This window comes from Hymenobacter tibetensis (assembly GCF_022827545.1).
In the GTDB taxonomy this organism is placed as follows: domain Bacteria; phylum Bacteroidota; class Bacteroidia; order Cytophagales; family Hymenobacteraceae; genus Hymenobacter; species Hymenobacter tibetensis.
The window spans coordinates 3,939,116-3,995,828 of record NZ_CP094669.1; the positions used below are offsets into that span (position 1 = coordinate 3,939,116).

The following is a 56,713-nucleotide window of genomic DNA, read 5'->3' on the forward strand; positions in this document are numbered from 1 at the left end:
AATAGCTGCTGCACATAGCACCGCAAAGCGCAGCTTATCATGGCTAGGGGCGGGATAATACATGCTCGGACTTACATCGAGCAGTAGGTGGCAGCGCAAGTTGGTTTCCTCTTCGTAGCGCTTTACAAATAGCTTGTCGGTACGGGCGAATACTTTCCAGTCGAGGTGGCGCGTGCTTTCGCCAGGGTTGTAGAGCCGGTGCTCGGAAAACTCCACCGAAAAGCCATGGTAAGGCGACTGATGAAGCCCGGTGATGAAGCCTTCCACTAACTGGCGAGCCAGGAATTCTAGGTTTTCAAACGAGCGGACGGCGACTAGGTCAAGCAACTGGGGCATAAGCGGAAGATTCAAAAACCAAGTGAACAGGAATTTTCCAGTTCAACGGAATATTTCAAGCTGTACGTTTACTATTATTAACCCTTATAGTGCAGTTTCTAGTTCAAAAAGACCTGTTTGAAGCACCCCAGGCGGGGTTGTTAAACAAAGGTACCGGAACCCGATTTAAAAAAGCTGCCCTTTAAATTTTTATATCTGCAAGGAAGGCCGTATTTTTCGACACACTTCAATCATCTTAGAATAGTTAAACCTTACAGAAGGCACTGTGGAAGACCGTCACGACCAAGAAGAAATTTATTCGCAACGTATTAAGGCTGGCAAACGCACGTATTTCTTCGACGTGAAAGCCACCCGTGGACAGGATTATTATCTGACCATTACGGAAAGCAAACGCAAGCTGCGCGACGATGATACCTTCTCATACGAGAAGCACAAAATCTTTCTCTATAAAGAGGACTTTTTGAAATTCGTTGATGCGCTGCAGGACGCAGTGGAATATGTCCGCGAGGAGTTGCTTACTCCCGAGGAGGTAGCCGAGCTAGACCGCCCGCGGCCAGCCTACGACCATCACCATGACGGCGAAAATGGCTTTAACCCCAACCGCGCCGAAGAAACTTATTAATCTTTACGAAGCCTAGCGATACAGTAATTACTCTTATACCGGCTTCACCTCGCGCGGCGCGCACCAATCAAGCATTGGTGCGCGCCGTTGTGCTATAGGCCTTGGTGTCGCCTTATTGGTTTGGAGCGCCTACATATACTAGCACGAAGTATACACAACAAAGCCGTGCAAAACGCCCTACCTTTGCACCCGAATTGCGCGACTTGAACGCCAACTCCCTATTTCACCTTTTCACCACTTCACCATATGGGTCTCCGCTGCGGTATCGTCGGCCTGCCGAACGTCGGCAAATCCACGCTTTTCAACGCTCTTTCCAACGCCAAAGCCGAATCGGCTAACTACCCCTTCTGCACCATCGAGCCGAACGTGGGCGTGATTACCGTGCCCGACGAGCGGCTCCAGATTTTGGAGCAGTTGGTGAACCCTAAGCGGGTACTACCCACCATCATCGAGTTCGTAGATATTGCGGGCCTTGTGAAAGGTGCTTCCAAAGGCGAAGGCCTCGGCAACAAGTTTCTGGCTAACATTCGCGAGGTAGATGCCATCATCCACGTAGTGCGGTGCTTCGACGACCCCAACATTGTACACGTAGCGGGTGGCGTTGATCCGGTGTTTGACAAAGACGTAATTGATACCGAGCTGCAAATCAAAGATTTGGAGAGCGTAGACAAGAAGCTGGCGAAGTCGGAGCGCAGCGCCAAAGGCGGCGACGCCCAAGCGAAGAAGGAAGTGGCCGCGTTGCAGAAGTTCAAGGCGGCGCTGGAAGGCGGCCAGAATGCCCGGGCTGTGCAAGCCACGCCCGAAGAGTTGGAAGCAGTAGCCGATTTGCAGTTGCTCACCATCAAGCCAGTTATTTACGTGGCCAACGTGGACGAAGCTAGCATCACGAACGGCAACGCTCACACTGCTGCCTTACAGGCCCACGTAGCGCAGGAAGGTGCTGAAGTAGTACTCGTTTCAGCCGCCATCGAGTCGCAGATTGCGGAGATGGAAGACCCCGAGGAAAAAGAGATGTTCTTGGGCGAATACGGCCTCACCGAGTCGGGTTTGAACCGCCTGATTCGCGCATCTTACTCTCTGCTCAACCTGATTACCTACTTCACGGCGGGCGTGCAGGAGGTACGCGCCTGGACCATCCACAAAGGGGACAAGGCTCCGGCTGCTGCCGGCGTCATCCACTCCGACTTCGAGAAAGGCTTCATCCGGGCCGAGGTTATCAAGCTGGCTGATTACCAGGAATATAAGACCGAAGTTAAAATTAAGGAAGCCGGTAAAATGGCTGTAGAAGGCAAAGAGTACGTGGTGCAAGACGGCGACATCATGCACTTCCGCTTCAACGTCTAATCACGGATTTAGCCGGATTTTTTGGATTCTACAGCTTCTCCTCAATGGACGTAAAAGACAGCAACGGCAACTTGCTCACGGAAGGCGACTCGGTAACGCTCATCAAAGACCTGAAGGTGAAAGGCTCTTCGCTTACACTCAAGCGCGGCACGGTGGTTAAGAACATTCGCCTCACCAACTCGTCCGCCGAAATAGAAGGCCGCGCCGGTGGCAGTACCATGGTATTGAAGACCGAGTTTTTGAAGAAGGGGTAGAGCCGCTGTTTCTTCGGTAACCAAATATTAACTTAAACGCCTTAGCCGAATGATTCGGTTGGGGCGTTTTTGTTGGGTGCCCGCCCAAGTATTTATGATGGAGCAAGCATTGCGGCAGCACATCAGTCACCCACTAAATCAGGTACTAGGCCTCCGTTTAGAAAAAGTAGTTTATCATGATGTATTCCCAGTAGAATGTCTGACTACCAATAACAACGGCACTGATATTCTCTCGCACCAACTGGAACTCATCTTTGCGGACGGCGCTACGATATACCTCAGTTGGATAAACGTGGCAGGCTGGATGACCTACAGCCTAGGAATAGCACGCGAATCCTTCTGCACCGATACAGAACGGTATACACCGTCATCTGTATATTGGCAACACTGTATTGGTCAGCCCTTAACCAGCTTTGAGGTATACGGCCACCAAGAAGAGACCTGGACGGAGCAAGGACCCGAGGGCAAAAAGGAGGATACGTTTTATAACGAGCCACACTTGGTGATTCTTCACTTTGCGAGCCATCAGGTGGGCGTGGCCAACTGGTATGCAGAAGATAATTTCGTTCCTCAACTGCCTATCGGCGACGACGTGTGGATTCTGTTTAATCCGCAAGAAATAGCCGAACATATAAAAGCGCTAGGCTTCGATAAACTTGAAGCCTAGCGCTTTTATTCGGAGCAAGAAGCTTCTACTTCCCTACTACTTTAAACAGCATTCCTGCCGTCATCTTATCGGTGGTCTTCATACCGTTGAGGATGGCTAGCTCTTCGTAGCGTTTGGCTGGAATACCGTTGGCAGCTAGTGCTTGTGCCAATGTTTGACCGGCTTTAGCGGTTTTGATGCGCACCTTCTCGGGCTGGCGGTTGAGCTTGTTGGCATCGGTGAGGCGACGGAAACCTTGGGCTACATTCTGGAACGCACCACCGTAGGTGTTCAGGGTGCCAGGGCCACAGAGCCCTACAAGGGCGTAGAGCGTCTGGCCATCCTGAATGACGTAGGAAAGCGAGCTAGCCGTAATACCTTGCTGGCCCGACTGGTTTTGCCCCACCTGGTCGCCTTGGATGGCAATAGCGGGGAAGTTGTTGATGGTGGTGCGGGTGGCTTGAGGGTTTTGCAGCTTCAACTGCTGCACCAAGGCTTGAGCGGTTTCGTCGAGCGACTTATTGCCGGCGGGCAGCAGAATAATAACGGCTTTCCCGTTGGGCTCGGCCATCTGAAACTGGCTGGGTGAATTCTGTGACTTCCACCCCTGCGGCACCGGAAACTGAAACTTCAGATCGGGATGATAAAACACGCTGTTCTCTACGTAGCCTTCCCGCGGATTGTCGCCGTAAGGCAGGCCCTCGATCATGCGTAGGTACTGGTCGCGGTTGACGGCCAGCTGGCGGCCGGCTTGCTGCTCGGCTTGTTGGGCCAGCTTTTTCACGTTGGTGTAGCGGTCGGCAGAGTTGGGGTGCGACGAAAGGAAAGTGGGCACCGTAGCGGCCCCGCTGCTTTGCTCGGTGCGCTGGAGCGTTAAGAAGAAGTCGGCCATGGACGCAGGGTCGTAACCGATCTTGCTGGAGTACTTCACGCCCAACTTATCGGATTCGTTTTCGTCGTCGCGACCGTATTTAAGCAAGCCTAGGCCCACTACTTGTGAGGCAGGCTCCGCAATAGACGCCACCCGCCGCGAAAGGATGGACCCCAACAACAGTGCTCCGTTGGCAATAGTGGAACGCGTTTGCTGCTTCTGGCCGTGGCGGGCTGTAATATGACCGATTTCGTGGCCGAGCACACCGCTGAACTGCGCCTCATTGTTGAAATGCGCCATAATGCCCCGCGTGAAGTACACGTGGCCATCAGGGGTAGCAAAAGCGTTGATGATGGGTGAATCGACGATGGTGAAGCCCTTCACATCAGCTGGCCGATCGGAAATCCGGCCCATCTGCATGCCTTTGTTGTCGATGTAGCTTTGGAGGCCGGTATTGTTGAGCAAGCCGAATTGGGCAATAACCTGTGGGTCGGGCTGAGCGCCCTGCACCGGCGGCGGGGCAGGCAGCACCACCGATTCGGTGGCGGCTAAGCGGGAGCCGGCTAGCGGCAGCAACAGGGTTAGCGTAAGTCCGGTGCGCAGGGAGTGGGAAAGAAGAGTAGACATAAGAGCAGGGAGAAAGTGGAGCACAGCAACAAAACAAGTCTGCAACGAACTCCATAGGGCGAAAGGTTACGCGGCCAGATCAATGGCCCCTACTATATACCCATTGTCGTGCCAGATTATCGCCCGCCAACAGCACCTCCCCTCAACAGAGCCCCCGGCGACGCCTGCTATTGCCGGTTGTTTACATCCAACGACTGATAGCCAATCAGCAAGTCGGCGCGGGTTCCGGGCGGACGGTAATAGACCAGTAGGTCGTATTGGTTTTCGGTTTCCTGGTGGCTACCCTCCCACACGGCGCTGTTGGGGCCCTGGGGTGTTTGGGTGGCGTAGATATAGTTGTAGTAGCCTTGCTTGAGCAGGGCCTGCCCTGTGTAAAGCTGCGTCTCGACATTGTAGGCCAGCTTGAATTCGTCTTTGAACTGCCAGTCGTTGAAAGCACCCAATACGTAGACCGGGCCCGCCGCGGGCTGTTCGGCTTTCAACTGAAACGTGACGTTAAGGTAGTCGGCATTGGTGGCGCCGTTGCCGTACTCGCGGCTTTCAATTACCCGCTGTCCGTTGATGTCGTCGAACTGGGTATAGGCCTGATTGGCCCGTGAGGCGTCTAGCTGCAACAGGGCCGTACGGGGCGAGGCCGTGGCGTCTAGCTGAGCCACCCCAATGCCGATGGAACGGAACGTACGCAGGTCGAAGAAGCGGAACTCGCTTAGCGCCGGGAAGGCATTCTCGAAGTTGAAATACTGGTAGTCGAGCTGACGCTCCGCGTCGCGCACAAAGGTGGGACGCAAGCCGTACTTGGCGTTGTCCCAGCGGAAGTTTTGGCGCAGCACCACTTTCACTTCCTGCGCTGGGTTAACCAGTTGCGTGTTGTAGCGAATGCCGAAGTCGATTTGCTGCAAGGTGTAGCGCTCCGTACCTGCCACCGGAATACCCTGTTTCATGGCTATCTGCACGCCATTCTCATACACCAATAGCCGCCGGGTCAGGAGCGGCGTGTTGCCGTTGCCTTGCACCACCAGCAGGTAATTACCGGAAAGCTTTACGCGCGGCACTTGCAGCCGGTAGTGGAAGTAGGGCACCTTGGTGTTGACGGAGGTGCGGTAGTTGGTAAACAGAAACTCGTTTATCTCGGTCAGAAACTGCATATCCGTCAGGATAGACGGTTTCCAATCCACATCGCAGTGCACGAGTTTGGCGGTAAGGCGCTGGCTTTGCTCGCCTACAATATCAAACTCCAGCAGGATAGGCTGCTCCTGCGTGATGGGTACGATAGGCGGGGTGAAAATTTCGTTGGTTGATCCAGAGGCCACGTAGCACTGCACCGAGCGCACATCCGAGTCATAGATATAGTCCTGGTAGCGCAGCGTTTTGTCGGCGTAATACTCAGGGGGACGTTGTCCGGTGCTGGTGGGACGCCGAGCGGCATTAGGGTCGGTAATGGGTGTACCGAGCGGCACGCAGGCTGTAGCCAGCAATAGAAAGGAAGCGAGGTAGGAGTAGCGGGGCATAGAGGCGAATGTAGCGCGAACTTTCAGTTTGTAGGCGGTGAATTGCAACGAAGGGACACTGGAAAACAAGTGCACGCCACTGCGTAACAATTGCTTCATCATGTATTCATCTAGTGGTAATATAGACGTAAACCAGACGCAATAGTGTGTTTCTAACTTGCGGCCTCAATCAACGGTTCAAAAGCCACCTATGAAACACACTCCTACCCTTTTTGTAGCTGCCTTGCTAAGCGGCGGAAACGCCTTAGCACAAGTTGCCTGTCCCACGCTTCCCAACGATCATATCAGCCGGTTCACGTCGGTGATGCCGTCCAATCAGCCGCAGGATTTGCGCATTCCCTCGACCCATACTTTCCAGATGCTGGCGCAGGGCAACATGCCTTACACCAACGCGGCAAACGGCAACATGCTGGAGTCTTTCGACTTCACGGGGTATGCCCCCATTGCGGGCAGCAGCACCAACGGTTACCTCTCCATCAACCACGAAGGCTCTGGCACCACCTCGGGCGTAAGCATACTTAACTTGAACTTCAACGCGGCTTCTAAGGTGTGGAACGTGTCGGCCAAGCACCCAGTGGATTTCGCCCCCGTAGCTGGCACCATCAACAACTGCTCGGGCACCGTTACGCCGTGGAGCACTATAGTAACCTCCGAGGAAAATACTGGCCCGACCACTCCCACCGACACCAACAATGACGGGTACATGGACTCGGGTTGGAACATAGAAATCGACCCGGTTACGCGCACTGTGAAAGATCAGGACGGCGACGGTAAGCCCGATAAGCTGTGGAAGATGGGGCGCATCAAGCACGAGAATATTGTGGTAGCTGCCGACCGCCGCACGGCCTACGAAGGCGCCGATGATGGTTCTGTCAACAGCTTTGTGTATAAGTATATAGCTACTACCCCCGGTCAGCTTGGCGACGGCACGCTTTACGCCTTGAAACTGGACGGTGCCATCGGCACAAGCACCACCGGCACGTGGATCCAAATTCCTAACTCGACGCCCGCTGAATGCAACACCACGACGGCCACTGCCAGGGCGCTGGGCGCCACTAGCTTCAACGGCACAGAAGACATTGAAATCAGCCCCGTGACCGGCCAGATTTACTTTACGGCGAAAGGGACTGGCCGTACCTACCGTTTCACCGACGGCGCTACTGTTAGTAATTTCGAAATTTTCGTGGGCAACCCAGTTGGCGTTACCAACCAAACGTACAACATCAACTACGGTACTGGCACCATAGCAGAACCTTGGGGCACTGGCAACGATAACCTTACCTTCGACTCGCAAGGCAACCTGTACGTGTTGCAGGATGGCGACCGTAACCACGTGTGGGTGGTAAGACCTTGCCACACCCAAGCCAACCCAGCCGTGGAGATTTTCGCGGTGACGCCTGATGGCTGCGAGCCAACCGGCATGACGTTCTCGCCCGACGAGAAGTTTCTCTTCATCTCGATGCAGAGCCCTGGCGCGAACACCTTGGCTACCATAGATGCCGCCGGCCAATCGGTGGTCTTCAACAAATCTACGGCGCTTGTTATTGCTCGCAAAGGCGTACTGGGTGCGGCACTAAGCACCTCGAAAGGCAAAGCCGAACTGGCGCAGGCCGACGTGTATCCGAACCCAGTAAGCGGAGCCGAGCTGAAGCTGCTGCTCACCCACAGCCAGAAAGAAACGGCCACGCTAACGGTGTACAACACGCTGGGTGCCCGCGTACTGGAGCAGCCGGCAACCTTGACCCAGGGCGTAAACACGCTGAAAGTGCCGGTTAGCAAGCTGCAAAGCGGCCACTACAACTTGGTTATCAAAACGGCCACCACCACCACAACCCGTCCATTCATCAAGCAGTGAGGTCCCGTCTGATTTCCTTACTAACCATTCTATTTGTTGCCCTGCACGGTGTGCAGGGCAACACTTGTTTGGCGCAATGTGCTCTGAAAACCTCTTTTTCGCTAACCCAAGCACTAACCCAGTCGGGCTGCGTCATCGAGCTTAACCTGCGGGGCCAGAACCTGGAGCTGCTGCCGCCGAGTATGGGGCAGCTCCGGCGGTTGCGGATGTTGTTTGCCCACGAAAATCATCTGCGCTACCTCCCCGAGAATCTTACGCAGCTGGATAGTTTGCGGGTGCTGTTTCTCAACAAGAACAGCTTGCTGGATTTGCCCCCGACGCTGGGCAAGCTGCACCGGCTGCGCCAATTGCAAATAGAGCAAAACGTGCTGAGAGAACTGCCGCCCAGTGTTGGGGAGCTTGATAGCCTGCACTACCTAATGAGCGCCTACAACAACTTCACCTCACTGCCCGAGCAGTTTGGACAGTTGGCCGAGCTGGAGTATTGCGATGTTTCGCACAATCAATTGCTGTTTCTGCCCGCTTCTTTCAGCAGGCTGCGCAACCTGCGCTACGTGTACCTGAACGACAACAAGCTGCAAAGTCTGCCCACTCAGCTCGGGAGTTTAAGTAAGCTGGAAGAACTGAACCTGTCCAACAACCAGCTAGAGCAGCTTCCCGCCAGCATCGGCGACTGCCAGAGCCTGAAGGTGCTTATTCTGTCTGGCAACCAACTGAAGACGCTACCCAAGAGCTTAGGCAACCTAAGCAAGCTGGAAATACTGATTCTCAACGACAACCAGCTCACAACCCTGCCTCGCTCCTTAAGCAAGCTGAAACAGTTGAAAACCATCATTGTGAAGCAAAATGCCTTCACGCCCGCCGCCCGCCGCCAAGCCGAAACGGCACTACCGGGCGCTAAACTTTATTTTTGATGTTTTTTCGCTCAACTAAACACGCCACGTTCGTCCGGCCATTGCTACTTGGGCTGTCGGTGCTGCTGTTCTCGTTTGCAGTGCTGCGCCAGCCGCCAGCCGAGCAAGTAAAAACCTATTATGAAACTCATCTGCGCCAGATGCATACCATCCTGGCGCACTTTCAGGCACGTACTTACCAAGCTGATACCACTGAATTGCGCGCCGAATTTGCAGCTTGCCGGATGGCGTACAAGCATCTGGAATTTGCCGTTGAGTACTATTATCCGCACGCGGCGTCGCGCATCAATGGCGCTGCCCTGCCTGAAACCGAACCGGGTGAACCCGGCGAGGTCATTCCGCCTACCGGCTTTCAGGTGCTGGAAGAGTACGTGTACGCCGCCCCCGACAACCGCGCCAACCGGGACTTAATTCATCAGGAAATCGACAACCTGCTCTACCAAGTGCGCCAGCTTGAGTTGCAGTTGCCGTACCTGGCTTTTTCGGAAATAGAACTATTTGACGCCCTGCGGCTGAACCTGTACCGCCTAGCTGCTAAAGGGGTATCCGGCTTTGATTCGCCGGCCGCTCATGCGTCACTGTCCGAAGCCGCCGTTACGTTGAAATCCAGCCGGGAAGTGCTGGCGATGTTCGACGTACCAAAAACCCTTACCACGCAATTAGCCCGTTGTGAAGCCGCCGTAGCTAACCCCAAGCAGGACTTCAACAGCTTCGACCGGGCCCGATTTTTCGTGCGCTACTTCAACCCGGCGCTAGCGGCGCTGCGGCAGGCCCAAGTACAACAGCATATTCCGTTTGTAGCCGCCAAGCGCGCCGTGCGGGCCGATGCCGGCGGTTACTTTGTGGCGGATGCCTTCGACCCAACATTCTTTGCGCCCACTGATGCTGCCGCGCCTACGGCGGCCGTGTTGAAACTGGGAGAAGCCCTGTTTAAAGAACCACTGTTATCGGGCCGAGGTGGACGTTCGTGCGCCAGCTGCCACGTACCCGGCCAGGCCTACACCGATGGCCTAAAAGTGAACAGTTCGTTGCTGGCTGATGCCGGGCTGGAGCGCAACACCCCTACCCTACTCAACGCCGCCCTCCAACCCGATCAGTTCTATGACAGCCGGGTGCACTATTTAGAAGACCAGGTGCACGCTGTCGTGTCCAACAAGGCCGAAATGGGAGGGCAGCTAAGCGAAGCGCCCGCGCTACTTCGCAAGAAGGGCGCCTACGCCAAGCTGTTTACCCAAGCCTTTGCCGCAGAGAAACAGCCTGTTTCTGAGCGCAACATCCGGCGTGCGGTAGCTGCTTACGTCCGCTCCCTCGTGCGCCTCGACAGCCGCTTCGACCGGTACCTGCGCGGCGACACCGCCGTACTCAGCGGCCAAGAGGTGCTCGGCTTCAACTTGTTCATGGGCAAGGCACAATGCGGCACCTGCCACTACATGCCTCTCTTCAACGGCACCGTGCCGCCCCTCTACGACAAAACAGAAAGCGAAGTACTAGGCGTGCCCACCGCCGCCGACACCTTGCACCCCAAACTGGACACCGACCAAGGCAAGTTTCTACTCTACGGCGTTGCCCACCAAAAGCATGCTTTCAAAACGCCCACCGTCCGCAACGCGGCTCTTACGCCACCCTACATGCATAACGGTGTGTATCAGACGCTGGAAGAAGTAATGGACTTCTACAACAAAGGCGGCGGAGCAGGCATGGGCCTGTCCGTACCAACCCAAACCTTGGCCGAAGACCGGTTGAACCTGACCAAGACCGAACAGCAGTCCATCATTGCCTTTATCAAGTCATTGAACGATACGCGGGAAGTGGCTTACTGAGGTGCCCGCTGGCAGCACCTACACCCCTCCTTGTCACTGACATCAACTACGTTTGTTTTAGAAGAGTACAGCCGGGCTCCCCTACACTACCTACAGTTTACACCAGGTAGTGTAGGGGAGCCCGGCTGTGCTGATATTGGCCTTCTCGTATTATTGGTTACATATGCTGCGTCACTCTTCTATTGCCCACCTGCTGGACGAAAGCTGTAAAATCTAGAATAAGCCATTATGTTGATACTGCTCGTTTGCTAGTGTTTAAAACAAGGCCAAAGCGCATCACAACGGAAGCTGCATTCTTTAGACACTTGTTTTATTGAAACCCTCCAAGCGTTAGAAACTGCTCTATTATGAAGCGTCGTAAATTTTTAAAGGGATTCGCAGGACTTACTGGACTTGGCTTTGTAAGTGGGCTTTACGCTTGGCAAGTAGAGCCCTTCTGGCTGGAATTTGTTGCCTTGGATATGCCAATCAAAAATCTACCTAAAGAACTGATTGGAAAAACCTTAATACAGATTAGTGATATTCATGTGGGTAAACGTTTTGACCACAAGTTTATAATTGAGTCTTTCGAAAAAGCCAAGACGTATGATCCTGACTTTGTCGTTTACACCGGTGATTATGTAAGTACTTATAAAGACGAAGTTCAGTATAGGGAATTAGAAGAAACGTTATCGAACTGTGTAAAGGGAAAAATTGCTACAGTCGGTATTTTAGGGAATCATGACTATGGTAAAAATTGGGGACAAGCTGAGGTAGCAGACAAAATAGGGCTACTGCTTGAAAAGAACGGCATTACGCTCTTACGGAATGAGCAGAAGGAATTTGCAGGGTTAAATATTATTGGCCTCGACGACTATTGGGGATTAAACTTTAATCCTCAACAGATTCTAACTGAATACAACAACGCTAAGCCATCAGTTTTACTGTGTCACAATCCTGATGTTTGTGATTTGGATGTGTGGAATGGATATGAAGGCTGGATACTAGCGGGTCATACACACGGTGGACAATGTAAACCACCCTTTCTGCCACCACCTTTGCTGCCGGTTAAGAACAGTAAATACAGTTCAGGAAAAATAGAGCTTTCAAATAATAGAACCCTCTATATCAACAGGGCACTTGGGCACTTATGGCAAATTAGATTTAATGTAAGACCTGAAATAACAGTATTTAAATTATCAGCGACATAAAGCAAAAACCTCGGCTAATAACAATATTGCTAATCCGCATCTAAACGACGACCGCCTGGCTCTTGTGGCAATAAAAAAAGTCCCGAAGGAAGCATGTAGCTTCTTGCGGGACTTCTGTTTTTCACCTGACAGGTTTTACATTTCTGCTAGCATTTCCCAACGGTCATTGAGTTGGGCCAGTTCTTTTTTCACCTGCTCGAATTTAAGCGTGGCGTCCTTTAACTGGGCGGCGTTCTGGTAAATCTGCGGGTCGGCAAGCTGCTTTTCGTAGACGGCCAGTTCCTTTTCCCGCTCGTCGATTTTCTTCTCCACATCAGCCAACTCTTTCAGCGCCTTTTTCTGGTCGGGCGAAGGAGTTTTGGCTGGTGTAGTTTCCACTTTCTTCTCTTCTTTCGGCAGTGGCTTAGGCGCTGAGGGCGAAGGTAAGCCGGCTTTCTTGGCGGCCTTTTCCCGGTCTTCCTGCCACTGCTCATATTCGGCGTAGGTGCCGGGGTATTCCTTTAACTGGTAGTCTTCGATGTACCAGATTTTGTTGGCCACATTCTCCACGAAGAACCGATCGTGGCTGATGACGATGTAAGTGCCTTCGTACTGGTCCAGGGCCTGAATCAGGATGTTCACCGACTGCATATCCAGGTGGTTGGTCGGTTCGTCGAGGAGCAGGAAGTTGGCTTCCGAAATCAGGGTTTTAGCCAGGGCCACGCGGCTTTTTTCGCCTCCGCTGAGCACCTTGATTTTCTTGTACACTTCCTCGCCCGTGAATAGGAACGAACCCAGTACGGAACGCAGCTCCATTTCGGTGCGCCGCGAACCAGCCTCAATCATCTCCTGCAGAATCTCGTTTTCGATGCGCAAGCTTTCCAACTGGTGCTGCGCATAGAACGACATGATGACGTTGTGGCCCAACTGGTGGTTGCCGTTGGTGGGTGCCTCTTGACCGGCCACCAAGCGCATCAGCGTGGATTTACCTTTGCCGTTGGCTCCAATGAGGGCAATTTTGTCGCCCCGCTCGATGTGCACGTGCGTGTCGCGGAAGATGATTTTCTCGCCGTATTTCTTGCCCACGTGCTCCATGCGCAGAATGTGGCGGCCCGGCGTTACGGTGAAGTTGAACTTGATGTTCACGCGGGCATCATCACCGGCTACGTCCTCGATGCGCTCCAGTTTGTCCAGGGCTTTCACGCGGCTTTGGGCCTGCTTAGCCTTGCTGGCCTTGGCCTTGAACCGCTCAATAAACCGCTCGGCCTGCTTGATTTGGGCCTGCTGGTTCTCGAAAGCGCCTTTCTGAATCAGGTTACGCTCTTCTTTTTCCTCGATGTAGTACGAATAGTTGCCAGCGTAAGGCACCAGCTTGCCGCCCGTTACTTCCACAGTGGTGTTAGTGGTGCGGTCCAGGAATTCCCGGTCGTGACTCACAATGATAACGGCGCCTTCGTAGCCCGCCAGGTAGTTCTCGATCCACTTGATAGACGGCAAGTCCAAGTGGTTGGTTGGTTCGTCGAGCAGCAGCAACGAGGGTTGCTGTAGCAGGATTTTGGCCAGCATTACGCGCATCCGCCAGCCACCCGAAAACAGCTTCAGCGGCTTCTGTAGCTCCTCGGTGGTGAAGCCGAGGCCTTCCAGAATCTCTTCGGCGCGGGCCTGCATGGTGTAGCCACCCAACGATTCGAAACGTTCCTGCAAATCAGCCAGCTTCTCGACCAAGTCGTCGGTGTAGTTGGTTTCGAACTCCTGCAGTACCACGTCGATCTTCTTTTGCACATCCAGAGCCTCGGCAAAAGCCTGCATGGCCACAATCAGGATGGGCTCGTGCGAATCGTAGCTCAGCAAGTCCTGGTTCAAGAAGCCAAGGCTTACGTCCTTGCTCATGGAAATGCTGCCACCGTCGGGCTTGTACTCGCCCACCAGAATGCGCAACAGCGTGGATTTGCCCCGACCGTTCAAGCCAATCAGGCCGATTTTGTCTTTGGGCTTTATGTGGAGGTTGGCTTTGTCGTAGAGCGTACGGGAGCCAAAATGAAAGTCTAGGTCGCTAATCGAAATCATCCTACTTTGCTATGAAGCTGCAAAGGTACGGTGTTGTTCCTAAAAGTATATCTATAAACGATGCCAGAATAGTTCATTTCTATAATATTACCTCAACCTTCGTTATTCACATCATCAATAATTCTCTTTAAATTAGCTTGATACTCATTTATAAGCACAGCCATCGAACTGAGAATATTTAACAACCTTTCAAGGCTCGTAGAAGCTTCTCTTCTTGCTTTTATAACGCTGCTACTTAACTTTGGAAAACCATCTACAGCATTCTTAAAAGTTCTTATTCCAACTTGAGCATTAGATATATTATCAATAAAAATATCAAAATGTTTAAAGGCACTTACTATTGATTCCTTATCAAGAATTATCATTTCATAATAATACTCAAGAGCATAGGAATATTGCTCGATAGCTTTGTTGAAATTTATTTCTAGACTATCTAATTCAGGATTTATATTATTAGAGAAATCAAGTAGATCACTTGCTATAGAATTTAACATGGCTATTTTAGCAGAGGTATCAATAGGCAATTTCGAAGCCTCTAGATATGACAAATTTTCTCCTTGCTTAACAATTCTATTTTTAACTATATCAACGTTGCTAACAATTTTAATCAAGTTGTCATTCCCAAGCCCAAAACACCTTTCTCCCTCATAAAGGTAATCAAGAACTCCTCTCTCGTCTTCTAAGTTATTCAAATCAACGTTGCTTTTACTTACTACCTCCTCATTTTTGAGCTTGTTTAGTTCTATAGTCTCTTTTGATTTCTGTTTGTTTTGTATTTCAAAAACCACTCTAGGTAGTTGTATTTTTAATAATTTTTCAAAATCCCTTACACTATCATATGGAAAATAATATAATCCCATTTCCGATACAGATTTTTTAAACGTCTTAACTAGAGAAAGTTGATCGATATCTATATCGTCAAGGCTTAAAGGTGCTCTGTTACAAAAATAGAACATAACATAAGGCTCGTCTTTATTATGCCTTGATTTTTCATACGCTCTGTTAAACTCCTCTTGCGTCCCTGAATCATAGCGTTTTGTAGGGGAGCCGAATTTTTTCCACATTATCCCAAGAAATATATCATAATCTTCACTCAATTGGTTATTAATTACATCTTGCCCGTCTTTGCCTAATCCAGGATTAGTATGAGTTTCCCATCTAACGAGTTCTAACCTAATATTCATGTGCTGCCCAGAAGTTAAATTAAATTCATTTATCACCTCTTCTGCAATTCCACGTTCGTCTGCAACATCTTGAGGTGATGCCAGAAAAATTTTCATTAAGGTTACAGTCTTTGCCATGTCTTTTTTTAGATACAAAAATTTGTATTGTCATTAAACTCCCTCAAACACTTCCGCCCACTCTATCTGCAGCTCTGGCAGCGTAGCCACCGGAATCAGGCCGGGCGTGTAGAACTCGCCGCGCAAGGCGTAGTGGCCGTCCTCGCTTAGCAGGTACACCACTACTTTTTCTGCTCGGGCGTTACCATTCAGTATTCGTGCACACCTACTTCTTCGTAGAGGTCGAATTTCTCTTTCGTATCACGTGCCACAGTGCCGGGACTCAGGATTTCAATTATCCAGTCGGGGGCACCTAGGCAACCTCGCTCGTCAAGCTTCTGTGGGTCGCAGATAACGCAGATGTCGGGCTGCACTACAGTTTCTATGCTGGCGTCGCCGTTGGGCGTGGTACGGGTTAGGCGCACATCGAAGGGTGCATGGTACATCTTGCAACTCTTGCCGCGTAGAAACTGCATAATGGGCAACTCAATGTTGCGCGTTATATCCTGGTGGGCGCGTTTGGGCGCGGGGTTCATTAGGCGCACTTTGCCCCGAATCAATTCCACCCAATCGGTTAGCTGCCACGTCAGGTAGTCGGCGTAGGTATAGCGGCGCGTCAGGTCGAGTTGAGAAAGCTGCGTTATGGGTTCCATAGCTGGGGCAGTCGGGAGTAGAGTAAAGATATACGAGTTCGAAGTGTCCTAAGCTGGTTGCTGATATCAATTCCTGGCGCTGCTCAAACCGCCCACCACGGCCGCCGTACAACGGAGTATGAAGCCCTTCCTCCTGCTTTTCGTTCTTGTTGCCCTGGCTGCCTGCACATCCGAGCGCGAATCGGCGGGGCGCAACCGGGAGGAAGTGGTACCGCCCACCGTGAAAGGTGAGGTATCCACCACGGAAGCAGTGGGCGAAACGGGCCGCAACCACGGCTATGTCCGGCGCTTGTATCAGGACAAGGGTCGCTACTACATCACGGTGGATTACATCCAGTTTCTGAGTGGGGAAGCCGCCGTGGCAGCAGCTCGGCGCAAGGGCGATGCGCAAGAAGAAGTAGTGAATGGCGACACCATCTATTCTGTGTTCGATGACCATTACATCATCAACGACGATGCCCAACAGCGGACGTTGCCGTTGGGTGAACAAGCTTTGTTCACGCTCTGGGACACCTCCGGCGACTTGCGCCAGTACACCGCTACAGCAGCAGAAATGCTGGAAAAAAACCAGGAGATGCTGCGTTACGTGCCCTTCATGGTGGAAACCAAGCAGGGCACCGTAACGAATCTGACAGAGCAGTACGTGCCCTGATTTGCGGCCGTAACAGACCTGTTAAGCGTTGCGTAGCGCTCTACTTCAACCGCCGAATGGCTGCTTTGATACAGCATAGTCGGCTATGGCACGCCAAGTTGTCGTATAAGGAACATCTACCACTCTTATTTTCATCCTGACTATGGCAACCACCAAAGCACCAGCCGATACCGACCAACCACTTGACGAACGCTCCACCAATGCTGCCCAAGGCAAGCAAGACGGTGGCGTAGTTGGCCAAAGCAGTGGCCGCCCCAGCTACGGCACCGGCGGCTACGAACTGAACCTAGACGCAGAAGCCGGTGACGAAGGCGGCTCCGGCAGCGCGTCTTCTTCTACTAGCAAAGCCCCACACGAGTCGTCGGAAGACGATAAGTAACTGCTTGAACCGAGCACAAGCATTACGAGAAGGAGCGCGAAGCATAAGCTTCGCGCTCCTTCTTTTTGAGGGCTTAACGGCTGGCTTTATGCAATTGGCTTTCCTGTATTTCCTGGTAAATCTTGCGGGTTTCCTTGACCTCTATATGGAGAGCTTCGCCATAGGTTAGGATGGCGCCGGCGAATAGCTCTAGTTCGGTGTCGGACTTATTGGAATTGACGTCTAGCTGCAAGGAGGTGGGCGTATGGTATGGAAAGGACCGGGCCTTCTGGAAGGTTTGGCTGATGATATCGGCCGGCAGCACAACTCCTTTTTCGTGCGCAATAGCCGCTATTTCCTGCATGATAGCCTGGGCCCGCTCACGTAAGCTGCTGTCTTCCTCGACCTGCCCAATCGACTTGTTGTAGCGCGCCGATACCAACCCGAAGCTGGCAATAAAGAAGAACTTAGTCCAGATGGCGGGGAATGCATCCGGCTGATACTCGATGGCAATGCCAGCATCGGCCAGGAGACCAACTACGTGTTGCGGTTGATACGCGGGCCGCTGCGGATCCTGCCCGACAATAATTCTACCTGGGTTGCCTTTGTGTTCTACTACCCCCTTTTCTTTGATGTGCGAGGCAACGTACACGCAGGCGGGCAGCACACTAGCCGCCGGAATAATTCGGCGGATTCGGTCGTAGATGTCCACGCCGTTCATTAGCGGCAGCAGCACCACATTATCGTGCAGAATTGGCTTTAGCTCGGTACAGATTTTCTCTAAATCGTACTCCTTGACGCAGATAACCACCACATCGACATCTGCTAGCTCCGCAACGGCTTGTACTAGCTTGGCTGGGCGGGTTACGCTGTGAGGATGTTCGGGCGAGAGCAGTGTTAACCCGTGTTCCTTCACGGCGTCGTAGGTTGCGCCACGGGCTACAAAGGTGATGTTGACGGCAGGATCGGGCGCATAAAACTGCGCCAGCTTAAACCCGAAATACCCGCCAACTCCCCCAAGTCCGACAATAGCCAGTTCTGTTGTTTTCATCTTGTCTTGTGCACTACCAAGATAGAAAGTGATTCTCTAGTTGCTGGTGCTAGATACAAAAAAGCCTCCCGAACGTGATTCGGGAGGCTTCTTATCGAGCAAGCTTTTCTACCCTACAAACGGCGGCTGGAACTGCGGCGCAATCCGTTTCTTCGAGGCTTGCTCGTAGGCGTACGCAACCGTTAGCAAGGGGCCTTCCGAGTAAGCGCCCCCCACAAACGACAACCCAACGGGCAAGCCATTGACAGCGCCCATCGGGACGGTGATGTGGGGGTACCCCGCCATAGCGGCAGGCGACGAAGAACCAGGGCCGCCGCCAGCATCGCCGTTGATTAGGTCGATGACGCGGGCCGGGCCGGTAGTGATGCCCACGATAGCATCGAGCTTGTTGGTACTGATGGCAGCATCGAGCACCTGCCGGGCCCCGAGGTGCGACTTACGAAGGGCAGCCTGGTATTTAGGGCTGCTTAGGCCTTCGAGCTTCTGCGAGGCTTCCAGGATTTCTTGCTGGAAGAACGGCATGGCCTTGGGCTTGTTTTGGGTGTTGAAGGCAATGACGTCGGCTAGCGTTTTGACGGGCATATTAGCCGTGGCTAAGTACTTGTTGACGCCGTCTTTGAACTCGTACAGTAGCACGTCGTACTCGGCTTCCCCGAAGGCGTCGCAGGGCTCGTCTACTTTCACTTCCACTACCGTGGCGCCTTGGGCTTTCAGCAGCTCTACTGCTTGCTTGAACAGCGGAATAGAACCAGAAACGCCCTCTAAGTGCCGCTTCTCGATACCTATTCGCTTGCCTTTAAGGCCATTAGCATCCAGGAATTTGGTGTAGTCGGGTTGAACTTTGCCGGCGCTTTCGTTGGTCACGGCATCGGCAGGGTCTTGGCCGGCTAATGCGCCGAGCAGAATAGCCGCGTCGCGCACGTTGCGGGCCATGGGGCCGGCGGTGTCCTGCGTGGCGGAAATAGGAATGATGCCACTACGGCTCAGCAACCCCACCGTTGGCTTGATACCCACGAGCCCGCAGCACGACGATGGCGACACAATAGAACCATCCGTTTCGGTCCCAATAGCCACCGCGCACAAATTGGCCGACACCGCCGAACCCGAACCGGCGCTGGAGCCGCTAGGCGTACGGTCGAGGATGTAGGGATTCTTGGTTTGGCCGCCGCGGCTGCTCCAGCCACTGGTGGAGCGCGTAGAGCGGAAGTTGGCCCACTCGCTCAGATTGGTTTTACCAAGTAGCACGGCCCCCGCGTCGCGCAGTTTCTTGACAATGAAAGCATCTTGCGTGGCTTTGTGGCCGGCCAGCGCCAGGGAGCCCGCAGTAGTTTGCTGTTTGTCGCCGGTGTCAATATTGTCTTTGATGAGCACCGGAATCCCGTGCAGCGGGCCGCGCACTTTGCCGGCTTTGCGCTCCTTATCAAGGGCATCGGCAATGGTGAGGGCGTCGGGGTTGACTTCGATAACCGAATTGAGCTTGGGGCCGGCTTTATCGAGTGTTTCGATGCGCTTCAGGTAGAGTTCGGTGAGCGAGCGGGCAGTGTGCTGGCCGTTGGCCATCTTCTCTTGTAGCCCGCTGATAGTGGCTTCGCTGAGTTCAAAGGAATCTGCTACGGAATTCGGAGCGCCATCAGTGGCCGTTGGCAACGTTGTGTTGGCCTCTGAGGTGCAGGCACTGGTGCCAAGAGTGGTAAGCGCAAAACCGGCCAAGGAACCGTTCCGCAGGAATAGCCTTCTGTTCATAGAGTCGTTTTTGCTGTAAGATAAACCCCTGTTCGTACTTCTTTTACTTCACCCGCAAACTATCCTGCCGGTGCGTAGGCACCGAAAACGCTTCGAGCAGCTGACCATCAGCTGAAACACGAACGCCAGTAAGGGCGTGGCCGTACACAGCCCCCGTATCCAGGTTCAAAGAATTGGACGCAAGGTCCCGGCTGTAGAGTCCATCGGGGGTGGGCGTGTGGCCAATGAGTTGCAGCTTGCCGATGTTGAGCAGTGGTCCGCGGTACCATAGTATTCCATCCGGGTTTTCTTCATCGAACGGATCAACCGTGTCGGATATGCCCGCATGGCTGGCAAACACGGCGTCGTTTTCCCAGTACAAAGGCCGTTCCTTGAGCCAGGCCAAGTGGGGCGCCAGCAATTCGGGTTGCGCCTCGTATTGCTGCTTGGTGAGGCTCCCACCCCATTCCAGCCAAGAGGTAGGCACCTTATGGGGGCTGTAGTAATCCAGCATGCCCGCTTCGTGGTTGCCCTTTAGAAACATGGTATGCTCGGGGTGCTGGGCGTTTAGCTCCATGGCTAAGCCCACGCACTCTGGCGCAAAGTTGCCGCGGTCCATCAGGTCCCCGAGTTGGATCAACCGTTCTTTTTTGGGCTGCCAGTGTTGCAGTAGTTCCCGGAAGGTGTGGTAGCACCCGTGTACATCACCAACGACAAACAAATTCATAGCCGCAAATGAAGTGATTTTGGGGCGCATCCAGGCCTAGGAAATCGAAATAACACTACCTCGCGCCCGTGGGCTTCGGCCAGTTCGTGGCAAACCGGCGGCAGGCCTTTCCCGTGCTTACGGCTGCGGAGTAGCAGTAGGGCTTTTGGGCTTGTTCCGGTGGCACTTCTCGCCGCAATACTTCACTTCATCCCACGAGTTGCGCCACTTCTTGCGGTATTCGAAGGGGCGGCCGCAGGTGAGGCAAATTTTGGTGGGCAGGTTGCCCTTGGTGAGTTTGGAGGGAACAGGCATAACGTGCTGGTCGGCAACTGAAGTGAGCACAAAAAAAGGCGGCTTTTCCAAGCCGCCTTTCTCAATAAAGCACCAGGGCACAGAAAGGTTTGTGCTGTCAACTACAGCGTAGCGTTTTATTTGCCTAGCTGCTGGCGTAGGGCCTGTACTTCCCGCTCCAACTCCAGGTTGCGGAAAGTTACTTTCACCTCCAGGTCGGCGTAGGCACGTTCCAGGTCTTGCTCGCGGCGGCGGAGGGCAAGCTCTGTTTCTTTCTGCTCATGAATGTCGGTGCAGGTGCCAAACCACTGCTTAATGGTGCCGTCGTCGTTGAACTGCGGCTGGGCTTGGCCTAGAAACCAACGGTAGCTGCCGTCTTTGCTTTTGAAACGGTACTCAATTTCGTAGAACTCGCCGGTAGCCAGTGAACGGCCCCATATTTCGCGGGCACGCTGCCGGTCGTCGGGGTGGAGCAAGTTGTTCCACATGTCGGGTCCGACACTGTCGGCCAGCGTGTAGCCCGTGAAGTTGGTCCAGCGCTGGTTGAAGTAGGTATGAAACCCCTCAGGGTCGGTGAACCACACCAATTGGGGAATCAATTCGGCCAAGAAACTGAATTGCTCTTCGGCCTGCCGGCGCAGGGTTTGTTCGTTGGAAATTGCAGTGTTCATAAGAGGACGACAATTAACAAGGGCGAGCAAGCTGGATTTCCATGCCCGACTGAAAATACAAGATGAGTTGGCTGTTCATGCCATCGGTAGAGCGGCGCAGGCGCGTAATAAGGGCGAGGGTTTGTTCCTGCAGCAGCTGCAATTCCAAGTAAGGGCGGTTCAGCAGATTGTCGCGCTGCATGCTCCAATTGCCGGTATCTTCGGCGTCGGAGGCATGCACGCGCAACGAACTAGGCCCTAAAGAAAGTTTGGTGGCTCGGGCCAAAGGGCTATCCGGGTTGTTGCGGTTCAACACCCGTTCTTCCACACACCATTCTCCAGTTAGATATTCATCGGGCACTTCGTGCAGATTAATATCAAAGAGAAGTTGAGTCATAAATAAGAGGCAAGTAGAAGTGTGGTTATGAGAAAGTCAGTACGGTTTGCAAATGAAAAAGGGTTACACCCTACTGTTTAGCTTAATGAATTATACTAATAAATAGTTCGCTTATTCTATGACACTGTTGAGGTTATATTGCTTTGCTGTTTACAATCAACTAGTTGGATGGTGAAATAAGTTTAATGCTACGCAAAAATACATGTACCAACAGACGAATAGCTAAAAAAGCAGTGTTCTTACTAGCTCGTAACTCGCCCAAAACAACCCGAACTGCATCTTCTATTTAGGCGTGGTGCATGCGGTGCAGCAACGCATAGCTACGCGGCGACATGAAGGAAGACCCCTGCATCAAGAACGTGAACAGAAAAAAGGACCGCTCCCACGCCGGGTGCATGGTGAACATCTTGTGGGCGGCGTAACGGTGCTGGAAAAACGTCTGCGCAAACAACGACAAATACCAGTGCGCCAAGAAGAAGGCAAGAGCAGCCATAAAGAAAATGTCAGGCGCTAGAAAAGGGGAAAGCCACGTACCTGCACAGTAGCACAAGGCTACACTCGCCCGAATTGTTCAGGTTCAGCTAGCTGATGTGGCACCCAATCGGGCGGGGTGGGTGGTTGCGCGCCTGTGCTCATGCTTCCTTGCGCCAACGGTACGGGCGGTGCTGGAATTTCTGGCGGCGAGTGATGTAGCCGCCTCCCCTACTCTCTTTCACTGATTTTCTTGGCTAGTACCGCCGGCACGCCAGCGCTGTTCAACATGCCACTCACAATGCCCTGCCGCCAGAGCGTGAAAGCTGAAAAGCGCAACTCCCGAGCCGACCGCATAGCACCGGACTTCAATTCCTCGCCGGGCTTGCGGGGATTGTTGTCGCGGAGGAAAACCCCGTTGACAACGGACGTTTCGAGGCGGTGCAGCACGCCTGGCCGGTTTTTGCCGTTCAGCAATTCCAGCTTCAGGTCGTGGTAAGAAGCCCACATAGTACCCTGGGCCTGCTGCCTGTCGAGCTGCATTTGGAAGCGGATTTGCTCGATCTGGCCGCTCCGCAGGCGCAACCCACGGGTGGGCGTAATCATCGGGTTGAGAACAGCCAGCGGCGTGGGGCCAAGGGTCCCGGTGAGGGTGTGCTTTCCTTGCGGGTCGAGCAGATTGGCCCGCAGCGTAACTTGGGCCTTGCATACTTTCTGAATGCGGCCGGTTAGCTGGCCTGTCATGGGCTGCGCGGCGTGCATGCGGCGCGGGTCGTTGCTGATGTTGAGCAGCGTACCGGTTAGCTGTTGCATGGCCAGCACGCCTGGCTGGGCGCTGCGCGGCGAGCGGTAGCTCATGCGCAGCCCCAGGTCCGCGATGCGCAGACGGCGCACATCCACTGGGAATGGCAGCCGACCAATGGCATCGGGAGTGGCTACCGACTGGTTGGGATTGATGGGAAAACGGCCGTCGCTCTCCGTTAGTACGCGGGCATTGCGCACTTCCACGTGCTGCGCCAATAGGCTTCCCTTGTCTAGCAATGCCTCCCAGTCGAAGCCGCTGGCCTGCACCTGCGGTATGCGTATCCTGGCATGCACCGACTGATGTCCCTTGCTTCGAGCCAGCGCTGCCACCGACATGGTAGGCCCTAAGGCCAGGTGGCTGAGAACGAAAATGCGACGACGCGTATCGGCCTGCAGCGCCCGGAAAGTGACGCGGTAGTAGGGCACGTCGAGGCGGAGGCGGCCGGGGCCGGTGCGTAGCATCCAAGCGCTAGCGTAGTAGAGCTGTCCTTGGGTATCGGGACGCAACTGCACATGTAGGGCCGTAACGTTGATGTCGCGCACGGCGGGGGCTTGTTCCACCCCCATGATCTGCACTTGGGCTTGCGTGAGGTGGAGCTTGCCTAAGCTGAAATTGGGCAAATAAGGGGCTAGCAGTTCGTGGAGCGGCGGGGGGGCTACGCTTGGGGCAGTAGCCAACAGCCGGAGTCCTGCTAACCGGAGCTCGTCAGCTTGAAATCGGCCCCTTGGCAGTCCGGCAGCGCGTAGCCCGTTCAGGCGGAGCTGGGGGAGCACGGCATCCACGCGCGCCGCTCTGCTTCGCTGGTTGCTGATGCTTTGCAGGGGCACCACCCGCACGGAGTCGAGCGTTAGTTGCTGCCTCATTGAAGAAAACGTGCCGTGTTGCAAACGCCCCACGTGGCCAGGCAGCCGCGCCAGCAAGCTTCGCACCTCCGCCTTTACGCTGGCTGCATACGCTAGCCGGGTGGTGTCGGCGGCTCCGGCGGCGCTCAAATCAAGGTCGGAAGCGGTAAGCGTGACTTGCTGCACCTGCACCTGGGTTTGCAGCACGGTTCCGTAGCGGGCCTTCATGTGCCGCACGGCTACGTAGCCTACCCGCACGCCGGGCAGCCCGAGGGGTAGTTGCTGATGCAGCGGCTTCGATGCGCTATCCGACGGACTGTTGGGTAGTATTCCGAGTTGTAGCTGAGGGGTTTCCAACACTATGCTTTGTATGGGCACCACCTGGCGCCGCACTGCGGCTCCCAACCCAATGCCTGCTATGCGCAGCTCCGCCAGATCCAGCGTAAGGTCAGGCAGCTTGGCAGGCGCGCCAGTGGCAGCAGCGTCCTTTTCCGACCGGACGTGCACCCCGCGCAACACCACTGTGCGCGACCATAAGTGCGTACGTAGCTCGTCGATTACCAAACGGTAGCGGCCCTGGCTGGCCGTAGCCATCTGCTTTTCCAGCGTGTAACGCAGCCAAGGATCAAGCAACGCCAACGCCACACACAGCACCAGCAGCACACCCGCCAGCAGCCATAGCCCTACACGCAGCCACCGCTTGGGACGGGGCGTAGTGGAAACGTCGTGTACGGCGGGCAAAGAAGAGTCTATCACGGTGGACCTTAGGCATGCGCTTACGGTAAACAGATAGGCTTAGGCTGGATTCAGTGCAACAGCAAGGAAATGCCACGGCCACGGCAGCCACTCCGCTCCTACGGCCATAAACCTTATCTTGGTTACGCTTAGCTGCTTCTATCTAGCTGTCTGTCTATCCGGCTGCTTGCACACGCGCACTGTCCCAGGCCGGTTCCCATCAGCATTTGCCCACTCGATGCGTCACCTCTAGTCTTTGCTGCCATGTCTGATACCGTCCAGCTCGCCGAAACCCTTCTTGCTTCCTTTCGCCATAGCTTTCGCAGCTACAAGTCGTTGGCCGACCGCGCGCTGCTGCAGCTCTCCCCCACCGACTGGCTGCACGTACCTGCTCCCGAATCGAACAGTATTGCGGTGGTGGTGCAGCACATGGTCGGCAACCTCAACTCCCGGTTCACTTATTTTCTGAGTTCCGACGGCGAGAAGCCCACCCGCCAGCGCGACCAGGAGTTTGTAGAACCCTCGTCGGCGGAAGTTGTGCCGGAACTGCAGGCGCAGTGGGAAGCCGCCTGGTTGCTGTTATTCGACTTGCTGGACGCGCTACAGCCCGCTGACTTGCTCCGGACCGTTACCATCCGGGGCGAAGCGCACACGGTACTGGCGGCCGTGCAGCGGCAGGTAACGCACTATGCCTACCACGTAGGACAGATTGTAATGAGCGCAAAAGCCCTGCGCGGCGCCCAGTGGCAAACGCTCAGCATCCCGCGCGGACAGAGCGAGCAGTTCACGCAGCAACTGCAGAACACCGCCAACCAAGTGTAGGCCTTTGGAGTTAAAGATGAAACTGAAAGCCAAGCAAATAACTAGAGCAGCCGGCATGCATCATCTCTCGGTTGCTTACAACCTGTCAGATTAGGGCTTACTTTCAAACGCCAACGGCTCTTGGCTACTGCCCGACAAAGCAAGACCACTGCTTGGTTTTCCGTTTCCATTCGTCTCCAAACCTGCTTCTGACTTTGCGATGCTTGCAATAACCTCTCTGTTGAACCCCCAGAACGCCGACCGGATCAACAGCATCATCAAGAGTTTGGAAACCGAATTTGGGCTTGATGATGTGCAGGCCACCGCTGATCCACATATCACGTATCAGTTGGCGGGGGTGCGCAAGTTGTCGGCTCTCAACCAGTGTCTGCGCGAGGTAGCACGCCAAACCGTGCCTTTTGTGGCGCACACCACCGGCTTAGGCCTGTTTCCGGGCCCCAATCCGGTTATTTACATCCCGGTTCTGCGCTCTGACGAGCTCAACCGCCTACATCAGCACATCCTGCATGCCACCAAGCCATTGTGCTTGCGCACCGACAAATTCAGTGGCCCCGATTGTTGGCTGCCCCACATTTCCCTGGCCCTCCACGACACCACTCCCGAGCTACTCGGCCCGGTGCTGCAGTACCTGAATCAGCAAACCTTCAACCTAAAAATCAGCATCAACAACATCACCATTCTACGCCAGGAAGGCGAGTTGTTTGTGCGGGAAAAACACTTCTCGCTCGAAGGTCATAAGCACAATAAAGCCCCGTTGCTTTTCGAATAACGCAGCTTTTGCAAACCGCGCCGCATCCATCCGGTTCTATTAAAGCTATACGAGCAAGCCCTGTCCTGCCGAGGCAGGAGGAATCCGGGTTGTTCCTTTCAACGACTTCACTCAGATTCCTCCTGCGTCGGCAGGATAGGGCTTATCTGGATAACTGCTGGGCTAGCCGCGTATGGTTTAACAGAGTTGGCCGGAGTCGGTGTCGCGTAGGACCCGTTCAAAATCCAGGTTATCGGTAAGATTCATCTCAATCCGTGAGTAGCTTTGCCGCTCTCATCAACCTTTTTCTGCTTATGTATCCCGTTCTACTTCTGCTGCACTCCTGGACCCGTTGGCTGGTACTTATTTTCGGCTTGATTGCCATCTTCCGCGCTTTCGGCGGTTGGCAGGGGCGCAAGGCCTGGGTGGGAGCTGATAATGGTATGGGAGCCGCCTTTGTAGGCTCCATGCATTTGCAACTGCTGCTGGGCTTGCTGCTTTACTTCGTGTACAGCCCCGTAGGGCTGCAAGGCATGAAAGTGGCTGGCGCTATGAAAGACCCCATTGCCCGTTTTTGGGGCGTCGAGCATATCACCGTTATGATTTTGGCTTGGGCCGCCGCTCAAATAGGCCGTAGCGTCTCCAAAAAGGCCTCCGATGCCATAGTTAAGCATAAGAAAGCCTTCATCTGGTTCACCGTTTCGCTGATCTTGGTATTGCTCATGATTCCGTGGGGCCTCGGCAACTGGAACCCCGCCCGGCCGCTGTTCCGCCTGTAAGCATCACACAAGCAACTGAATAGCTTCATCTGCTACTTCACTTCAGTTTGCTCAATAAAAAAGCCTCGTGTAGACGAGGCTTTTTTATTGAGCAAACTGACTGCCAGACGTAAGCACGGGTCTCAGCAAGCGGTAGCCTCTAGCTACCTGGCTTCAACTCGTGCCGTTAAATGCCTTGGCCGCCCGATACCTCAATACGCTGCGCGTCAATCCAGGCAGCTTCATCGGTGCAAAGGAAGGCTACTACGGGCCCGATGTCGGTGGGCAAGCCGACCCGGCCCATAGCTGTCAGGCTGGCAATGTGCGCGTTAATCTCCTTGTTGTCGCGGGTACGGCCTCCGCCGAAGTCCGTTTCAATGGCGCCGGGAGCCACAATATTGACGCGGATGCGACGGCTAGCTAGCTCCTTGGCTTGGTACTTAGTGAGCGTCTCCACGGCCGTTTTCATGCTGGCGTAAGCCGAGGAATTGGGGTAAATGATGCGCGTCAGACCCGACGAAATGTTGATGATACCGCCCCCATCATGGAGTAGCGGCAGCGCCTTTTGGGTCAGGAAAAAAGGACCTTTCAAGTGGATGTTCATCACCTCATCAAATTGCTGCTCCGTGGTTTCGGCAAATGGGGCGTAGAGCCCGGTACCGGCGTTGTTGACGAGAAAATCGAACCGGTCGGTGCCGAAGGTGCTGCTTAGGGTGGTCTTCACTTGCTCTAGAAAAGCGTCGAAGGACCCAACATTGGAAGCATCAAGTTGCAGGGCCGCGGCCTTGCGGCCCTGGGCCTGGATTTCGGCTACTACAGCGGCAGCTTCGTCCTGCTTGCTGTGGTAAGTCAGGATGACGTCGATGCCTTTCTGGGCGAGGTTGAGGGCCATGTTCTTGCCGAGGCCGCGGCTGCCGCCCGTTACGAGGGCTATTTTGCTGGTGCTCATAGATTCAGGGGGTTAAGATGACACTACAAAGGTGGTTGCCGGTGTCGCCCGAAACATGGTGAGTAGTTCAGTTTAAATGGTGACAGTTTCCGTTTTCCTGCGGAGCGTGAGCAATACCAGCACACAACTGAGGTTGAGTTCTCCTACTCCTAGCTTTTACTTCCATATAACCTGCTCTGCGTAAGGAAAGAATTCCATCCGGCAGAATGAAGTGCGCCTTCCCCGGCAGGTGCTGTTCGGCATCAGTCTAGTTTTGCGTTGCAGGAACTATACACTTCCTGCTTTCTGCCACACGCGCATTAGCGCTCTGAAGCTACTATTGACAGGCTACAACTATACACATGCGCTGCGCTATTTCGGCGCTAAACAGGTAGTGCCAATAAGCAAGGCTTATAAGGCCCAGACCCGCACCCCAATCCATCCATGGGTTAAAAGCACGACCGTCAGGTAGGTTAGGAAGAAGGCGTTGAAGGCTAGCACGCCTCTGACCCATGGACTTTTCACTTGTGACCATTGCTTAACCAGCATTCCAAGCGCCGCCATGGTAAATATTCCAAAAAACAGTGACAACAAAAATATAGTGAGCGAGGCAGGGTTAATTGAATTAAAAGCAATTTTGTTTTCATAATCAGTGACAGTCATTACTCTATAGGCAATAATACCTGCACTAACTGCTAACCCCGGCAAGACACCAACCAAATACAGGTTACGACTAATTTTATTTGATATAATTAATAATAGCCAAACGACTGTCCATAAACTGGCCGCTACTACTGCTAACGCCGACAGAGCAAAAAATAACTGCTCAAGCAAAACAGGTAAATAAGCAGTTTGCTCATAGTACTGGTGCGTATAAGCCTGCATGGAATTTTTCCCCAAACTATCGGTGATAAGAACTACAGAAGCGTGGCGTTCATTTTTTCGTTTAAATAACATACCTCGCTCCCACTCCAACGTATCGGGTTGGCCCAAAAATGGCTTGATAATTATTTTATCTTTCCACTGGGAAAAGTGTACTCCCCTTATAATGCGTTGAATAAAATCCCATTGTTCGCTCCGAATGTTGAGCGGTTTATAATATCCAACAAAAGCGTTTAGAAAAACAGGTTTTATTTTTCGAGGTACTGCTACAGATATAAAAGGCGGTAAGTCTTTTGTCAAGAAATTCTCAACCAAAACAGAAATTCTCCACATGCCTTTGCCACCGTTATTGGCAATGGCGTATCCAATACGGCGCTGCCGGTCGTAATTAAACAACGATTCAAATCCGTCCCCGCCTCCTGCATGACCTCGGAAGTTGGCTTTGGGATGGTTATAAAAGGTGCTATTTCCCAAAGCGTACCCCGTCTGAAGTCCTGCCTTAGCAGCTGCGGTGCTATGAATGGTTTCCATGGCAGAGAGGTAAGAAGCCGCCAGCCATGGTTTGCCGTTGACCTGCCAGTCGGCAAGGAAAAAAAGGAGAAATCGGGTCATATCTTCAGCACAAGAATGCAATGTTCCATGTGCCCCGTTTCCAGCCGGTACGTAGAAAGGAAAGGGCCTGTACGTTCCGTTTTCAACCCGATACCCACGCGCATATTTCTCTGGCTTCTTGATTCTCACATCGAAATCAGATGTATGCATTCCCAACGGTTTCAGCAGCACCTGTTGCAAGTAGTTGTCCCAGCGCATACCAGAATACCGCTCGATCAGATAGCCCAGTAGCGCATAATTGGCATTCGCATAAGAACTAGCCAACCCCGGCTGCCATCTAGACACCAAACAGGTCTGGTAAAATCGGACAGCCGCTAGGCCAGTAAGGTTGGTGGCCGTGGTATTGTATACCATGTTCAGGTGCGAATCGTCGAATCCAGTTGAATGCTCCAGCAACTGCACCACCCGCACCGGATGGGTTCCCTCCCAGGAGTTCTCATAGTGCACTTCCGGCGCAATGTCACTTAGCTTGTCTTCCAGCCGCAATTTTCCTTCTTCTACAAGCTTAAGAACACCTAGTGCTACACACATCTTGTTGATGGAGCTTAAGTGAAACAGCGTCTTACCGTTTACCTGCTGGCCGGTTTCCACTACTGCCATCCCTAGCCCCCCCGAAAACACCACTGAATCCTTTGCTACAATAGACAGCATAAGCCCTGGCATCTGCTCTTGCTGCATCACGTTTTTGATTTCGGTGAGCAACTCCGGCAGCGTAGAAGGAGAAGGAGGTGTCTGAGCTGACGCCTGACTACAAGCGAACAGTGAAACGAAGAAAATCAGCCTTCTTAGCATGACCATAAGGAGGAACGGTGGAGTGTGGTGGAGTGTGATGCAATGCGCAACAGAAGACTGAAGTGCTGGGCAAATGTCTTGCACCTCTTCACCGGAGTCGTTCGTCTGTATCCGTTCGAACAGCCTTCAGGCTATCGTGACGTACCATTGCATCCAGGTAATCACCTTGCGGGGTTCTGTTCCCGTGTCCAACCTGCTGGCCTTATTCTACCTTCTTGTACTGGCGTGAGCGTGCGTATGTCTTTATTCCACCAGTCATACGTAGCGTAGGAGCATCGCCCCTCCTAGAAAGAGCCCCCTACCTGTACTACTATGGGGTTACTTGACAGTACACTTAGAACGTTTTTGTAATTGTCATTTCAGGAACTAGCCATTTTTTATATTACACTGCCTATATAGTTTATAACCAGAAAAAAACAGTTCTGCCAATATGCATATCATCTACACACTTGCTAGCGGAAGCCTTTTACTGCTAGCTTTTTTAACGTTTACTAATCCCAGAAATGTAAATAAGAAGGCCAACCACTGGTTGGGTGTTTTTCTTTTCAGCTTTGCGTGCCTTTTGCTGGATCGTGTATTACCCGATACAGCTATCTATAAGAAATACCCTCATCTGCTTGGGTTGACGGAACTAACCCGGTTTGCAATGGCACCTTCTTTATATATGGGTGTTGTATACTTCACTTATCCGGATCGAAAATTTCATAGGAAAGACCTACTGCATTTTATTCCCTGCTTGCTCTTTCTATTTTATATAATTCCCTTTTTTCTTCACACAGCAGAAGAGAAACGCGCCATCCTAGCGGGACATTTTCCTTTGCCTAATGCGCTTACTGCCCTTATAGGCAGATGTATGTTTTATGCCATAAAAATTCAGATCATACTATATTGGGTAGCAGCTTATATACGATTGCGCCGACATCAACAGAACGTCCAACTATTTGCTTCAAATATTGGAAATATTGGTCTGGGCTGGATGCGGTATTTCTTATTGAGTTTAGTGTCGCTGATCTTTCTGTGGTTCAATGAGCTTTTCTTTCACATCCAACCGCTTATTGCGCTAACTCCTTGGCTGTTTCTCGTGGCTGTTTATTGCATTAGCTATTTTTCACTTCGCCAGCCAGAAATCTTTGATTTTCCGGAACCAGAAGTAGTCGAGATAAGGCAGATTATACAAGAACAAGTACAAGACAAAAAGGCGGTTCTACCCCGGATAGCAGCCGATCAGATGCAACCTCTCAAAGACAGGTTATATCAGTTGATGCATCTTGAAAAAATGTATCTGGAGGCTGAATTAGGCTTGCCCGATTTGGCGAAACGCATGAAGCTCTCCTCGCATGAACTTTCCTACCTGCTCAATGAAGGACTTGGAAAGAATTTCTTTCAGTTCATCAATGAGTACCGAGTAGAAGAGGCCAAACGGTTGTTGCTTTCCGACCAACATCGCCACCTCAATATGCTGGGCATAGCCTACGAAGCAGGGTTTAGCTCTAAAACAACGTTTAATACCACCTTCAAGAAGGTGGTTGGCCAGTCGCCAAGCCAGTTCGTACAGGCCCATACCACTCAACACCTAAAAGAAGCGCTTGAGTAACTCCAAGCCGCCGGAAACTGACGAAAAACAACGAGGCACGTAAAATGACCCACTCTGCCAGGCCCAAAATCTTTGTATTGGGTGAGTTCATACGGGTGTGGTGTACACCTTAGATTGGAAATACTCCTTTCCTAAGCGCCGGGTATACCTAACCTTGTGTCAAACACCAGTGACTTGTCTTCACAAACCCGGTATGTCGCTCGGCTTACACTTGCTTTCGATAGGATTTGAGCGTGCAGCCTCCGAAGAGCTCAAAAAAACTTGCGGAGGTTAATAGCAATGACGGCTACCGTTGAGGCTAAGTGCTTTTGACCCGCTCTGCCCTTCAATCCAATTGGCTATACATATGCAATGGTCGGGAGGAAACCCTGCACACCGCTTATCAGGCGTTGAGACCCAAGCCGGAGTACTATCGGGGGCGGTGCGCACGTGAAAGCCAGCAACGTAGTGACTGATGACAAGCACTTCCGCTCATACTTATGACCTTATTTAGAACCCTATGTTAGTTGAGGCAACTTCGTCGTTGTGGGGTTGAGCATTATTTACAGTAGTATTCTATGCCGCCTACTATTTGGGCTACTATCGTTTTTTGGGGGCTATTGTGGGCAGGTTTCTGCGTTGGCCTGTGCGCCGGATTTTGGCGCGCTACTCCTCGCCTATTGAGCTGGGCCGCGTTGGCGTGCGTCGTGCATTACTACACGTTGCGGCTGGTGCCCTCCTGGCCTATATGGGCCTATTGGCTGCACTTGGTAACAACTGACGAGTTACGCCAACTGTCTTGGCCTGTTCCCTTAAACTGGGTTGGCAAGAGCTTGGGGGTGCTGTGCTCGTTGGGGTGGGTTTATGCCTTAAGGCGCGCTACGCCCGCCGCAGCCGGCTTGGTACAGCCCACTCCTGGGTCGGTACGGGCGGTGGCGCCAGCAGTGTTGGTTGTGGCGGTTGGCCTGCTAGGAGAAGCGTATGCCTCACGCTTCAACTTCCTTTCTTTAACTGCCGGCCAGCACCTATACTACCTAACCCTGCCTGGCCTGGACGAAGAATTGTTTTACCGCGGAGCGCTGTTGGGCTTGCTAGCTCCTGGGTTGCCCCGCGTTTTGCCCTTGCCCGGTACACGCACGAGTTGGGGCGGGGTGGTAGGGGTCCTGCTGTTTACGTTGGGGCACGGCCTAGGCTTTCCAGATAGGCTCTTCGAGTTGGGATTCGGTGCAGACTTCTGGCGCTACGTGCGGGCTTGGTGGTCCCCAACTCATTTCCCGCTACACACGGTACTCTTTCAATTGGGAATGGGCACGTTTTTCTTGTGGGTGCGTGAGCGTACGGGCTCGGCATGGGTAGCTGCGGCAGTGCATTGTCTTATGAACGGTTGTCTCGCCCTAGGCCATGCTATGGGGTAAGATCCCAACCGAGCAACGGCAATCGGTTGAGAGTTGGCTTCACCACGCTGTTCTATATCGTGGTTATACAGTTCATGCTTTCGCATGAATAGTTACCTCGTCGTGCTCGCCCAAGGCCGTGATAAGGAAATTGCTAGGATTGCCTTTCGTATCCAACTCATAATCTTGCAAATCAATTAACTCTTCTGCCTCTTGAGTTTGATAGGCAAAAAAGTATAGAGGCATAGCGTTTATATCTTCTAGCTGCGCATCAAATAAAATCTTCTGGACAAAAACCCCATCGGCTCGTGCAACTCTAAAGTCAGTAAAGTAACCCTCGAAAAAAGGCACTGATGGCTCTGTTTGATAAAGCACCAACGGTTCGTCCTCAAAGTAGCCTTCCGCTGCATCAGAAATATCTGCTGCATATACTGTCTTATAACGCAAAGCAAAGGTTGGTCTGATTTCTAGAGTATACCATTCCTCCACAGTATCAGATGCTGGTACCTTAGCAGGCAGAATAACGTCTCGCACCCAAAGACAAACCAAAACAAGTAACGCAATAGGAAGCAGCACTAAGCCAATCGCCACTACGAGAGTAACTACAAGTGCATCTTCAACTGTGCTGCTGTTATTAGATGAAGTAAGTTTTCTCGTGATTGATACGCCTTCCATATGAAGCGGCTGTACAAGGCTAAAGGCAAAGACAAACTATCACAAAGCGTCGGTGTGGCGCTCGGCCCATATTTGCTCCCGGTATTGTTTAGGTGTGCAGCCTTCGAACCGCTTAAAGAACTTGGTGAAGTTAGACGGGTCGTAGGTGAGGTTGGCGGCAATGTCGGCAATGGAGCGGTTGGTGTCGCGCAGCAGTTGCCGGGACACGTCCATGATGCGGGCCTCAAAATAGTAGCACGGCGAGTGGCCGGTAGTAAGCTTAACGGTGTTGCTGAGGTGCGTGGGATGAATGTGTAGTTGGTCGGCTAGGTCGCGGATTTCCAGCATTTCGGTGGCCCGCCCTGCCACCACGTCGGCGAGGTGCTGATCGACAACGCGCAGAAAGTCGGCGGTTATTTCGTGCTGGCGGGCTAGGAGTTTCTTAGGAATGGTTGTGGTGAGCATAGCGGGCGAATGAAGCTGGAAAAACCAAGTAACGAAGGCCAGGATAGCGAGCAGCAAGGTAACAGGAAGTTGCAATAGTTTGATTTGTGTAACTTCGCTTTATGCACAAGCCCGTCAGCCTCGAAGACTTCTACCAAAGTAAGATTCACTGGATGCCCGAAAACCTCAAGCAGGATATCGGGCACTTCAACGTATTCCGGCTCGATGACTTTGTTGGTCCAAAAGCCTGCCACCTGCCCTACAGCCGCAAAGACTTCTACAAAATCACGCTGGTCACGGGCCGCAGCAACTACCACTTCGCCGACAAGACCGTGGAAGTGCGGGGCAACGCGCTGCTGTTTGCCAACCCCATGGTGCCCTACGATTGGGAGCCGCTCGACGACCAGCAAACTGGGTTCTTCTGCATCTTCACCGAGGCGTTTCTGCAACGCCACTCACACGCTGGAGTGCTGGAATTACCGATGTTCAAGCCCGGTGGCCAACCCCTCTACTCGCTGAACGATGAGCAGCTATCAGCTTGCAAGCAGTTGTTCGAGAAGATGTTCGCTGAAATAGATTCCAGCTACGCCTTCAAGTACGACCTGCTGCGCAACTACGTGTTTGAGCTGGTCCACAGCGCCCTGAAGCTCCAACCAGCTACCACGCTGTACCAGGACAGCAACGCGGCCACCCGCATTGCCTCCTTGTTTACTGAATTGCTGGAACGCCAATTCCCCATTGAAACGCCTGGCCAACAAGTACAGCTGCGCAACGCCAACGCCTTTGCCGGACAGTTGGCCGTGCACGTAAACCACCTGAACCGGGCGCTGAAAGAAGTAACTGGCAAGACCACCTCCCAACTCATTGCCGACCGCCTAGTGCAAGAAGCCCACGCCTTGCTGAAGCACACCGCCTGGAACGTGTCGGAAATCAGCTACTCTTTGGGATTCGAAGAACCAGCTCATTTCAGCAACTTTTTCAAGAAACGCGCGGGAGTCACGCCCACTGCCATGCGGGTTGTTTGATTTTCGCAAGCATTGGTTTGAACTGGGTAAGCCCTTCGGCTAGTAGCGGCTCTAGCTTTGTACTGTACAAACAGAACAAGCAATGAGCACTCCCAAAACATGGTTTGTCACGGGCGCGTCGCAAGGCCTGGGCCTCGCGCTGGTAAAGCAACTGCTACACACCGGCCACCGCGTAGCCGCCACCTCGCGCCGGCTCGAAAGCCTGACGCAGGCCGTAGGCGAGGCGGCGGTCAACTTCCTTCCCCTTGAAACCGACCTTACCAACGAGGCCAGCGTGCAGCAAGCCGTGGCTCGTACGCTGGCTACATTTGGCCGGTTGGATGTGGCAGTCAATAACGCTGGCTACGGTATTGGCGGCAGCATCGAGGAACTGACTGATGCCGAGGTGCGGCAGTCGTTTGATGTGAATGTGTTTGGTGGGCTGAACGTAATTCGGCAGGTGCTACCGCATATGCGCGCCGCCCAGGCCGGGCACATCATCACTATTTCATCGATTGCGGGCATAGCGCCAGCTACGGGCTGGGCTATTTACGCGGCCACCAAGTTTGCGGTGGAAGGCTTTTCCGACGCGCTAGCGCAGGATGTAGCGCCGTTCGGCATCAAGGTTACGGCGGTAGCGCCCGGAGCATTTCGCACCAACTTTCTTACGCCCGAGTCGTTGGTGTTTGCCCAGCAGCCGCTAGCGGTTTACCAGGCCGTGCGCGCCTCGCACGAGCGGTACCTGGCCATGAACGGCACCCAGGCTGGCGACCCGGAGAAAGCGGCAGCGGCTATCATGCAACTAGCTGCCGCGCCCAACCCACCGGTGCATTTGCTGCTTGGCCAAGACGCTTACCAGCGTGCTACCCACAAACTGGACACCTCCCGCCAGGAAATCGAGACCTGGAAACAACTGACTTTTTCAACCGGCTTCGAGCAGTAGCAGCAGCTAAAAGCGGCCTGGGTGCTGAGCTTTCATGTTACGATTTCACTTTTGGCTGCAATAAAACGAAGCCACGTGCGTCTGCCCTTGTAGCTGCTCCACACTTTAACCGCTTTTCTTATGCTCTATCAATTCGCAAGCCTCGCCCTGAGTGATTCACTGTCTTATCAAGAAAAATATCAACAACATGAAAACCAAGAATATATGGTTCGTGACCGGCGCCTCGAAGGGGTTGGGTCTGACACTAGTTCACCATCTGCTGGCCCACGGCTATTCGGTAGCAGCCACCTCCCGCAACCTGGAGGAGTTGAAACAAGCCGTGCCGCCTAGCCATGGGCAGTTCCTGCCGCTGTACATGGACCTCGGCAACGAGGAAAGCGTGCAGCAGGCCATTGCCACCACCATCAGCACCCTCGGAGGGCTCGATGTGATAGTCAACAACGCCGGCTACGGCCAGCTTGGCGCCCTAGAAGAACTCTCCAACCAGGAAGCGCGCATGAACTTCGACGTGAATGTGTTCGGCATGCTCAACGTCATCCGGTATGCTACGCCGCATCTGCGGCAGCAGGGTTCGGGCCACGTGTTCAACATTGCCTCTGTTGGGGGCTTTATGGGCAACTTCCCCGGTTGGGGCATCTATTGCGCCACCAAGTTCGCGGTGGCGGGCCTCACCGAGTCTTATGCTGCTGAAGTACAAGAATTTGGCGTCCGAGCTACTGTAGTGTATCCTGGTTACTTCCGCACCGATTTCCTGACTTCCGGCTCGTTGGGCACGCCCCAGCATCCTCTCCCCGAGTATCAAGCGGTGCGCGACTCCCAAGCAGCACACGAGCAACAAATCAACGGCAACCAGCCCGGCGACCCTGAGAAGGCAGCCGCGCTTCTACTCGAAGTAAGTGAAGCAGACACTGCACCCGTTCACTTGTTCTTGGGGGCAGATGCCTATCAGATGGCCGAACAAAAAATAGCCACTGTGCAGCAACAGATGGAGCAATGGCAGCAGCAGGCTACCTCCACCAATTTCACCCAGGCATAGCCATTGCTTGCTTAGAAGCATATAAAAGCCCGCCACTCTCAGTGGCGGGCTTTTTCGTGTACTAGCAGTTGCTAGTGAGGCAATTTCAACTGAAGCCCCCTTATGCTAGAAGGGGTTCATGAGCAGGAAGAGCAGGTTGTGGTAGACGATACCCTGCTCGCCGTCGTGGATGCCATCTAGGCCCGCATCTTCCATCAGGGCCTCCACTTCTTCATAGTCTTGCAGGAACTCCATTTCTGTTTCGTCGGAGTTGGGTAGCTGCGTGTAGGACAGGTAGCGCCGTTTCCTTTCCAGCGTGATATACAGCTTCTGGTGTTTGGTTTGGGCCACCAGTAGCGCGTCGCAGGACTCCATATCGTCTCCGTCAGGAGTCTGGATATAGATAGTCGTTTTCTCGGTTTCGGGCGTGTACTGAAAGAAACTGGCGGAGTCGAGGCTCATGGCGGTAAGGCAATGGTGGCGTGCCGGACAAAGGTAGGTGGGGTTGGTGAGCAACGGGGGCTATGGCGGATTTATCTTCTTTCCTATTGCCTTATGTGGCTGCCCGACGCTACAAAGCCCGCCGCTGCATTCAGCAGCGGGCTTTATTTTACTTGCTATTCTACTTTAAGTGTCTTTAATTCAAGCACATTTCTTCTTATCTGCTATGCATCCAACTTCTACCGCACCCATCGTCCTCGACCCTAAGCTAGCCCACTCGGTGCACAGTGCAGCTCTAGACACCACTGTACACCACGTTCCCACGGCCTGCCTGAACTGCAATACCCTGGTGTCTGACCGGTTCTGCGGGCACTGTGGGCAGGATGCGCATCATACGCACCGCCTCACCCTGAAGGACATGCCCCACGACATCCTTCACTCCATCTGGCACGTGGACAAAGGCATTTTGTACACGCTGAAAACTATGGTATTCCGGCCCGGCCCCACCATCCGGGCCTACTTGGCCGGTAAGCGCGTCGACCATTTCCGGCCCTTGTCGTTACTGTTTCTGATTACGGGCGTGTACGCCTTGCTCTTTTCGGCGCTGCACATCAACATGCTGCCGCCAAGAGACCCCACCATGCCCGAGGCCTTATACCAGATGCAGGCGTCCTCCAGTGCATTTTTTATGAAGTACCTGACCTGGTGCTATCTGGCAACGGTGCCGGCCTGGGCGCTGGCGGCTCGCTTATTTTTGCGGCGCGGCGGCTACAACTACGCCGAATGCCTCATTATTGCGGCCTTCATTACGGCCATTAACAACTTTATTACCCTGCTGCTGCTGCCCGTGACGTACCTCTACAGCGGTACGCCTCAGATTCAGACGTTCAGTTTCTACGCGATGCTGCTAGTGATAGGGTACGCCTCGTGGGCGTACGGCAGTCTGCTCAACCACACCACCATCGGCTGGCTGAGCCGCCTCTGGCGTGGCTTTCTGACGTTCATGCTAGGCTACGCGATGCTCCTCATAGTAGGTATCACGCTAATGTTCACCCTGAACTGGTCCAGCATCAAGCAGTCTGTGAAGCAACAGAAGCAGCATACGCAGGAGCAGCAGACCGTCGGCAACCAAGGTCCTAAAGCCACGCCGCAATTGCGTTGAAGCTGAACTGCATTTGGCAAAAAAAGCCCGCTGCTGAAGTTCAGCAGCGGGCTTTTCAGTAAGCACTAAGCGGCAATTATTGCCCCAGCACCATAGCAAATACCAGCGGCGCTACAATGGTAGCATCCGACTCGATGATGAACTTAGGCGTGTCTTGGCCCAACTTGCCCCAGGTGATTTTCTCGTTCGGCACGGCACCGGAGTACGAACCGTAAGAAGTAGTAGAATCCGAAATCTGGCAGAAGTAGCCCCACAGCGGCACGCTGGTGCGGCCCAGGTCTTGGTGCAGCATCGGTACTACGCAGATCGGGAAGTCGCCGGCAATGCCGCCGCCAATCTGGAAGAAGCCAACTTTGCTTTCGTCGGTGGCTTGCTGGGTGTACCAGTCGGCTAGGTAAATCATGTACTCGATGCCGGTGCGCACGGTGTGCACGTTCTTAATGTCGCCACTGATAACGTGACCCGCGAAGATGTTGCCCAACGTGGAGTCTTCCCAACCGGGGCAGATGATCGGTAGGTTTTTCTCGGCGGCAGCCAGCATCCAGCTGTCCTTGGGGTCAATCTGGTAGTATTGCTCCAGCTCGCCCGATTTCAGAATCTGGTAGAAGAACTCGTGGGGGAAGTACCGCTCACCGGCTTTGTCGGCCTGCTCCCAGAACTTCAGTACCGAGTGCTCCAGGCGGCGCATGGCCTCTTCTTCCGGAATACAGGTATCGGTAACGCGGTTCATGTGGCGCTCCAACAGGGCCTGCTCGTCGGCCGCCGTTAGGTCGCGGTAGTGCGGTACTCGCTCGTAGAAGTCGTGGGCTACCAGGTTGAAGATATCCTCTTCCAGGTTGGCACCGGTGCAGCTGATGATTTGCACCTTGTCCTGCCGGATCAGCTCGGCCAACTGGATGCCCATTTCGGCGGTGCTCATGGCGCCCGCCAGCGTTATCATCATCTTACCCCCTTCGGCGAGGTGCTTGTTGTAGCCTTCGGCGGCATCAATCAAAGCAGCGGCGTTGAAGTGGCGGTAGTGGTGCTTGAGGAAGTTGGTGATTTGCATTGCGTGTATGTTCGGTATTAGTGGGTGTGCGGTGTACAATCAAATTACAACCGGGAATCGTTCAAGAATTGCGCGCTATATCGAAGATTCTGAATAACGCACAACTGCGGCTGGGTTCCTCACAAAAAAGGAATGCTTGAGCTACTTATTGGTCGAAGTGTTTTTTCACAAGAGCCGGCGGAATAGTAGCGTTCCACTGCTCGTAGTCTTCGTCCATACCATCGGCATAGAACACGAAGTCATCGGTTTTAGGTAGCTTCTCAAACGTCAAGCGCTGCATCACGCTTGTTATCATTTGATGAAACTGTTCCACTACTAGTTCCTGCTCTTCCTCTGGCCGGTCATCATCGTTAAACCATTCCTCGTACTGGCTTAATAATTCCAATGTCTGTTCCGAATGCTCTGCCTGAATATGGTCAGCGTATTGAAACCAAGTAGCCGTATCATCAACAGTTATATCCTGGCTTAGACCTTTCTGAGGTAGAACCATTCCGGCACCATCGATCTGCGAATCGAAGTACAAGCAGAACGCCAAGATAGGGCCGTCCTCGGGATGCTTGGAGCCATACGTATCCAAGAACTCCTGCGTGTCAGCCCGCAATGATTCGCCTAAGGCTTCAAAGTCAAATGCTTTTTTCTTCATACAGACCGTTTGAGTGAGCTGGATTCGCTTGGCGGCATATCTATTCGGGTAGGCTACTCAACTATACCGGCTGCTCAATCATGAGGTTGTGGTTGGTGTAGATGCAGATGTCGGCGGCAATGTGCAGGGCATCTTCTACCATCTGGCGGGCTGTGAGGTGAGGTGCGTGCTTTTTGAGGGCCAGCGCGGCGGCCTGGGCATACATAGCACCCGAGCCGATGGCGGCCACGTCGGAGTCAGGTTCGAGCACGTCGCCGGAGCCGGCTATGATGAGCAGTTCGTCGCGGTCGGCTACCACCATCATGGCTTCCAGCTTGCGCAGGTACTGGTCTTTGCGCCATTCCTTGGCCAGCTCAATAGCAGCGCGGCGCAGGTTGCCGCCGTAGCCATTGAGTTTCTCCTCGAACTTATCGAGCAGCATAAACGCATCGGCGGTGGAGCCGGCAAACCCTGTCACGACTTTGCCGTCTTGCAGCTTGCGGACCTTGCGCACGTTGCTTTTGGCTACGTGCTTGTCCATGGTGGCCTGCCCGTCGGCGCCTAGCGCTACTTCGCCGTTGTGGCGGATACCGAGTACGGTAGTGGATCTTATTCTCATTGAATTAGTGCTTGTTAGTTGTTGATGGGTGAGTGTGGATAGATGATGCCGTAAAAAGAAGCTGGCTGCCATTTCGAAAACGAACTGACAACCAGCAACCAACAATCAGCAACTAACAATCACCTCAGAAACGCGCCTGCAATTTAGCAAAGTAAAACCGGCCGTTCGAGCCCATCTGCACCGGGTCCCAGGCACCGCCGGTTTCCGTTACCTGCGGGTTGAAGAACGACGGGTAGCGGTTGAACAGGTTGGAGCTACCCACGGAGAGCTGCAAATGGTCGGTGAGAGAATAGCTCAGCGCTAAATCGGTGGTGATGCGGGAGTCATAAACCTGATCTAGGCCGTCATACCCAATTAGCTTCACATCAGCGAACCGCACAAAGCGCAGCAGTGCCCCAAAGCGGCCCAGTTGATAGTCAAACGTGAGATTAATTTTGGACGGTGGCGCCGAGGCTTTTACAAACGCCTGCTCACGCGGCCCGAAAAATTCGTCTTCGCGCCCCGTTAGGCGGCCCGAGGTCCGTACCCGGTCGATGCGCAGGCGGTTGAAGTTGGCGGCCAGCGTGGAGTTCAATCGGCCGTTGCTCAGCGCCAGCGTGTGGCTCAACACGGCATCCAAGCCCAACGACTCGGTGGAAGCTGCATTGGCAAAAAACTGCGCCTGCCCTACGTTCAACGCTTGCAAATCAGGCCCAATCACCGGGTCTTCGGACGAGAACTGGCTGGTGAGCACCACCCGGTCGTCGATCTTGATGTAGTAACCGTCCAAGGTTAAGCTTAGCGAGGAACCGATACGGCTGGTCAGGCCGATGTTGGCGCTGTTAGAGGTTTCCTGCTTGAGGCTCGGAATTCCCAGCTTCTGCGTAACGGCGCTGTTGTTGCGAGCCAGCAGCACTTCCACGGGCTGCCCCTGAATGAAGTTAGTGAACGTGGAGTTGAAGTTGACCTGAGCCAACGAAGGTGCCCGGAAGCCGGTACTGTACGTGCCGCGCAACGTCAAAAACTCGGTCAGGTTGTAGCGAGTGGCTAGTTTGTAGTTGAGCGTGCTGCCAAAGTCAGTGTAGTATTCATAGCGCAAGGCAGCGGCCACCAGCCACTGTGGCGTTATGCTCAACTCGGCATCCACGTATGCCCCCACATTGTCGCGCTCAGCTTTGATAGCATCCGTCGGCTGGTAGCCAGGAAAACCTTGCGAGCCAGCCGCCCTCCGCAACGAATCGGGTGTACCGGCCGGGTCGTAGTTGCGGTAGGAGGCTTCCTCGCCCGCAAACAGCGAGTACCATTCATGGCGCCACTCGGCCCCAGCGGCCAAATTCAGCCCTCCTAGTACGCTGGCGTAATTGCGCGTGAGGCCTAAACTCTGCACTTGCTGCTGCAATTGAAAGCCCCCTGCCTTGAATTTGGTAGGCGAGTTGGTACCCAACGAAGCATTCAGCGTATTCTCCACCCCATACTCAAAGCGGTTGGAACCGAAGTTATTGCTCAAATCCAGTTCCCAAGCGCCCAGTTGCGTGCGCAACCCCACTACGACCGAACCATCCCAGATGTCACTAGTAATGATGGGGTCATAACCGTTGGGGTAAATGGAAGGCACGTTGCGGTCATCATCAGCGAAGCGGGTCCAGGCGTAAGAGTCGCCGCGGCGCTTGTTGAGGCCGCCGAAAGCGTACACTTGCGCTTTGTCGCTGATGGGAAATTTAGCGTTCAAGTAGGCCGCCGCGTTTTTCACCTGTGGGTCGCCGTACTGGCGGCGGGCAATACCGTCTTCGGCGGGCACGTTGGCGCGCTGCGTATGCTCACGCTGGTTGTAGTCGAGAGTGGCATTTATGTAGCCGCCCTGCTCTCCTACTTTGATGCCGTAGTTGGCGTTGGCGTTGAAGTTGCCGCCGTCGAAGTTCTTGTCGTCGAAGCGGTACTTCGCATCGTAGGCGCCGTAGTTGGTGCTTACAGTTAGCTCGTTGGTGGTTTTCTTGAGCACGATGTTGATAACGCCGGCAATGGCGTCGGAGCCGTACTGAGCCGCCGCACCATCGCGCAGAATCTCGATCCGCTCGATGCTGGCGGCCGGAATGACGTTCAAGTCGGTGCCGGTGTTGCCACGGCCGCGCGAGCCGAACAGGTTCACCAGCGCCGATTGATGCTGCCGCTTGCCGTTCACGAGCACCAGCGTTTGGTCGGGGCCGAGGCCGCGCAAGGAAGCGGGGTCTACGTGGTCGGCGCCGTCGGAGCCGGTTTGGCGGTTGGAGTTGAACGAGGGAGCTACGAATTGCAGCAGCTGGTTTACATCGAGCTGCCCGGTTTTGGCCGTCACCTCCCGAATGTCAATCACATCCACCGGCGAAGGCGAATCCGTGACCGAGCGGTTTTGGCTGCGCGAACCCACAATCTGCACCTCGCTCAGGCCGGTGGAGGCTTCCGCCAGCCGGACACTGATGGCACCAGTGCCCGCACTCACCTCCTGGCTGGCAAACCCAATGGAACTGATAACCAATGTAGGCGACTGCGACCGGGCACGTAGCGTAAAGCGGCCGTCGCCACCGGTGCCCGTGCCGTTGTTGGAACCCTTTTCCACTACTGTGGCGCCCACTATAGGCCGGCCCGATGCGTCGAGAACTTGTCCTGTGAGCGTTTGCCCCTGCCCGAAGGCTGCAACGCTGCTTAAACACAAAATGCTAATGGGTACTAGCTGTTTCATAGCGTGAAATGAAAGAAGTGAAGGAAAGCCGAAAGGCCAGAGCAGGGCGGGAAAACATCTTATTTTCACAATAAAGCAATAAATAAAAAAAGCCAGCCCTTGCGGACTGGCTTTTTCAGACAGGTGTACTGTCGGCTTCTATCAGATGAGCATGCGCATTGGATCTTCGAGCAGGCTTTTCACCGTTTGCAGGAAGGCTGCGCCAGTGGCGCCATCCACTACGCGGTGGTCGCAGCTGAGTGTCACTTTCATGATGTTGCCAATGGCTAGCGCGCCATCTTTCACCACGGCCGTCTGCTTGATACCGCCCACTGCCAGGATGCAGGCATCCGGTGGGTTGATGATGGCTGTGAATTCGTCGATGCCGAACATACCTAGGTTGGAGATGGTGAAGGTGCTACCTTCCCACTCAGACGGTTGCAATTTCTTGCTCTTCGCCTTGCCAGCCAGTTCTTTCACTTCGGTAGCAATGGTCGAGAGGCCTTTGCCGTCGGCATTGCGCACTACGGGCACGAGCAGTCCTTCGTCCACGGCTACGGCTACCCCAATGTTCACCACCTTGTTCTGGCGGATTTTGTCGCCGAGCCACGAGGAGTTGATGGCGGGGTGCTGCTTGAGCGCCACGGCGCAGGCTTTAATCACCAAGTCGTTGAAGCTAAGCTTCACCGGCGACAAGGTGTTGAGCTGCGTGCGTACTTCCATAGCGCGGTCCATCACAATTTCCATCGTCAGATAGAAGTGTGGCGCCGTGAACAAGCTCTCGGACAGACGACGGGCAATAACCTTGCGCATCTGCGAAACCGGCGTCTCGGTGTAGTCGGCCGAAGACGTAGCGGGTGTTGGAGCGGCTTTCGGCGCTTCGGCCTGGGGCTGCTGCTCGGGCAGAGCCGCTTTGATGTATTCGGAGGAGGGTTGAGCGGCGGGCTGGGCAGCAGGTGCGGCGGCTGGGGCAGCAGCGGCGCTTGGCTGCGCGCTTTCCAGGTCGCGGGAAATGATGCGGCCGTTTTCGCCCGAGCCTTTGATGGTGTTCAGGTCGATGCCTTTGTCTTTGGCAATGCTCTTGGCCAACGGCGAGGCTAGCAGGCGGCCACCAGCAGGTTGCGTGGTGGTAGCGGCTTGCGGAGCAGCGGCAGCTGGGGCATTTTCGGTTGGAGTAGCGGCAGGAGCAGCATCAGCGGCTGGGGCAGCACTACCGCCGCTCTGTCCGCCAATCAGGGCCTGCACATCGGCGCCTTCCTCCCCGATGATGGCTAGAATGCCATCTACGGCTACGGCTTCGCCGTCTTTTGGACCGATATAGAGCAGGGTACCATCCTCGTAGTTTTCTAGCTCCATCGTGGCCTTATCGGTTTCCACTTCGGCCAGCACATCCCCTGACTTCACTTTGTCGCCCACTTTCTTCAGCCAGGAAGCAATGGTGCCTTCGGTCATGGTGTCGCTCATCTTCGGCATGCGCACCACGGTGGCTTTCTTGCCGTTGCCAGCTGCGGCGGCAGGCGCGGCAGCTACTGGGGCAGAAACTGGCGTAGCAGCCGGCACAGGTGCGGCAGGCGCAGCTTTCGGAGCTTCAGGTGCGGGAGCGGCTTCCGCCTTGGGTGCCTCAGCCGCTGCCGGGGCGGCACCGCCCGATCCACCAGCCAGCAAGGCCGAAAAGTCTTCGCCTTCTTTACCAACGATGGCCAGAATGCCATCCACTACCACAGATTCTCCTTCTTTCGGCCCGATATAGAGCAGGGTACCATCTTCGTAGTTTTCCAGCTCCATCGTGGCCTTATCGGTTTCGACTTCGGCCAGCACGTCGCCGGATTTTATTTTGTCGCCTACCTTCTTGAGCCAAGTGGCAATGACGCCTTCCGTCATTGTGTCGCTCATTTTGGGCATTTTTATGATCTCGGCCATCTGCTTCTGCGGTTGAAATGAGTGGGCGTCAAAATTAGCCCGAAAATCCGGCGGTGCAAACCGCTGGGCAATTAGGGTTGTTGTGTGTAGGATACCGTATCGAGAAGATCAGGGTTGTGCAGGCACAAATATCCCTGGTCTTTCGTGCTGTTGTAGCAGCACGAGCCAAGGTCATCAATGTTTTTCGGATAGCGAACTTACCTGCCTACTAGAAGTGGCTGGGCTGCTGAAGGCTTCCGCTTTCTAGATGGCAGCACCTGTTCACGTAGTGCCCTACATAAACAGGCGGCCTAGTGTTCTGGCTCGGCACCTTGTAAGCCAGAACAAGCAGCTCATTCCCAGCATGCTACCCTTACTCACACGTCTTGGCCGACGCTACTCTAGGTGCGTGACATCCAGGAAATTGCGAACAGTGAACATCGAGCCTGTGTAGTGCAGCTTGTACAGGCACAGGTTACGATGCTCGAAGGAGTCCATGCGGGTTAAGGGGTAGTTGAGCAATTGGCAGAGCAACACACGCATGGCGCGGCCGTGCATACAGATCAGCACGTTTTCCTCTTCGGGCCGGCTTTTTAACAGTTCTATAAAAGGACGCTGCCGCGCAGCTACTTCATCGGGGCTTTCGCCGCCGGTGAGGCGCGCGAAGGTTTCGCCCCGGTTCCATTGGTCGAGCACGCCTTGGTATTCGGCATCTTCTTCGGGAGTGATGCGCGTGCCCTCGCGTACGCCCCAGCTGATTTCGTTGAGGGCTGCGTGTTGCTCGTGGGGCAACCCCAGCTCTAGAAATCCGCGCACCGACTGGTGGGTACGGCGCAGCACCGACGTATACACTTTATCGAACGGTAGATGGCGGTAGGCCGCGAAGAACTGTTCAGCCTGCTGGCGGCCTTTTTCATTCAGGTCGGAATCAACACCGCTGCCTTGCACGATGTTCTGCACGTTGAAGTCGGTCTGGCCATGACGGACCAGGTATATTTTTTTGACGCTCACTTTCCGGCTAGCTTTGCTGTTTATCCCTTAAAGGTACCCGTTTTCTGGCCGTAGAGGCCTACTTGTTCGCTTTTTCGACGCTTATGGCACAGCTCCCTACCGACCCTGCTCAGATTAATGCGTGGGCAAAAAACACCCTAGGCGAACATCTCGGCATCGAGATAACGGCGGTGGGCGAGCGAACCATCACCGGCCGCATGCCCGTCGACCACCGTACCCACCAGCCGATGGGGCTGCTGCACGGCGGTGCTTCCGTGGCCTTGGCCGAAACGCTGGGCAGCATCGGGGCGACCCTGCAGGTTGACATACGCAAACAGGCTTGTGTAGGGCTGGAAATCAATGCCAACCACCTAAAAGGTGTGAAATCGGGTTACGTGGTGGGGCATGCGACGGCACTGCACGTGGGCCGCAGCACGCAGGTGTGGGAAATCCGCATCACGCACGAAGAAACCGGCGCCCTGGTGTGCATCAGCCGCATTACCATGGCCGTTATCGATCTGCCCGCGGCCAGTTCAACTCCTGCCTAATGCCACCCAACGAACTCCGGCAGCTGGCGTGGCCAGTGGCGGCGGTAGGCCCAAGCGCCATGGCCCGGCTGCGTCACTTGGCAGCGGGTGCTTTGCGTACCAGCCGGCCGCTCGCCGTGTGGCGTGAGCCCGGTGCTTCGCACCCACGCTTGCTGGTGGCGCGTACGCTGGAAGATGCGTACACGGGGCTGCCGCCCGCGCTGGATGCTGCCGCCCCAGCGGGCTTTGCATTCTTTCCCTTCCGCGACTCCGACCACAACCCGGCCCTATTTCTACCCGCCGACGTGTGCTTCGATGCGGCCCGCCCTGACACCGTGACCGTAGCGCCGGCCGCTCGCTCGCTTGTCCCGGCCCTCACGGCCTGGCTGACCACCGCACCCGTTGAGCAGTTGGCGTGGCCGTACAGCACGCAACCCGTCCCACACACCGCCACTCGGGCCGAGTACACGCACCTGGTAAGCACCGGCGTAGCCGCTATTGAGGCCAAGGCCGTAGTGAAAGTGGTATCGTCGAGAGCGGCCCGCTATCCGCTGCCGGCTGGCTTCGACCCACTGGCGGCTTTTGCGGAGCTAAGCGAAAAATATCCGCAGGCGTTTGTATCGTTGGTGAGCGTGCCGGGCGTGGGCACCTGGCTGGGCGCTACGCCCGAAGTGCTGGCCGAGGTGACCCCCGACGGCACATTCCGGACAATGGCGCTGGCTGGTACGCAACCCCGCATTCCCAGCCAGGTACCCAACACGGCTATCTGGCGGCAAAAGGAAATCGAGGAGCAAGCTTTGGTAGCACGCTACATTGTAAACTGCTTTAAACAGCTTCGGCTGCGTGAATACGATGAAACCGGACCCCGCACGGTGGCGGCCGGCGAGCTGTTGCACTTACGCACCGATTTCGAAGTGAATCTGCGCCAAGTGCCGTTCCCCAATCTGGGCACCGATATGTTGCGGTTATTACATCCTACTTCTGCGGTAGGTGGCATGCCGAAGCAGGCAGCCCTGGATTTTCTATATCAGCACGAAGGCTACGACCGAGCCTATTACAGTGGCTTTCTAGGCCCGGTGAACTTGCCGACAGCCGGCATCTCGCGCCTGTACGTAAATCTTCGCTGCCTCCAGTTGCGCCCCACCGAGGCCATCCTCTACGCTGGCACCGGCCTCACTGTGGACTCCGACCCAGACCGCGAATGGCAGGAAACAGAGCTAAAGTTGACTACCATGGGGGCCGTGCTCCACACAATGACTACGTCGAGTAACTGAATAAACCGTTGAAGGGTCTATCCAGACAGATGGCGCAACTGTTATCACGCAGCCACCTCTTCAGTTACTTGCTTCGTTACTTTCTCACTCAGTTACTTTATGCAGGCTGTTCATAATATTGCTGAAATCTGCGCCCGGCACGGTATTACGGATGTGGTGTTGTCACCGGGTTCTCGCTCGGCCCCGCTGACGCTGGCCTTCGCCCGCCACTCCAACCTAACGGTGCGGGTGGTGCCCGATGAGCGGGCCGCAGCCTTTATTGCGTTGGGCATGGCGCAGGCCCAACAGCGGGCAGTGGTGTTGGTATGTACCTCCGGCACGGCCGGCCTCAACTACGCACCCGCCGTAGCCGAAGCTTATTTCCAGCACATTCCGCTCGTAATTTTCACCGCCGACCGGCCGCCAGAATGGATAGACCAGCTCGACGGCCAGACCATTCGGCAGCACAACCTGTATGGGGCCCACGCCAAAGGTGCCTTCGAGTTTCCGGCCGATACATCGCACACCGATGCCAAGTGGCATTCGGCGCGCATTGTGAACGAGGCCATCAAGCTGGCGCAAGCTGGCCCTGCCGGCCCGGTACAAGTGAACGTGCCACTGCGGGAGCCCTTCTACCCGAAGGCCGGCGAGGAAATACAGTACGAGCAGAACGTGAAAGTGACGCGGGAACTACCCAGCCGCCCCCAACTGCCTAGCGCTGTGCTTACAGAACTTCGTGAAGCCCTCCGCAACGCTAGTCGTGTGTTAGTGGTTGCCGGTCAGCAACCCGCTGACACCGAGCTACTGCTGGCGTTGCATCGTTTTGCGGCCACCTGGCAGGTGCCGGTGGTCGGCGACTTGATTGCCAACGTACACTTGCCCGTAGTTTCTGATTACGACCAACGTTTGCGTCCCTTGGGCCACCAGGACGTATTCATGGCGGTGCAGGAGCCCGGCTTGAAGGAGGCGTTAAAGCCAGAGTTGCTTATCACCTTCGGTAAGTCGCTCATCTCGAAGTCGCTGAAGCTTTACCTGCGCAATACGAAACCCACTCAGCACTGGCACATCCAAGCCGCCGGCGTGGAGGCCGACACGTTCCAGTCGCTCACTAAGCTTGTGCGCATGGAGCCCACAGATTTCTTTGGCGCATTGCTGGCCGAAGAGCCGCATGATTCGCCTAGCAGTATCAGAGACACTGAAGGTCTTATACTAGGTTCGGTTCCTAGCGTGACCACGAATGCGGGCGGTTCGACTACTTACTCAGTCACACCCAGCCACGTGGTGGCGCAGGACGCCACGCGTGTCGCTTCTGTCTCCACTCATCTTGCTACACCGCAGCTAAAGTGGCCGGCAATTGAGCCCCTACCCGGTGAAGAAGCTTCCGTTAAAGCAGCTTATTTGAAATCATGGCTAGCGGCTGAATCATGGGCGACAAGCTTTCTACAACAGTTCATGCAGCAGCTCGAGCAGCCGTTCAACGAGTTTACGGCCTTCCATCACTGCCTACAGCTCCTGCCCGACCAGACGGCGCTCCACCTCGCCAACAGCATGGCGGTCCGGTACGCCAATATCTTGGGGTTGCCAGTGGGCAAGCAAGTGGAAGTGTTTGCCAACCGAGGCACCAGCGGCATCGACGGCTGCAACAGCACGGCGGTAGGCGCGGCACTGGCCCAGCCACAGCGGCCAGTGGTACTGCTGACGGGCGACGTAGCGTTTTTCTATGACCGGAACGCGTTTTGGCACAACTATCCGACGCCCAACCTGCGGGTGGTTGTGTTCAACAACCACGGCGGCGGCATCTTCCGCATGATTGATGGACCGCGCCAACAGCCCGAGCTAGAAGAGTTTTTCGAGACGCACCAGCTGCTGACCGCCGAGAATACGGCGCGGGATTTCAAGCTACAGTATTTCCCGGTTTCGTCGTTCGCGGAGCTAGAGTCGGCGCTACCGGTTTTCTTTGCACCCGAAACGGGCGCAGCCTTGCTGGAAATCAGCACTGACAGCAAGACCAACGCCGAATTTTTCGAACAATACCGGGCCGCGGTAAAAGCCGGTTTCCCATCTTAATGGTTTATATCAGAACGTCCTGCTAAGCCTGTCGAAGCTCCACTGCTTCGCCTATTTTCTTTCAGCGAAGCAATAGAGCGGCTTCGGCAAGCGCAGCAGGACGGCCTTCCTTCTTTACATCATTTTCAGACGTATGGCCGAACAAATCACTTGGACCCCGATCAAGGAGTTCCGCGAAATTCTCTTCACGCAAGCTGGCGGCATCGCCAAAATCAGCATCAACCGCCCGCAGGTGCACAACGCCTTCACGCCCCTCACGGTGCAGGAGATGATTGAGGCTATGGACATCTGCCGCAACCGCACCGATATCGGCGTTATCATCCTCACCGGGGAAGGAGGCAAGGCCTTCTGCTCGGGCGGCGACCAGAGCGTCCGGGGCCACGGTGGCTACGTTGGTGATGATGCCATGCCCCGCCTCAACGTACTGGACCTGCAAAAGATGATTCGCTCTATCCCCAAGCCGGTAGTGGCCATGGTGGCGGGCTGGGCCATCGGGGGTGGCCACGTGCTGCACGTGGTCTGCGACCTAAGCATTGCCGCCGACAACGCCCGCTTCGGCCAGACTGGCCCTAACGTGGGCTCGTTCGATGGCGGTTTCGGTGCTTCCTACCTCGCACGCGTAGTCGGCCAAAAGAAAGCCCGCGAAATCTGGTTTCTCTGCGACCAGTATGACGCGCAGGAAGCCCTCGATATGGGCCTCGTGAACAAAGTGGTGCCGCTCGATCAGCTGGAAGAGACCACTGTGGCGTGGTGCCACAAGATTCTCGAGAAAAGCCCCTTGGCGTTGCGCATGCTGAAGTCCTCGTTCAATGCTGAACTGGATGGGCAGGCAGGCATCCAGGAGTTGGCCGGCAACGCCACGCTGCTTTACTACCTGAGCGAGGAAGCCAAAGAAGGCAAGAACGCCTTCCTGGAAAAGCGCAAGCCCGACTTCTCGAAGTATCCGAAGTTTCCATGAGCTAACACGCTGGCAAGCTTTCCGCAAGAGGTTCCATACAGCAGTATGGAACCTCTTTTTATTGATAGGAAGACGAGCCGTTTCAAAGAAATAGGCTCGCGCCAGCCAAGCAAGAAGAACGCTCCGTCGCGTATTTCGTGATACCTTAGGCTCCTAATAATTCCGACTTTTAGCCTATTTCCTGCCAAGCCTATGCCCAAGTATTTACTGGCCCTCACCGCAACTGCCTTTTTCATTTCAGTTGCCACCTTGGCCCAGCAGTTGCCCGCCCTCACCACCCAAGACTACGCCCGGGCCGAGCGCTTCATGGGCTACAACACCCAACCGCTAGTTGATGGCAGCGCCGGCCAGCCCCACTGGCTGGCCAACGACCGGTTTTGGTACCGCGTGCTGACCGCCCAGGGCGCCGAATTTGTGTTAGTGGACCCCGCCCGCAAAACCCGCACTGCCGCCTTCAATCACGCCAAACTGGCAGCGGCCCTCTCCACCGCCAGCGGTAAAACGTACCAGGCCAGCCGGCTACCATTCCGGGACCTTGCGTTTTCGCCCGATGAAAAGTCGATTTCGTTTGCCGCCGCTGGCAAGAACTGGCAGTATGATTTGGTTAGCGAGCAACTAAGCCCCGCCACAGCACCCGCCGCCCAGCCTAGCCCCAACGCGCAAAACGAAATTGAGTCGCCCAACGGCCAGCTGGCCGCCTACATCAAGGACTACAACTTGTGGGTGCGCGACACGAAAACCAACCAATCCACCCAGCTCACCACCGACGGGGCCAAGGACTACGGCTACGCCACCGACAACGCCGGCTGGACCCACAGCGACCGGCCGATTTTGCGCTGGTCGCCTGACTCGCGCAAAATCGCCACGTTCCGGCAAGACCAGCGCGCTGTGGGCGACATGTACCTGGTGACCACCAACATCGGCCACCCCACTCTCAAGTCGTGGAAGTACCCGCTGCCCGGCGACAAAGACATTGCCATGATTGAGCGGGTGATTGTGGAAGTAAGCAACCCGAAAGTGGTGCGCTTGCAGCTGCCACCCGACCCGCACCGCGGCTCCCTGTCGGATGATATTTCAAGCAGCGGCACCTTCGACGACGTGGATTGGAGCGCTGATGCCAGCCAGTTGGCATTCGTGTCAACCTCGCGCGACCACAAGCAGGAGAAGATGCGCGTGGCCGATGCCACCACCGGCGCGGTGCGCGACGTGTTCGAGGAAACCGTCGCTACGCAGTATGAATCAGGCCAGGGAGCTATTAACTGGCGCTACCTGCCCAAAAGCAAGGAAGTTATCTGGTACTCGGAGCGCGACAACTGGGGCCACTTGTACCTCTACAATGCCAGCAATGGCAAGGTGAAGAACCAGATTACGAAGGGCAATTTTGTGGTAACGCAACTGCTGGAAGTAGACGAGGCGAAGCGCCAGCTTTATTTCCTGGCCGATGGGCGCGAGCCAGGCAACCCCTACTTCACCCACCTCTACCGCATCGGGCTGGATGGCAAGAACCTAACCTTGCTCACCCCCGAGGCCGGCAACCACCACGTGACGCTGACACCCTCAGGCCGCTACTTCTTGGATACCTACTCGCAGCCCGACAAACCGGGCGCAACGGTACTGCGCGCCGCTGACGGCAAGCTCGTTTCGACTCTCGAGAAAACCGATATTTCGCGCCTCACGGCCACCGGCTGGAAGGCGCCCACGCCCATCACGGTGAAAGACCAGGACGCCAAGAATGACCTGTACGGCCTAATGTTCACGCCCACGACGCTGAACCCAGCCAAGAAATACCCGATTATCAACTACATCTACCCAGGGCCACAGGGTGGCGGCGTGGGCAACTGGTCGTTTTCGGCGGCCCGCAGCGACCACCAGGCACTGGCCGAGCTGGGCTTTGTGGTGGTGGTGATTGAGGGCAGCTGCAATCCCCTGCGGTCTAAGAGCTACCACGATGTCTGCTACGGCAACATGGCCGAAAACACGTTGTCGGACCAGGTGACTGGTATGCGGCAGCTGGCGCAGAAGTACCCGTACATCGACCTGGAGCGGGCCGGCATTTGGGGCCACTCGGGCGGCGGTTACGCTACGGCGGCAGCTATGTTCCGCTACCCCAACTTCTTTAAAGTGGGTATTTCGGAATCAGGCAACCACGAAAATCGCAACTACGAGGACGACTGGGCCGAGCGCTACATCGGGCTGCTTAAACCCAACCCCGACGGCACCACCAACTACGACAACCAAGCCAACGCCACCTTCGCTAAAAACCTCAAAGGCAAGCTGATGCTGGCCCACGGCCTAATGGACGACAACGTGCCGCCCTACAACACGATGCTGGTAGTGGAGGCCCTCACCAAAGCCAACAAGAGCTACGACCTAGTGGTGTTTCCGAACGCCGCCCACGGCTACGGCGCCTACTCGCCCTACATGACGCGCCGCCGCTGGGACTACTTCGTGCAACACCTGGCCGGCATGCAGCCGCCCCACGACTACGAAATGACCGCCAAGCCCGACCCGCGCAACGTAGTTCAGTGAGGAAAGCATCGTTGCCATCTAGTCAACCTTCGTCAATACAGCTACTATTGGTTGTGTTGACGAAGGTCATTTGCGGACTGAAAGTAAACTGATGGAATAGGTATACTTCGTCAATACAGATAGAAGTGCGCTATATGAAACATCAAGTACTATTCGGAATAAAATGCAGCTATAAAGACGAAAAAAATATACTTAAAGCAATTAAGGGGTATCTAGCACAATTTAATAGAACTACTTCCACCGTGAACAAAGGAAGTATGCTGGATGCTCGACTCCCATACAGAATCAAGCAGTTTCATTGGAATTTGAATAAGGAAAAAGGAACTTGGTTTGAATTGTTTCCTAACCAAGATTTAGATAATAAATACTTTTCCGAAAACCATAAGGAGTGTGCTTGGCTAGCACTCGCCTTATTCCACTATGATTTTCAAGGGTATGATGAAAAAGAGTCAGAGAAATTCATCGTTGCAATGCTAGACTCTACGGGGTTTGCTTACGAAATTTTGCTTGAAACTGACAACAAAGAACGCATCAAAGGCGATGCTGCCTCCTGACCATGTTACGCCCAATAGTAGCCTCACAAAGCCGAAGCTACTAAATACAGGCTTACATAAGTATGTATAGTAAACACTAGCCAAAAAAATCAAGGATTCTTACATGTACCATGATATCCAAATTGAATTAACATTAGTAACGGCATACTTTGAACCCTTATACTAAGGCCAAGTATCGAAATTTCGATGCTATGACTTTACTTTTAATTACTGTACATATTTTTTATATTTTCATAACTTAATACATACTTTATCTTCATAAAAGATAGCTTTTTATTTTTATCAATCAGTTCTGAGTATAAATCACAATAGTAAATACCTGTAAAGAACTCATGCAACGATTCATAGACGCACAAGCCCGAAATTACAGCGATGCGCTGGCAGAAATAAAAAGAGGCCGCAAGCAAACCCATTGGATGTGGTATGTATTTCCCCAAATCCAGGGGTTGGGGTTCAGTGAGACGGCGAAGTTTTACGCTATACAAGACGAGCAGGAAGCTGAGGCGTTTTTGAAGCATCCGGTGCTAGGAAGCCGGTTAGTAGACATCAGCCGTGCCTTGCTTGCACTAGCCAGCAACGACCCGTACCAGATATTGGGCAGCCCCGATGATATGAAGCTCCAATCCTCGATGACGCTATTTGGATCTTTGCCAAACGCCGACCCGGTTTTCCAAGCAGTGCTGGACAAGTTCTACAGCGGCGAGAAGGACCGCAAAACGTTGCAGCTGCTTGGTAAGTAGCGCGTCTCAACGAATCCTCTGACTTCCATCAAATAAAAAGCGCCATCCTGAAGGGGGTGGCGCTTTTGTTGTAGCGGAGATATCCTGAACATCAAAATATCGAGCTATAGGCCATGCAGCCTTCGCACCAGCCAAAGAAGTTGCGCAACCGCTCATCCTTCATTTCTTTCTTGTGCAGCTTGTGTGCCCGATGGGCGGCTTTGGCGGCTACATTAGTGGCCGAAGTGAGTTGGTAGCGAAGGGTGAGGTAGCGCCGGAACACGAAGGTACGGGCACCAACAAACGGGCTTTGGGCGGTGGGCTTCATGGTGGTGGGAGGTTGGTAAGCAGCTTAAGATACATTTTTAATAAACAGAATGTCAAGCGCATCTGGGTTTTCCTGCCTTTCCGAAGGAATTTCCGTATGCCAAACAGGTTGTTGCTGGGTGGGCTACCCGGCCACACTACCACTGACCTTCGCTACGCAATGACCGACGCTGAATTCCACCAAACCATCCGGCGCATTCGGGGGCGGCACTGGCTGCATTATTTGGCGCAGACGCTACTCATGGGCGGCGTAGTGCTAGCAGGCGGTAGCCGGGCCGCCGCCGGCAGCGACCCACAGCCGCAGCTGGCTTCGTGGCCGATACTGTTGCTGCTCGGCGCGCTGATTCCTTTGCTGGGGGTGCTGCTGTACGTGGTGGCCCGTCGGATGCAGCCCAACCTGCGGCGCCCGGCCGAACAGAATTTGCGGGTGTACCAGAGCCGGGTGTTTCTGCGCAACAGCTTGCTAAGCTTGCTGGCCTTGCCCCTACTGGTTTCCTACGTACTCACGCGGGCACCGCTGGATCTGGTGGCGGTGGGTGTTTTGCTGGGGGCGCTTTCGATTCTGACCCTACCTTCGGCCAAAACGTATCAGCGGTGGCTGCTTAGCTAAGCGTACGTATCACTTCTTTTTCACTGATGGCATCCTCTTCCGACCTGCTTCCTGATTCTCTGCTGCTTAATGGCCGCGAGTTCCGCTATGCCGACATGCAACAGTACCCCGGCACCACCCCCTTCGAGCTGAACGGCTACGAAGCCAAAGTTCTCGACTTCTGCCGCCAATGGCTGAACGGCACGCAAGATGTGGCCCTGCACACTAGCGGCTCCACAGGTCAGCCCCAGCCCGTGCTCATGAAGCGGCATCAGCTGGAAGCCTCGGCCCGCCGCACCGGCGACTACTTCGACCTAGGCCCCGGTGACCGGATGCTGGTGTGCCTTAATTGCGAGTTTGTGGGCGGTATGATGATGCTAGTACGCGGCTTTGAGCGGCGCATGCACCTCACCATCGTGGAGCCCCAGGCCGACCCTTTTGCGCTGGTGCCGGCCGAGGCAGAATTCACGTTTGCCTCGTTTGTGCCCTTGCAGCTGCGGGCGGTTTTGGCCGCCGG

Annotated in this window: 54 protein-coding genes and 1 pseudogene (2 of these 55 cut by a window edge); 28 read left to right on the plus strand and 27 right to left on the minus strand. The window is 54.4% G+C overall.

What is annotated here, in order from left to right:
* Positions 1-336, minus strand: the 5' portion of a protein-coding gene (locus MTX78_RS15700) for a DUF58 domain-containing protein (protein WP_243796147.1). 585 nt of this gene lie to the left of the window's left edge; the window shows 336 of its 921 coding nt (coding positions 1-336); its start codon is at positions 334-336; its stop codon lies beyond the left edge, outside the window.
* A gap of 265 nt (positions 337-601) precedes the next feature.
* Between MTX78_RS15700 and MTX78_RS15705 the strand changes: the two genes are divergently transcribed.
* The 4 genes from MTX78_RS15705 (at position 602) to MTX78_RS15720 (ending at position 3,223) form a co-directional block, all read left to right on the plus strand.
* On the plus strand, positions 602-958 hold the full coding sequence (locus MTX78_RS15705) for a DUF3276 family protein (protein WP_243796148.1): 357 nt from the start codon (positions 602-604) through the stop codon (positions 956-958).
* 246 nt (positions 959-1,204) lie between these two features.
* Positions 1,205-2,302, plus strand: a complete 1,098-nt coding sequence (ychF, locus tag MTX78_RS15710; RefSeq protein ID WP_243796149.1) for a redox-regulated ATPase YchF — start codon at positions 1,205-1,207, stop codon at positions 2,300-2,302.
* A 44-nt stretch (positions 2,303-2,346) separates the two neighbouring features.
* Complete coding sequence (locus MTX78_RS15715) at positions 2,347-2,556, plus strand: zinc ribbon domain-containing protein YjdM (protein WP_243796150.1); 210 nt, start codon at positions 2,347-2,349, stop codon at positions 2,554-2,556.
* A 94-nt stretch (positions 2,557-2,650) separates the two neighbouring features.
* Positions 2,651-3,223 (plus strand): hypothetical protein, encoded by a 573-nt coding sequence (locus tag MTX78_RS15720; RefSeq protein WP_243796151.1) that lies wholly within the window; start codon positions 2,651-2,653, stop codon positions 3,221-3,223.
* 25 nt (positions 3,224-3,248) lie between these two features.
* Here the strand turns inward: MTX78_RS15720 and MTX78_RS15725 are convergent, their stop codons facing one another.
* The gene (locus MTX78_RS15725) at positions 3,249-4,700 is read right to left on the minus strand and encodes a M48 family metalloprotease (RefSeq protein WP_243796152.1); all 1,452 of its coding nucleotides are present in this window, start codon (positions 4,698-4,700) and stop codon (positions 3,249-3,251) included.
* Positions 4,701-4,867: 167 nt separating this feature from the next.
* Positions 4,868-6,310 (minus strand): type IX secretion system plug protein, encoded by a 1,443-nt coding sequence (locus MTX78_RS15730; RefSeq protein ID WP_243796153.1) that lies wholly within the window; start codon positions 6,308-6,310, stop codon positions 4,868-4,870.
* A gap of 88 nt (positions 6,311-6,398) precedes the next feature.
* Here MTX78_RS15730 and MTX78_RS15735 point away from each other — a divergent pair, with 88 nt between their 5' ends.
* The 4 genes from MTX78_RS15735 to MTX78_RS15750 all read left to right on the plus strand — a co-directional run bounded on the left by MTX78_RS15735 (position 6,399) and on the right by MTX78_RS15750 (position 11,987).
* Entirely contained in the window at positions 6,399-8,063 is a 1,665-nt protein-coding gene (locus MTX78_RS15735) for an alkaline phosphatase PhoX (protein ID WP_243796154.1), read from the plus strand.
* Positions 8,060-8,977 (plus strand): leucine-rich repeat domain-containing protein, encoded by a 918-nt coding sequence (locus MTX78_RS15740; protein WP_243796155.1) that lies wholly within the window; start codon positions 8,060-8,062, stop codon positions 8,975-8,977. Before MTX78_RS15735 ends, MTX78_RS15740 begins: the two co-directional genes overlap by 4 nt.
* Positions 8,977-10,797, plus strand: a complete 1,821-nt coding sequence (locus tag MTX78_RS15745; RefSeq protein WP_243796156.1) for a cytochrome-c peroxidase — start codon at positions 8,977-8,979, stop codon at positions 10,795-10,797. The genes MTX78_RS15740 and MTX78_RS15745 overlap by 1 nt, the downstream gene beginning before the upstream one ends.
* 347 nt (positions 10,798-11,144) lie before the next feature.
* Positions 11,145-11,987, plus strand: a complete 843-nt coding sequence (locus MTX78_RS15750; protein WP_243796157.1) for a metallophosphoesterase — start codon at positions 11,145-11,147, stop codon at positions 11,985-11,987.
* A gap of 135 nt (positions 11,988-12,122) precedes the next feature.
* Here the strand turns inward: MTX78_RS15750 and MTX78_RS15755 are convergent, their stop codons facing one another.
* The 4 genes from MTX78_RS15755 to MTX78_RS15765 all read right to left on the minus strand — a co-directional run bounded on the left by MTX78_RS15755 (position 12,123) and on the right by MTX78_RS15765 (position 15,966).
* Positions 12,123-14,033 (minus strand): ABC-F family ATP-binding cassette domain-containing protein, encoded by a 1,911-nt coding sequence (locus MTX78_RS15755; RefSeq protein WP_243796158.1) that lies wholly within the window; start codon positions 14,031-14,033, stop codon positions 12,123-12,125.
* 92 nt (positions 14,034-14,125) lie between these two features.
* Positions 14,126-15,334, minus strand: a complete 1,209-nt coding sequence (locus tag MTX78_RS15760) for a DUF4062 domain-containing protein (RefSeq protein ID WP_243796159.1) — start codon at positions 15,332-15,334, stop codon at positions 14,126-14,128.
* A 33-nt stretch (positions 15,335-15,367) separates the two neighbouring features.
* Positions 15,368-15,496 carry a hypothetical protein gene (locus MTX78_RS25280; protein WP_262924441.1) on the minus strand — a complete coding sequence of 43 codons (129 nt, stop codon included), beginning with the start codon at positions 15,494-15,496 and terminating at the stop codon, positions 15,368-15,370.
* 26 nt (positions 15,497-15,522) lie between these two features.
* A complete protein-coding gene (locus MTX78_RS15765) occupies positions 15,523-15,966 on the minus strand; it encodes a Uma2 family endonuclease (protein ID WP_243796160.1) in 444 nt (147 codons plus the stop codon).
* 118 nt (positions 15,967-16,084) lie between these two features.
* Between MTX78_RS15765 and MTX78_RS15770 the strand changes: the two genes are divergently transcribed.
* The gene (locus MTX78_RS15770) at positions 16,085-16,618 is read left to right on the plus strand and encodes a hypothetical protein (protein WP_243796161.1); all 534 of its coding nucleotides are present in this window, start codon (positions 16,085-16,087) and stop codon (positions 16,616-16,618) included.
* A 142-nt stretch (positions 16,619-16,760) separates the two neighbouring features.
* Entirely contained in the window at positions 16,761-16,997 is a 237-nt protein-coding gene (locus MTX78_RS15775; RefSeq protein WP_243796162.1) for a hypothetical protein, read from the plus strand.
* Positions 16,998-17,070: 73 nt separating this feature from the next.
* Here the strand turns inward: MTX78_RS15775 and MTX78_RS15780 are convergent, their stop codons facing one another.
* The 8 genes and pseudogenes from MTX78_RS15780 to MTX78_RS15815 form a co-directional block, all read right to left on the minus strand.
* Entirely contained in the window at positions 17,071-18,027 is a 957-nt protein-coding gene (locus MTX78_RS15780; protein ID WP_243796163.1) for a ketopantoate reductase family protein, read from the minus strand.
* Positions 18,028-18,135: 108 nt separating this feature from the next.
* Positions 18,136-19,770, minus strand: coding sequence for an amidase (locus MTX78_RS15785; protein WP_243796164.1), 1,635 nt, complete (start codon positions 19,768-19,770; stop codon positions 18,136-18,138).
* 43 nt (positions 19,771-19,813) lie between these two features.
* A complete protein-coding gene (locus tag MTX78_RS15790) occupies positions 19,814-20,476 on the minus strand; it encodes a metallophosphoesterase family protein (RefSeq protein ID WP_243796171.1) in 663 nt (220 codons plus the stop codon).
* 117 nt (positions 20,477-20,593) lie between these two features.
* Positions 20,594-20,770, minus strand: a complete 177-nt coding sequence (locus MTX78_RS15795; RefSeq protein ID WP_243796172.1) for a DUF2256 domain-containing protein — start codon at positions 20,768-20,770, stop codon at positions 20,594-20,596.
* 116 nt (positions 20,771-20,886) lie between these two features.
* The gene (locus MTX78_RS15800; RefSeq protein WP_243796174.1) at positions 20,887-21,420 is read right to left on the minus strand and encodes a PAS domain-containing protein; all 534 of its coding nucleotides are present in this window, start codon (positions 21,418-21,420) and stop codon (positions 20,887-20,889) included.
* Positions 21,421-21,433: 13 nt separating this feature from the next.
* A complete protein-coding gene (locus MTX78_RS15805) occupies positions 21,434-21,796 on the minus strand; it encodes a hypothetical protein (RefSeq protein WP_243796176.1) in 363 nt (120 codons plus the stop codon).
* A 289-nt stretch (positions 21,797-22,085) separates the two neighbouring features.
* A pseudogene (locus MTX78_RS15810) lies at positions 22,086-22,289 on the minus strand (acyl-CoA desaturase); the annotation flags it as partial.
* 209 nt (positions 22,290-22,498) lie between these two features.
* Positions 22,499-24,670, minus strand: coding sequence for a DUF748 domain-containing protein (locus MTX78_RS15815; protein ID WP_243796178.1), 2,172 nt, complete (start codon positions 24,668-24,670; stop codon positions 22,499-22,501).
* A gap of 243 nt (positions 24,671-24,913) precedes the next feature.
* Between MTX78_RS15815 and MTX78_RS15820 the strand changes: the two genes are divergently transcribed.
* From MTX78_RS15820 to MTX78_RS15830, 3 genes are all read left to right on the plus strand, one after another.
* Positions 24,914-25,471, plus strand: a complete 558-nt coding sequence (locus tag MTX78_RS15820) for a DUF1572 family protein (protein WP_243796180.1) — start codon at positions 24,914-24,916, stop codon at positions 25,469-25,471.
* A gap of 199 nt (positions 25,472-25,670) precedes the next feature.
* On the plus strand, positions 25,671-26,240 hold the full coding sequence (locus tag MTX78_RS15825) for a 2'-5' RNA ligase family protein (protein WP_243796182.1): 570 nt from the start codon (positions 25,671-25,673) through the stop codon (positions 26,238-26,240).
* A 293-nt stretch (positions 26,241-26,533) separates the two neighbouring features.
* On the plus strand, positions 26,534-26,998 hold the full coding sequence (locus MTX78_RS15830) for a hypothetical protein (RefSeq protein ID WP_243796183.1): 465 nt from the start codon (positions 26,534-26,536) through the stop codon (positions 26,996-26,998).
* Between the two features lie 166 nt (positions 26,999-27,164).
* On the opposite strand, the gene MTX78_RS15835 is transcribed toward MTX78_RS15830, so the two are convergent.
* Entirely contained in the window at positions 27,165-27,926 is a 762-nt protein-coding gene (locus tag MTX78_RS15835) for an SDR family NAD(P)-dependent oxidoreductase (RefSeq protein ID WP_243796185.1), read from the minus strand.
* Between the two features lie 390 nt (positions 27,927-28,316).
* A complete protein-coding gene (locus tag MTX78_RS15840) occupies positions 28,317-30,191 on the minus strand; it encodes a serine hydrolase domain-containing protein (RefSeq protein WP_243796186.1) in 1,875 nt (624 codons plus the stop codon).
* Positions 30,192-30,621: 430 nt separating this feature from the next.
* Between MTX78_RS15840 and MTX78_RS15845 the strand changes: the two genes are divergently transcribed.
* Positions 30,622-31,785, plus strand: coding sequence for a helix-turn-helix domain-containing protein (locus tag MTX78_RS15845; RefSeq protein WP_243796188.1), 1,164 nt, complete (start codon positions 30,622-30,624; stop codon positions 31,783-31,785).
* A 557-nt stretch (positions 31,786-32,342) separates the two neighbouring features.
* Positions 32,343-33,179 carry a CPBP family glutamic-type intramembrane protease gene (locus tag MTX78_RS15850; RefSeq protein ID WP_243796190.1) on the plus strand — a complete coding sequence of 279 codons (837 nt, stop codon included), beginning with the start codon at positions 32,343-32,345 and terminating at the stop codon, positions 33,177-33,179.
* A 72-nt stretch (positions 33,180-33,251) separates the two neighbouring features.
* On the opposite strand, the gene MTX78_RS15855 is transcribed toward MTX78_RS15850, so the two are convergent.
* Positions 33,252-33,833 (minus strand): hypothetical protein, encoded by a 582-nt coding sequence (locus MTX78_RS15855; RefSeq protein ID WP_243796195.1) that lies wholly within the window; start codon positions 33,831-33,833, stop codon positions 33,252-33,254.
* A 39-nt stretch (positions 33,834-33,872) separates the two neighbouring features.
* Positions 33,873-34,334 (minus strand): helix-turn-helix transcriptional regulator, encoded by a 462-nt coding sequence (locus MTX78_RS15860; RefSeq protein ID WP_243796197.1) that lies wholly within the window; start codon positions 34,332-34,334, stop codon positions 33,873-33,875.
* 44 nt (positions 34,335-34,378) lie between these two features.
* Here MTX78_RS15860 and MTX78_RS15865 point away from each other — a divergent pair, with 44 nt between their 5' ends.
* The 3 genes from MTX78_RS15865 to MTX78_RS15875 all read left to right on the plus strand — a co-directional run bounded on the left by MTX78_RS15865 (position 34,379) and on the right by MTX78_RS15875 (position 37,239).
* Positions 34,379-35,281 carry a helix-turn-helix domain-containing protein gene (locus MTX78_RS15865; RefSeq protein WP_243796199.1) on the plus strand — a complete coding sequence of 301 codons (903 nt, stop codon included), beginning with the start codon at positions 34,379-34,381 and terminating at the stop codon, positions 35,279-35,281.
* A gap of 82 nt (positions 35,282-35,363) precedes the next feature.
* On the plus strand, positions 35,364-36,203 hold the full coding sequence (locus MTX78_RS15870) for an oxidoreductase (protein WP_243796200.1): 840 nt from the start codon (positions 35,364-35,366) through the stop codon (positions 36,201-36,203).
* 187 nt (positions 36,204-36,390) lie between these two features.
* Positions 36,391-37,239 (plus strand): SDR family oxidoreductase, encoded by an 849-nt coding sequence (locus tag MTX78_RS15875; protein WP_243796202.1) that lies wholly within the window; start codon positions 36,391-36,393, stop codon positions 37,237-37,239.
* Positions 37,240-37,344: 105 nt separating this feature from the next.
* Here MTX78_RS15875 and MTX78_RS15880 read toward each other — a convergent pair whose 3' ends face one another.
* Positions 37,345-37,680, minus strand: a complete 336-nt coding sequence (locus tag MTX78_RS15880; RefSeq protein WP_243796204.1) for a hypothetical protein — start codon at positions 37,678-37,680, stop codon at positions 37,345-37,347.
* 205 nt (positions 37,681-37,885) lie between these two features.
* On the opposite strand from MTX78_RS15880, the gene MTX78_RS15885 reads away from it, so the two are divergent.
* Positions 37,886-38,821 (plus strand): DUF3667 domain-containing protein, encoded by a 936-nt coding sequence (locus tag MTX78_RS15885; protein WP_243796209.1) that lies wholly within the window; start codon positions 37,886-37,888, stop codon positions 38,819-38,821.
* 76 nt (positions 38,822-38,897) lie between these two features.
* On the opposite strand, the gene MTX78_RS15890 is transcribed toward MTX78_RS15885, so the two are convergent.
* From MTX78_RS15890 to MTX78_RS15915, 6 genes are all read right to left on the minus strand, one after another.
* Complete coding sequence (locus tag MTX78_RS15890; protein WP_243796211.1) at positions 38,898-39,869, minus strand: deoxyhypusine synthase family protein; 972 nt, start codon at positions 39,867-39,869, stop codon at positions 38,898-38,900.
* A gap of 145 nt (positions 39,870-40,014) precedes the next feature.
* Positions 40,015-40,512, minus strand: a complete 498-nt coding sequence (locus MTX78_RS15895) for a hypothetical protein (RefSeq protein ID WP_243796213.1) — start codon at positions 40,510-40,512, stop codon at positions 40,015-40,017.
* A 61-nt stretch (positions 40,513-40,573) separates the two neighbouring features.
* The gene (hslV, locus tag MTX78_RS15900) at positions 40,574-41,110 is read right to left on the minus strand and encodes an ATP-dependent protease subunit HslV (protein WP_022825999.1); all 537 of its coding nucleotides are present in this window, start codon (positions 41,108-41,110) and stop codon (positions 40,574-40,576) included.
* A gap of 124 nt (positions 41,111-41,234) precedes the next feature.
* On the minus strand, positions 41,235-43,805 hold the full coding sequence (locus tag MTX78_RS15905) for a TonB-dependent receptor (RefSeq protein ID WP_243796221.1): 2,571 nt from the start codon (positions 43,803-43,805) through the stop codon (positions 41,235-41,237).
* Between the two features lie 141 nt (positions 43,806-43,946).
* Positions 43,947-45,704 carry a pyruvate dehydrogenase complex dihydrolipoamide acetyltransferase gene (locus tag MTX78_RS15910; protein WP_243796222.1) on the minus strand — a complete coding sequence of 586 codons (1,758 nt, stop codon included), beginning with the start codon at positions 45,702-45,704 and terminating at the stop codon, positions 43,947-43,949.
* A gap of 375 nt (positions 45,705-46,079) precedes the next feature.
* Positions 46,080-46,694 carry a histidine phosphatase family protein gene (locus tag MTX78_RS15915; RefSeq protein WP_243796224.1) on the minus strand — a complete coding sequence of 205 codons (615 nt, stop codon included), beginning with the start codon at positions 46,692-46,694 and terminating at the stop codon, positions 46,080-46,082.
* 83 nt (positions 46,695-46,777) lie between these two features.
* On the opposite strand from MTX78_RS15915, the gene MTX78_RS15920 reads away from it, so the two are divergent.
* The 7 genes from MTX78_RS15920 (at position 46,778) to MTX78_RS15950 (ending at position 55,301) form a co-directional block, all read left to right on the plus strand.
* Positions 46,778-47,221, plus strand: coding sequence for a hotdog fold thioesterase (locus MTX78_RS15920; protein ID WP_243796230.1), 444 nt, complete (start codon positions 46,778-46,780; stop codon positions 47,219-47,221).
* Positions 47,221-48,474, plus strand: coding sequence for a chorismate-binding protein (locus tag MTX78_RS15925; RefSeq protein ID WP_243796232.1), 1,254 nt, complete (start codon positions 47,221-47,223; stop codon positions 48,472-48,474). Before MTX78_RS15920 ends, MTX78_RS15925 begins: the two co-directional genes overlap by 1 nt.
* A 99-nt stretch (positions 48,475-48,573) precedes the next feature.
* Entirely contained in the window at positions 48,574-50,520 is a 1,947-nt protein-coding gene (gene menD / locus MTX78_RS15930; RefSeq protein ID WP_243796240.1) for a 2-succinyl-5-enolpyruvyl-6-hydroxy-3-cyclohexene-1-carboxylic-acid synthase, read from the plus strand.
* Positions 50,521-50,653: 133 nt separating this feature from the next.
* Complete coding sequence (gene menB, locus MTX78_RS15935; protein ID WP_243796242.1) at positions 50,654-51,478, plus strand: 1,4-dihydroxy-2-naphthoyl-CoA synthase; 825 nt, start codon at positions 50,654-50,656, stop codon at positions 51,476-51,478.
* 192 nt (positions 51,479-51,670) lie between these two features.
* Entirely contained in the window at positions 51,671-54,007 is a 2,337-nt protein-coding gene (locus MTX78_RS15940) for a S9 family peptidase (protein WP_243796248.1), read from the plus strand.
* A gap of 134 nt (positions 54,008-54,141) precedes the next feature.
* Positions 54,142-54,561 (plus strand): hypothetical protein, encoded by a 420-nt coding sequence (locus tag MTX78_RS15945; RefSeq protein WP_243796250.1) that lies wholly within the window; start codon positions 54,142-54,144, stop codon positions 54,559-54,561.
* Between the two features lie 332 nt (positions 54,562-54,893).
* Positions 54,894-55,301 (plus strand): DUF1810 domain-containing protein, encoded by a 408-nt coding sequence (locus MTX78_RS15950; RefSeq protein ID WP_243796252.1) that lies wholly within the window; start codon positions 54,894-54,896, stop codon positions 55,299-55,301.
* Positions 55,302-55,392: 91 nt separating this feature from the next.
* Here MTX78_RS15950 and MTX78_RS15955 read toward each other — a convergent pair whose 3' ends face one another.
* Positions 55,393-55,608, minus strand: a complete 216-nt coding sequence (locus MTX78_RS15955) for a hypothetical protein (RefSeq protein WP_243796254.1) — start codon at positions 55,606-55,608, stop codon at positions 55,393-55,395.
* A gap of 96 nt (positions 55,609-55,704) precedes the next feature.
* Here MTX78_RS15955 and MTX78_RS15960 point away from each other — a divergent pair, with 96 nt between their 5' ends.
* Both MTX78_RS15960 and MTX78_RS15965 read left to right on the plus strand, forming a co-directional pair.
* Positions 55,705-56,217: a hypothetical protein gene (locus tag MTX78_RS15960; RefSeq protein WP_243796255.1), complete on the plus strand. Its 513-nt coding sequence runs from the start codon at positions 55,705-55,707 to the stop codon at positions 56,215-56,217.
* A 26-nt stretch (positions 56,218-56,243) separates the two neighbouring features.
* Positions 56,244-56,713 carry the 5' end (the start) of an AMP-binding protein gene (locus MTX78_RS15965; RefSeq protein ID WP_243796257.1) on the plus strand. Its footprint extends 667 nt past the window's final position, so only the first 470 of its 1,137 coding nucleotides appear in the window; the start codon lies at positions 56,244-56,246; its stop codon lies beyond the right edge, outside the window.

Excerpts from the sequence above, each read along its gene's own strand:
- ychF (WP_243796149.1), top strand. The coding sequence starts at position 1,205 with ATGGGTCTCCGCTGCGGTATCGTCGGCCTGCCGAACGTCGGCAAATCC.
- MTX78_RS15715 (WP_243796150.1), top strand. The coding sequence starts at position 2,347 with ATGGACGTAAAAGACAGCAACGGCAACTTGCTCACGGAAGGCGACTCG.
- MTX78_RS15720 (WP_243796151.1), top strand. The coding sequence starts at position 2,651 with ATGATGGAGCAAGCATTGCGGCAGCACATCAGTCACCCACTAAATCAG.
- MTX78_RS15725 (WP_243796152.1), bottom strand. The coding sequence starts at position 4,700 with ATGTCTACTCTTCTTTCCCACTCCCTGCGCACCGGACTTACGCTAACC.
- MTX78_RS15730 (WP_243796153.1), bottom strand. The coding sequence starts at position 6,310 with ATGATGAAGCAATTGTTACGCAGTGGCGTGCACTTGTTTTCCAGTGTC.
- MTX78_RS15735 (WP_243796154.1), top strand. The coding sequence starts at position 6,399 with ATGAAACACACTCCTACCCTTTTTGTAGCTGCCTTGCTAAGCGGCGGA.
- MTX78_RS15745 (WP_243796156.1), top strand. The coding sequence starts at position 8,977 with ATGTTTTTTCGCTCAACTAAACACGCCACGTTCGTCCGGCCATTGCTA.
- MTX78_RS15750 (WP_243796157.1), top strand. The coding sequence starts at position 11,145 with ATGAAGCGTCGTAAATTTTTAAAGGGATTCGCAGGACTTACTGGACTT.
- MTX78_RS15755 (WP_243796158.1), bottom strand. The coding sequence starts at position 14,033 with ATGATTTCGATTAGCGACCTAGACTTTCATTTTGGCTCCCGTACGCTC.
- MTX78_RS15760 (WP_243796159.1), bottom strand. The coding sequence starts at position 15,334 with ATGGCAAAGACTGTAACCTTAATGAAAATTTTTCTGGCATCACCTCAA.
- MTX78_RS15765 (WP_243796160.1), bottom strand. The coding sequence starts at position 15,966 with ATGGAACCCATAACGCAGCTTTCTCAACTCGACCTGACGCGCCGCTAT.
- MTX78_RS15770 (WP_243796161.1), top strand. The coding sequence starts at position 16,085 with ATGAAGCCCTTCCTCCTGCTTTTCGTTCTTGTTGCCCTGGCTGCCTGC.
- MTX78_RS15775 (WP_243796162.1), top strand. The coding sequence starts at position 16,761 with ATGGCAACCACCAAAGCACCAGCCGATACCGACCAACCACTTGACGAA.
- MTX78_RS15780 (WP_243796163.1), bottom strand. The coding sequence starts at position 18,027 with ATGAAAACAACAGAACTGGCTATTGTCGGACTTGGGGGAGTTGGCGGG.
- MTX78_RS15785 (WP_243796164.1), bottom strand. The coding sequence starts at position 19,770 with ATGAACAGAAGGCTATTCCTGCGGAACGGTTCCTTGGCCGGTTTTGCG.
- MTX78_RS15790 (WP_243796171.1), bottom strand. The coding sequence starts at position 20,476 with ATGAATTTGTTTGTCGTTGGTGATGTACACGGGTGCTACCACACCTTC.
- MTX78_RS15795 (WP_243796172.1), bottom strand. The coding sequence starts at position 20,770 with ATGCCTGTTCCCTCCAAACTCACCAAGGGCAACCTGCCCACCAAAATT.
- MTX78_RS15800 (WP_243796174.1), bottom strand. The coding sequence starts at position 21,420 with ATGAACACTGCAATTTCCAACGAACAAACCCTGCGCCGGCAGGCCGAA.
- MTX78_RS15805 (WP_243796176.1), bottom strand. The coding sequence starts at position 21,796 with ATGACTCAACTTCTCTTTGATATTAATCTGCACGAAGTGCCCGATGAA.
- MTX78_RS15820 (WP_243796180.1), top strand. The coding sequence starts at position 24,914 with ATGTCTGATACCGTCCAGCTCGCCGAAACCCTTCTTGCTTCCTTTCGC.
- MTX78_RS15825 (WP_243796182.1), top strand. The coding sequence starts at position 25,671 with ATGCTTGCAATAACCTCTCTGTTGAACCCCCAGAACGCCGACCGGATC.
- MTX78_RS15830 (WP_243796183.1), top strand. The coding sequence starts at position 26,534 with ATGTATCCCGTTCTACTTCTGCTGCACTCCTGGACCCGTTGGCTGGTA.
- MTX78_RS15835 (WP_243796185.1), bottom strand. The coding sequence starts at position 27,926 with ATGAGCACCAGCAAAATAGCCCTCGTAACGGGCGGCAGCCGCGGCCTC.
- MTX78_RS15840 (WP_243796186.1), bottom strand. The coding sequence starts at position 30,191 with ATGCTAAGAAGGCTGATTTTCTTCGTTTCACTGTTCGCTTGTAGTCAG.
- MTX78_RS15845 (WP_243796188.1), top strand. The coding sequence starts at position 30,622 with ATGCATATCATCTACACACTTGCTAGCGGAAGCCTTTTACTGCTAGCT.
- MTX78_RS15850 (WP_243796190.1), top strand. The coding sequence starts at position 32,343 with ATGCCGCCTACTATTTGGGCTACTATCGTTTTTTGGGGGCTATTGTGG.
- MTX78_RS15855 (WP_243796195.1), bottom strand. The coding sequence starts at position 33,833 with ATGGAAGGCGTATCAATCACGAGAAAACTTACTTCATCTAATAACAGC.
- MTX78_RS15865 (WP_243796199.1), top strand. The coding sequence starts at position 34,379 with ATGCACAAGCCCGTCAGCCTCGAAGACTTCTACCAAAGTAAGATTCAC.
- MTX78_RS15870 (WP_243796200.1), top strand. The coding sequence starts at position 35,364 with ATGAGCACTCCCAAAACATGGTTTGTCACGGGCGCGTCGCAAGGCCTG.
- MTX78_RS15875 (WP_243796202.1), top strand. The coding sequence starts at position 36,391 with ATGAAAACCAAGAATATATGGTTCGTGACCGGCGCCTCGAAGGGGTTG.
- MTX78_RS15880 (WP_243796204.1), bottom strand. The coding sequence starts at position 37,680 with ATGAGCCTCGACTCCGCCAGTTTCTTTCAGTACACGCCCGAAACCGAG.
- MTX78_RS15885 (WP_243796209.1), top strand. The coding sequence starts at position 37,886 with ATGCATCCAACTTCTACCGCACCCATCGTCCTCGACCCTAAGCTAGCC.
- MTX78_RS15890 (WP_243796211.1), bottom strand. The coding sequence starts at position 39,869 with ATGCAAATCACCAACTTCCTCAAGCACCACTACCGCCACTTCAACGCC.
- MTX78_RS15895 (WP_243796213.1), bottom strand. The coding sequence starts at position 40,512 with ATGAAGAAAAAAGCATTTGACTTTGAAGCCTTAGGCGAATCATTGCGG.
- hslV (WP_022825999.1), bottom strand. The coding sequence starts at position 41,110 with ATGAGAATAAGATCCACTACCGTACTCGGTATCCGCCACAACGGCGAA.
- MTX78_RS15905 (WP_243796221.1), bottom strand. The coding sequence starts at position 43,805 with ATGAAACAGCTAGTACCCATTAGCATTTTGTGTTTAAGCAGCGTTGCA.
- MTX78_RS15910 (WP_243796222.1), bottom strand. The coding sequence starts at position 45,704 with ATGGCCGAGATCATAAAAATGCCCAAAATGAGCGACACAATGACGGAA.
- MTX78_RS15920 (WP_243796230.1), top strand. The coding sequence starts at position 46,778 with ATGGCACAGCTCCCTACCGACCCTGCTCAGATTAATGCGTGGGCAAAA.
- MTX78_RS15925 (WP_243796232.1), top strand. The coding sequence starts at position 47,221 with ATGCCACCCAACGAACTCCGGCAGCTGGCGTGGCCAGTGGCGGCGGTA.
- menD (WP_243796240.1), top strand. The coding sequence starts at position 48,574 with ATGCAGGCTGTTCATAATATTGCTGAAATCTGCGCCCGGCACGGTATT.
- menB (WP_243796242.1), top strand. The coding sequence starts at position 50,654 with ATGGCCGAACAAATCACTTGGACCCCGATCAAGGAGTTCCGCGAAATT.
- MTX78_RS15940 (WP_243796248.1), top strand. The coding sequence starts at position 51,671 with ATGCCCAAGTATTTACTGGCCCTCACCGCAACTGCCTTTTTCATTTCA.
- MTX78_RS15945 (WP_243796250.1), top strand. The coding sequence starts at position 54,142 with ATGAAACATCAAGTACTATTCGGAATAAAATGCAGCTATAAAGACGAA.
- MTX78_RS15950 (WP_243796252.1), top strand. The coding sequence starts at position 54,894 with ATGCAACGATTCATAGACGCACAAGCCCGAAATTACAGCGATGCGCTG.
- MTX78_RS15955 (WP_243796254.1), bottom strand. The coding sequence starts at position 55,608 with ATGAAGCCCACCGCCCAAAGCCCGTTTGTTGGTGCCCGTACCTTCGTG.
- MTX78_RS15960 (WP_243796255.1), top strand. The coding sequence starts at position 55,705 with ATGCCAAACAGGTTGTTGCTGGGTGGGCTACCCGGCCACACTACCACT.